Source organism: Pseudomonas rustica, from assembly GCF_018336155.1.
Classification (GTDB): Bacteria; Pseudomonadota; Gammaproteobacteria; order Pseudomonadales; family Pseudomonadaceae; genus Aquipseudomonas; species Aquipseudomonas rustica.
Genome location: NZ_JAGYHF010000006.1, coordinates 1 through 57,671 on the forward strand (window position 1 = coordinate 1; position 57,671 = coordinate 57,671).

52 protein-coding genes (1 of these 52 running past the window's edge) are annotated in these 57,671 nt (G+C 59.1%); 27 read left to right on the forward strand and 25 right to left on the reverse strand.

Annotated elements, in window-relative coordinates; all coding sequences use genetic code 11:
- Positions 1–124: 124 nt before the first annotated feature.
- Positions 125–1,324, reverse strand: a complete 1,200-nt coding sequence (gene tyrS, locus KFS80_RS12510) for a tyrosine--tRNA ligase (RefSeq protein WP_212544976.1) — start codon at positions 1,322–1,324, stop codon at positions 125–127.
- A 212-nt stretch (positions 1,325–1,536) separates the two neighbouring features.
- Here tyrS and KFS80_RS12515 point away from each other — a divergent pair, with 212 nt between their 5' ends.
- Together KFS80_RS12515 and KFS80_RS12520 are read left to right on the forward strand one after the other, a co-directional pair.
- Entirely contained in the window at positions 1,537–2,961 is a 1,425-nt protein-coding gene (locus KFS80_RS12515; protein WP_159814831.1) for a peptidoglycan DD-metalloendopeptidase family protein, read from the forward strand.
- 3 nt (positions 2,962–2,964) lie between these two features.
- Entirely contained in the window at positions 2,965–4,056 is a 1,092-nt protein-coding gene (locus KFS80_RS12520; protein WP_159814832.1) for an anhydro-N-acetylmuramic acid kinase, read from the forward strand.
- 73 nt (positions 4,057–4,129) lie between these two features.
- Here KFS80_RS12520 and erpA read toward each other — a convergent pair whose 3' ends face one another.
- Together erpA and argC are read right to left on the reverse strand one after the other, a co-directional pair.
- Complete coding sequence (gene erpA, locus KFS80_RS12525; RefSeq protein WP_008077999.1) at positions 4,130–4,480, reverse strand: iron-sulfur cluster insertion protein ErpA; 351 nt, start codon at positions 4,478–4,480, stop codon at positions 4,130–4,132.
- 154 nt (positions 4,481–4,634) lie between these two features.
- Positions 4,635–5,669 carry an N-acetyl-gamma-glutamyl-phosphate reductase gene (gene argC / locus KFS80_RS12530; RefSeq protein ID WP_053124345.1) on the reverse strand — a complete coding sequence of 345 codons (1,035 nt, stop codon included), beginning with the start codon at positions 5,667–5,669 and terminating at the stop codon, positions 4,635–4,637.
- A 132-nt stretch (positions 5,670–5,801) separates the two neighbouring features.
- Between argC and hemJ the strand changes: the two genes are divergently transcribed.
- The 6 genes from hemJ to coq7 all read left to right on the forward strand — a co-directional run bounded on the left by hemJ (position 5,802) and on the right by coq7 (position 10,388).
- Positions 5,802–6,230: a protoporphyrinogen oxidase HemJ gene (gene hemJ, locus KFS80_RS12535; protein ID WP_053124346.1), complete on the forward strand. Its 429-nt coding sequence runs from the start codon at positions 5,802–5,804 to the stop codon at positions 6,228–6,230.
- 33 nt (positions 6,231–6,263) lie between these two features.
- Positions 6,264–7,235: an NAD(P)H-dependent flavin oxidoreductase gene (locus tag KFS80_RS12540; protein ID WP_212544977.1), complete on the forward strand. Its 972-nt coding sequence runs from the start codon at positions 6,264–6,266 to the stop codon at positions 7,233–7,235.
- Between the two features lie 72 nt (positions 7,236–7,307).
- The gene (locus KFS80_RS12545; protein WP_212544978.1) at positions 7,308–8,258 is read left to right on the forward strand and encodes a DUF805 domain-containing protein; all 951 of its coding nucleotides are present in this window, start codon (positions 7,308–7,310) and stop codon (positions 8,256–8,258) included.
- A 61-nt stretch (positions 8,259–8,319) separates the two neighbouring features.
- Complete coding sequence (locus KFS80_RS12550) at positions 8,320–9,108, forward strand: SDR family NAD(P)-dependent oxidoreductase (protein WP_053124351.1); 789 nt, start codon at positions 8,320–8,322, stop codon at positions 9,106–9,108.
- Between the two features lie 57 nt (positions 9,109–9,165).
- Entirely contained in the window at positions 9,166–9,504 is a 339-nt protein-coding gene (locus KFS80_RS12555) for a histidine triad nucleotide-binding protein (RefSeq protein ID WP_053124353.1), read from the forward strand.
- A gap of 236 nt (positions 9,505–9,740) precedes the next feature.
- Entirely contained in the window at positions 9,741–10,388 is a 648-nt protein-coding gene (coq7, locus tag KFS80_RS12560; protein WP_053124355.1) for a 2-polyprenyl-3-methyl-6-methoxy-1,4-benzoquinone monooxygenase, read from the forward strand.
- A 119-nt stretch (positions 10,389–10,507) separates the two neighbouring features.
- Here the strand turns inward: coq7 and speD are convergent, their stop codons facing one another.
- Both speD and KFS80_RS12570 read right to left on the reverse strand, forming a co-directional pair.
- Positions 10,508–11,302 (reverse strand): adenosylmethionine decarboxylase, encoded by a 795-nt coding sequence (gene speD / locus KFS80_RS12565; protein WP_053124357.1) that lies wholly within the window; start codon positions 11,300–11,302, stop codon positions 10,508–10,510.
- 237 nt (positions 11,303–11,539) lie between these two features.
- Positions 11,540–11,962: an OsmC family protein gene (locus tag KFS80_RS12570; protein WP_003228794.1), complete on the reverse strand. Its 423-nt coding sequence runs from the start codon at positions 11,960–11,962 to the stop codon at positions 11,540–11,542.
- A gap of 236 nt (positions 11,963–12,198) precedes the next feature.
- On the opposite strand from KFS80_RS12570, the gene crp reads away from it, so the two are divergent.
- Positions 12,199–12,843 carry a cAMP-activated global transcriptional regulator CRP gene (crp, locus tag KFS80_RS12575; protein ID WP_212544979.1) on the forward strand — a complete coding sequence of 215 codons (645 nt, stop codon included), beginning with the start codon at positions 12,199–12,201 and terminating at the stop codon, positions 12,841–12,843.
- On the opposite strand, the gene KFS80_RS12580 is transcribed toward crp, so the two are convergent.
- The 4 genes from KFS80_RS12580 to KFS80_RS12595 all read right to left on the reverse strand — a co-directional run bounded on the left by KFS80_RS12580 (position 12,840) and on the right by KFS80_RS12595 (position 16,160).
- A complete protein-coding gene (locus KFS80_RS12580; RefSeq protein ID WP_212544980.1) occupies positions 12,840–13,538 on the reverse strand; it encodes a lipoate--protein ligase family protein in 699 nt (232 codons plus the stop codon). The two genes, crp and KFS80_RS12580, sit on opposite strands and share 4 nt — an antisense overlap.
- 136 nt (positions 13,539–13,674) lie before the next feature.
- On the reverse strand, positions 13,675–14,511 hold the full coding sequence (trpC, locus tag KFS80_RS12585; RefSeq protein ID WP_053124365.1) for an indole-3-glycerol phosphate synthase TrpC: 837 nt from the start codon (positions 14,509–14,511) through the stop codon (positions 13,675–13,677).
- On the reverse strand, positions 14,508–15,557 hold the full coding sequence (gene trpD / locus KFS80_RS12590) for an anthranilate phosphoribosyltransferase (RefSeq protein ID WP_150793331.1): 1,050 nt from the start codon (positions 15,555–15,557) through the stop codon (positions 14,508–14,510). The genes trpC and trpD overlap by 4 nt, the downstream gene beginning before the upstream one ends.
- A 9-nt stretch (positions 15,558–15,566) precedes the next feature.
- Positions 15,567–16,160, reverse strand: a complete 594-nt coding sequence (locus KFS80_RS12595; RefSeq protein ID WP_034155101.1) for an aminodeoxychorismate/anthranilate synthase component II — start codon at positions 16,158–16,160, stop codon at positions 15,567–15,569.
- A 408-nt stretch (positions 16,161–16,568) separates the two neighbouring features.
- Between KFS80_RS12595 and estP the strand changes: the two genes are divergently transcribed.
- Positions 16,569–18,476, forward strand: a complete 1,908-nt coding sequence (estP, locus tag KFS80_RS12600; protein WP_212544981.1) for an esterase EstP — start codon at positions 16,569–16,571, stop codon at positions 18,474–18,476.
- 312 nt (positions 18,477–18,788) lie between these two features.
- Here the strand turns inward: estP and trpE are convergent, their stop codons facing one another.
- From trpE to KFS80_RS12650, 10 genes are all read right to left on the reverse strand, one after another.
- Entirely contained in the window at positions 18,789–20,267 is a 1,479-nt protein-coding gene (gene trpE, locus KFS80_RS12605) for an anthranilate synthase component I (protein WP_159814841.1), read from the reverse strand.
- A 70-nt stretch (positions 20,268–20,337) separates the two neighbouring features.
- Positions 20,338–21,156 (reverse strand): phosphoglycolate phosphatase, encoded by an 819-nt coding sequence (locus tag KFS80_RS12610; protein ID WP_053124372.1) that lies wholly within the window; start codon positions 21,154–21,156, stop codon positions 20,338–20,340.
- Positions 21,153–21,827 carry a ribulose-phosphate 3-epimerase gene (gene rpe / locus KFS80_RS12615; RefSeq protein WP_007918813.1) on the reverse strand — a complete coding sequence of 225 codons (675 nt, stop codon included), beginning with the start codon at positions 21,825–21,827 and terminating at the stop codon, positions 21,153–21,155. The genes KFS80_RS12610 and rpe overlap by 4 nt, the downstream gene beginning before the upstream one ends.
- A gap of 79 nt (positions 21,828–21,906) precedes the next feature.
- Positions 21,907–23,055 carry an iron-containing alcohol dehydrogenase gene (locus KFS80_RS12620; protein ID WP_212544982.1) on the reverse strand — a complete coding sequence of 383 codons (1,149 nt, stop codon included), beginning with the start codon at positions 23,053–23,055 and terminating at the stop codon, positions 21,907–21,909.
- 226 nt (positions 23,056–23,281) lie between these two features.
- Positions 23,282–24,106, reverse strand: a complete 825-nt coding sequence (locus tag KFS80_RS12625; protein ID WP_008084123.1) for an ABC transporter permease — start codon at positions 24,104–24,106, stop codon at positions 23,282–23,284.
- Between the two features lie 12 nt (positions 24,107–24,118).
- A complete protein-coding gene (locus tag KFS80_RS12630) occupies positions 24,119–25,366 on the reverse strand; it encodes an ABC transporter permease (RefSeq protein ID WP_008084125.1) in 1,248 nt (415 codons plus the stop codon).
- Positions 25,367–25,564: 198 nt separating this feature from the next.
- Positions 25,565–26,608, reverse strand: a complete 1,044-nt coding sequence (locus KFS80_RS12635; RefSeq protein WP_159814844.1) for an ABC transporter substrate-binding protein — start codon at positions 26,606–26,608, stop codon at positions 25,565–25,567.
- A 48-nt stretch (positions 26,609–26,656) separates the two neighbouring features.
- A complete protein-coding gene (locus KFS80_RS12640) occupies positions 26,657–27,781 on the reverse strand; it encodes an ABC transporter ATP-binding protein (protein WP_212544983.1) in 1,125 nt (374 codons plus the stop codon).
- 355 nt (positions 27,782–28,136) lie between these two features.
- A complete protein-coding gene (locus KFS80_RS12645; RefSeq protein ID WP_212544984.1) occupies positions 28,137–28,766 on the reverse strand; it encodes a response regulator in 630 nt (209 codons plus the stop codon).
- 106 nt (positions 28,767–28,872) lie between these two features.
- Positions 28,873–31,266, reverse strand: coding sequence for a PAS domain-containing sensor histidine kinase (locus KFS80_RS12650; protein WP_212544985.1), 2,394 nt, complete (start codon positions 31,264–31,266; stop codon positions 28,873–28,875).
- A gap of 74 nt (positions 31,267–31,340) precedes the next feature.
- Between KFS80_RS12650 and KFS80_RS12655 the strand changes: the two genes are divergently transcribed.
- A complete protein-coding gene (locus tag KFS80_RS12655) occupies positions 31,341–32,330 on the forward strand; it encodes an alpha/beta hydrolase family protein (protein WP_212544986.1) in 990 nt (329 codons plus the stop codon).
- A 94-nt stretch (positions 32,331–32,424) separates the two neighbouring features.
- On the opposite strand, the gene KFS80_RS12660 is transcribed toward KFS80_RS12655, so the two are convergent.
- The 3 genes from KFS80_RS12660 to KFS80_RS12670 are packed head-to-tail and all read right to left on the reverse strand — an operon-like array spanning position 32,425 to position 34,881.
- Positions 32,425–33,192: a TerB family tellurite resistance protein gene (locus KFS80_RS12660; RefSeq protein ID WP_212544987.1), complete on the reverse strand. Its 768-nt coding sequence runs from the start codon at positions 33,190–33,192 to the stop codon at positions 32,425–32,427.
- Between the two features lies 1 nt (position 33,193).
- Entirely contained in the window at positions 33,194–33,865 is a 672-nt protein-coding gene (gene murU, locus KFS80_RS12665) for an N-acetylmuramate alpha-1-phosphate uridylyltransferase MurU (protein ID WP_053124390.1), read from the reverse strand.
- Entirely contained in the window at positions 33,862–34,881 is a 1,020-nt protein-coding gene (locus tag KFS80_RS12670) for an aminoglycoside phosphotransferase family protein (RefSeq protein WP_212544988.1), read from the reverse strand. Before KFS80_RS12670 ends, murU begins: the two co-directional genes overlap by 4 nt.
- A 130-nt stretch (positions 34,882–35,011) precedes the next feature.
- Here KFS80_RS12670 and KFS80_RS12675 point away from each other — a divergent pair, with 130 nt between their 5' ends.
- From KFS80_RS12675 to KFS80_RS12725, 11 genes are all read left to right on the forward strand, one after another.
- A complete protein-coding gene (locus KFS80_RS12675; RefSeq protein ID WP_212544989.1) occupies positions 35,012–37,813 on the forward strand; it encodes an LPS-assembly protein LptD in 2,802 nt (933 codons plus the stop codon).
- Positions 37,794–39,110, forward strand: a complete 1,317-nt coding sequence (gene surA / locus KFS80_RS12680; RefSeq protein ID WP_156316189.1) for a peptidylprolyl isomerase SurA — start codon at positions 37,794–37,796, stop codon at positions 39,108–39,110. Before KFS80_RS12675 ends, surA begins: the two co-directional genes overlap by 20 nt.
- Positions 39,107–40,096 carry a 4-hydroxythreonine-4-phosphate dehydrogenase PdxA gene (gene pdxA, locus KFS80_RS12685; RefSeq protein WP_212544990.1) on the forward strand — a complete coding sequence of 330 codons (990 nt, stop codon included), beginning with the start codon at positions 39,107–39,109 and terminating at the stop codon, positions 40,094–40,096. Before surA ends, pdxA begins: the two co-directional genes overlap by 4 nt.
- Complete coding sequence (gene rsmA / locus KFS80_RS12690; RefSeq protein ID WP_053124397.1) at positions 40,093–40,911, forward strand: 16S rRNA (adenine(1518)-N(6)/adenine(1519)-N(6))-dimethyltransferase RsmA; 819 nt, start codon at positions 40,093–40,095, stop codon at positions 40,909–40,911. Before pdxA ends, rsmA begins: the two co-directional genes overlap by 4 nt.
- A gap of 112 nt (positions 40,912–41,023) precedes the next feature.
- A complete protein-coding gene (gene apaG / locus KFS80_RS12695; RefSeq protein ID WP_016983136.1) occupies positions 41,024–41,404 on the forward strand; it encodes a Co2+/Mg2+ efflux protein ApaG in 381 nt (126 codons plus the stop codon).
- On the forward strand, positions 41,404–42,285 hold the full coding sequence (locus KFS80_RS12700) for a symmetrical bis(5'-nucleosyl)-tetraphosphatase (protein WP_212544991.1): 882 nt from the start codon (positions 41,404–41,406) through the stop codon (positions 42,283–42,285). Before apaG ends, KFS80_RS12700 begins: the two co-directional genes overlap by 1 nt.
- A gap of 33 nt (positions 42,286–42,318) precedes the next feature.
- Positions 42,319–42,648: a thiosulfate sulfurtransferase GlpE gene (gene glpE / locus KFS80_RS12705; protein ID WP_008085194.1), complete on the forward strand. Its 330-nt coding sequence runs from the start codon at positions 42,319–42,321 to the stop codon at positions 42,646–42,648.
- A gap of 297 nt (positions 42,649–42,945) precedes the next feature.
- On the forward strand, positions 42,946–44,868 hold the full coding sequence (locus KFS80_RS12710; protein ID WP_007910115.1) for a PrkA family serine protein kinase: 1,923 nt from the start codon (positions 42,946–42,948) through the stop codon (positions 44,866–44,868).
- A 121-nt stretch (positions 44,869–44,989) separates the two neighbouring features.
- Positions 44,990–46,261: a YeaH/YhbH family protein gene (locus tag KFS80_RS12715; protein WP_053124403.1), complete on the forward strand. Its 1,272-nt coding sequence runs from the start codon at positions 44,990–44,992 to the stop codon at positions 46,259–46,261.
- Positions 46,258–47,820 carry a SpoVR family protein gene (locus KFS80_RS12720; RefSeq protein ID WP_053124404.1) on the forward strand — a complete coding sequence of 521 codons (1,563 nt, stop codon included), beginning with the start codon at positions 46,258–46,260 and terminating at the stop codon, positions 47,818–47,820. The genes KFS80_RS12715 and KFS80_RS12720 overlap by 4 nt, the downstream gene beginning before the upstream one ends.
- A 63-nt stretch (positions 47,821–47,883) precedes the next feature.
- Positions 47,884–49,113, forward strand: coding sequence for a multifunctional CCA addition/repair protein (locus tag KFS80_RS12725; protein WP_212544992.1), 1,230 nt, complete (start codon positions 47,884–47,886; stop codon positions 49,111–49,113).
- An 84-nt stretch (positions 49,114–49,197) separates the two neighbouring features.
- Here KFS80_RS12725 and folK read toward each other — a convergent pair whose 3' ends face one another.
- Both folK and folB read right to left on the reverse strand, forming a co-directional pair.
- The gene (gene folK, locus KFS80_RS12730; RefSeq protein WP_212544993.1) at positions 49,198–49,716 is read right to left on the reverse strand and encodes a 2-amino-4-hydroxy-6-hydroxymethyldihydropteridine diphosphokinase; all 519 of its coding nucleotides are present in this window, start codon (positions 49,714–49,716) and stop codon (positions 49,198–49,200) included.
- On the reverse strand, positions 49,707–50,063 hold the full coding sequence (gene folB / locus KFS80_RS12735; RefSeq protein WP_158953239.1) for a dihydroneopterin aldolase: 357 nt from the start codon (positions 50,061–50,063) through the stop codon (positions 49,707–49,709). Before folB ends, folK begins: the two co-directional genes overlap by 10 nt.
- 74 nt (positions 50,064–50,137) lie before the next feature.
- On the opposite strand from folB, the gene plsY reads away from it, so the two are divergent.
- A complete protein-coding gene (plsY, locus tag KFS80_RS12740) occupies positions 50,138–50,707 on the forward strand; it encodes a glycerol-3-phosphate 1-O-acyltransferase PlsY (RefSeq protein ID WP_212544994.1) in 570 nt (189 codons plus the stop codon).
- A 23-nt stretch (positions 50,708–50,730) separates the two neighbouring features.
- On the opposite strand, the gene tsaD is transcribed toward plsY, so the two are convergent.
- Positions 50,731–51,756 carry a tRNA (adenosine(37)-N6)-threonylcarbamoyltransferase complex transferase subunit TsaD gene (gene tsaD / locus KFS80_RS12745; protein ID WP_053124416.1) on the reverse strand — a complete coding sequence of 342 codons (1,026 nt, stop codon included), beginning with the start codon at positions 51,754–51,756 and terminating at the stop codon, positions 50,731–50,733.
- Between the two features lie 199 nt (positions 51,757–51,955).
- Between tsaD and rpsU the strand changes: the two genes are divergently transcribed.
- The 4 genes from rpsU to KFS80_RS12765 all read left to right on the forward strand — a co-directional run.
- Complete coding sequence (gene rpsU / locus KFS80_RS12750) at positions 51,956–52,171, forward strand: 30S ribosomal protein S21 (protein WP_002551877.1); 216 nt, start codon at positions 51,956–51,958, stop codon at positions 52,169–52,171.
- 485 nt (positions 52,172–52,656) lie between these two features.
- Positions 52,657–54,621: a DNA primase gene (dnaG, locus tag KFS80_RS12755; RefSeq protein ID WP_053124418.1), complete on the forward strand. Its 1,965-nt coding sequence runs from the start codon at positions 52,657–52,659 to the stop codon at positions 54,619–54,621.
- A gap of 67 nt (positions 54,622–54,688) precedes the next feature.
- Positions 54,689–56,533 carry an RNA polymerase sigma factor RpoD gene (rpoD, locus tag KFS80_RS12760; RefSeq protein WP_159814858.1) on the forward strand — a complete coding sequence of 615 codons (1,845 nt, stop codon included), beginning with the start codon at positions 54,689–54,691 and terminating at the stop codon, positions 56,531–56,533.
- 126 nt (positions 56,534–56,659) lie between these two features.
- Positions 56,660–57,671: the 5' end (the start) of a bifunctional diguanylate cyclase/phosphodiesterase gene (locus KFS80_RS12765; protein ID WP_053124422.1), read on the forward strand. The gene runs 2,735 nt beyond the window's last position; only the first 1,012 of its 3,747 coding nucleotides appear in the window; the start codon lies at positions 56,660–56,662; the stop codon falls past the right edge of the window.

Here is a 57,671-nt window from a genome sequence, read left to right on the forward strand (position 1 = left end):
GAAGCAACCTGCCGTCGAAAACTTCGCAACTCATTGAATCTCAAGGAGTTTTCCGTTTCGACTGCGCCGGAAGTGGGGCGAATTATAGACATCTAGAATTCGCCGTCAACCCCTATTTGCAGCTTTACTTGGATTTCAGCGTAATCCGTGCAAATGCCTTCTTGCCCGCCTGGCAAACGTGAGTCGCGCCCAGTACATATATAAAGGAGCGATCAACCACCTCACCATCAACACGCACACCACCGGACGCCAACAGGTCGCGCGCCGCAGCCGAGTTCTTCACCAGGCCTGCCTTATTAAGGACAGCGGCGATCGGCATGTCTTCAGCAGAAGTCAGCTCGATCTCTGGCAGGTCATCCGGCAGCTCGCCATCCTTCATGCGATTGCCCGCCGCGCGATGAGCATTGGCCGCAGCCTCTTCACCGTGGAAGCGCGCAACGATTTCTTCAGCCAGCTTGATTTTGACGTCACGCGGATTGGCGCCTGCTTCTACCTCAGCACGCAGCGCATTGATCTCGTCCATCGAGCGGAAGCTAAGCAGCTCGAAGTAACGCCACATCAATGCATCCGGGATCGAAACCAGTTTGCTGTACATGACGCCCGGCGCTTCCTGAATGCCGACGTAGTTGCCCAACGACTTGGACATCTTCTTCACGCCATCCAGACCTTCAAGCAGCGGCATGGTCAGAATGCATTGAGCTTCCTGACCGTAACCACGCTGAAGCTCGCGCCCCATCAGCAAATTGAACTTCTGATCGGTGCCGCCCAACTCAACGTCCGCACGCAAGGCCACCGAGTCGTAACCCTGAACCAGCGGATAGAGGAACTCGTGAATAGCGATCGGTTGATTGGTGGTGTAGCGCTTGTCGAAGTCATCGCGCTCAAGCATGCGAGCAACGGTGTACTGCGAAGTCAGACGAATGAAGTCCGCCGGCCCCATCTGATCCATCCAGGTGGAGTTGAAAGCAACTTCGGTTTTCGCCGGATCGAGAATCTTGAACACCTGAGTCTTATAAGTCTCGGCGTTTTCCAGGACTTGCTCACGGGTCAACGGTGGGCGCGTGGCGCTCTTGCCGCTCGGATCACCGATCATCCCGGTGAAGTCACCGATAAGGAAGATCACTTGATGCCCCAGTTCCTGGAACTGGCGCAGCTTATTAATAAGCACCGTGTGACCCAAGTGCAGATCCGGAGCGGTCGGATCGAAACCAGCCTTGATACGCAGCGGTTGGCCGCGCTTGAGCTTCTCGATCAGCTCGGACTCGACCAATAGTTCTTCCGCACCACGTTTAATCAGCGCTAGCTGCTCTTCAACCGACTTCATAACAGACCCGCAAGGCTCAGATTCAAAGGGAACCAACCATACAAGATCGTGCACCAATTACAAGTTTTGCCCGGCGCACGGACACCAATCCACAAACGCGCTGTCTGTAGACTTGCTTAAGAGATGATTTGGTTATATTTTATACAGTTATTTCATCTTCATCATGTCATTCATCTTTTCCAATTCATCATATTTCAAAGTCAAAACTACTTATGACCACAGAACCGTCTAAAGCGCCTCCGCTTTACCCGAAGACCCACCTGCTCGCTGCAAGTGGAATCGCTGCCCTTCTCAGTCTGGCGCTCCTGGTATTCCCTTCCAGTGATGTTGAAGCCAAAAAGACGACCCTGAGTCTTGAACTGGAAAGTCCTGCTGAACAACTGACACAAGATCAAGACGCTGCTGACGCCGCTCAAGCCACAAATGAGCCTGTCAGTTCGCCATTTGCACAAATCGAAAACACTGACGAAAACGCACCGCAAACCGCTGAAACCGAGCCAGCACCTGCCCCGGCTGCAGAGAAAGCCAAGGCTGCCAGCCATCGCGAAGTCGTCGTCGCCAAGGGTGATACGCTGTCCACTTTGTTTGAAAAGGTCGGTCTGCCCGCCGCTTCCGTTCACGAAGTATTGGCCAGCGATAAACAAGCCAAACAGTTCAGCCAACTTAAGCACGGCCAGAAGCTCGAATTCGAATTGAACCCGGAAGGCCAACTGACCAGCCTGCACAGCAAGGTCAGCGACGTCGAAACCATTACCCTGACCAGGAATGACAAGGGTTATGCCTTCAATCGGGTTACCACTAAACCAACCGTACGCACCGCTTACGTACACGGCGTGATCAACAGCTCGCTGTCCCAGTCCGCCGCCCGCGCTGGCCTCTCGCACAGCATGACCATGGACATGGCCAGCGTGTTTGGTTACGACGTCGACTTCGCTCAGGACATCCGTCAGGGCGACGAATTCGACGTGATCTATGAGCAAAAAGTGGTCAACGGCAAAGCCGTCGGCACTGGCCCGATCCTCTCAGCACGCTTTACCAACCGCGGCAAGACCTACACCGCCGTGCGTTACACCAACAAACAAGGCAACAGCAGCTACTACACCGCTGACGGCAACAGCATGCGCAAGGCGTTCATCCGTACGCCGGTGGACTTCGCCCGTATCAGCTCGAAGTTCTCCATGGGCCGCAAACACCCGATCCTCAACAAGATCCGCGCCCACAAAGGCGTCGACTACGCAGCACCACGCGGCACGCCTATCAAGGCTGCCGGCGACGGTAAAGTACTGCTGGCCGGCCGCCGCGGCGGTTACGGCAACACCGTAATCATCCAGCACGGCAACACTTACCGTACCCTTTACGGCCACATGCAAGGCTTTGCTAAGGGCGTGAAAACCGGCGGTACCGTCAAGCAGGGCCAGGTCATCGGTTATATCGGCACCACCGGCCTGTCCACCGGCCCGCACTTGCACTATGAGTTCCAGGTCAACGGCGTCCACGTCGATCCGCTGGGCCAGAAGCTGCCAATGGCTGACCCGATCGCCAAAGCCGAGCGTGCTCGCTTCCTCGCGCAGAGCCAACCGCTGATGGCGCGCATGGATCAAGAGAAGGCCACCATGCTGGCTTCGAGCAAGCGTTAAGCCATGGCCCTTTATATCGGTGTGATGTCCGGAACCAGCCTCGACGGTCTGGACATTGCTCTGATTGAGCAGACCTCGGCGATCAAACTGATCGCCACGCACTACATTCCCATGCCTGAATCCCTGCGCGCCGAGCTGCTTGGCTTGTGCGCCAGCGGCCCCGACGAAATCGCCCGTTCGGCGATTGCCCAGCAACACTGGGTGAAGCTCGCCGCGCAGGGTATTCATACCCTCCTCGACCTGCAGCAACTCAAACCCGAAGCCATTCGTGCGATCGGCAGCCACGGCCAGACCATTCGCCACGAACCGGCGCGCGGCTTCACGGTGCAGATCGGCAACCCTGCCCTGCTCACCGAGTTGACCGGCATTACCGTGGTCAGCGACTTCCGCAGCCGCGATGTCGCTGCCGGCGGCCAGGGTGCGCCGCTGGTTCCGGCCTTCCATGAAGCTTTGTTCGAAGAGCGTACCGGTAACCAGGCAGTCTTGAATGTCGGCGGTTTCAGCAATCTGAGTCTGATAGAGCCGACCAAGCCTGTAGCCGGTTTCGACTGCGGCCCTGGGAATGTTCTGATGGACGCCTGGATTCAGCAGCAGCGCGGTGAAAACTACGACCGTAATGGCGACTGGGCGAGATCAGGTGCTGTTGAGCCAACCCTGTTGCAGGCGCTGCTCAGCGATCCATTCTTCGTCACCAAAGGCCCGAAAAGCACCGGTCGCGAAGTGTTCAACCTGCCTTGGCTGGAGCAACACTTGTCACGGTTGCCGGCCTTCGCTGCGGAAAACGTGCAGGCCACGCTGCTTGAACTGACTGCGCTGACCATCATCGAGTCGCTGCAAAGCGCTCAGTCCGACACCCAAGAGTTGTTGGTCTGTGGCGGTGGCGCGCATAACGCCACATTGATGAAGCGCTTGGCCGCCCTGCTGCCTAACGCAACCGTAGCCAGCACTGCCACTCACGGCGTCGATCCGGACTGGGTCGAAGCCATGGCCTTCGCCTGGCTCGCTCATTGCTGCCTCGAAGGCATCGCCGCCAACCGCCCAAGCGTCACCGGCGCGCGCGGTCTTCGCGTCTTGGGCGCCATCTACCCGGCCTGATCAAACCGCAGACAGCAAAACGCCGCAGAACCGAAAGGCTCTGCGGCGTTTTGTTATCTGAAACGAAGAGGCGTCAGATCGAGAACGAAGAGCCGCAACCACAGGTCGTGGTGGCGTTCGGGTTCTTGATCACGAAGCGCGAACCTTCCAGACCTTCCTGGTAATCCACTTCAGCACCGGCCAGGTACTGGAAGCTCATCGGATCAACCACCAGACTCACACCTTCGCGCTCGACGATGGTGTCGTCCTCGGCCACGTCTTCATCGAAGGTGAAACCGTATTGAAACCCTGAACAACCGCCGCCCGTAACGAATACGCGCAGCTTCAAGCGATCATTCCCCTCTTCATCGACCAGGCTCTTCACCTTGTGCGCGGCACCGTGGGTGAATTGCAAAGCCGTGGGGGTGAAGGATTCGACGCTCATGCTGACTATCTCCCGGCGTTACGCCGCCATAATGCGTGATGACGCGCATTATCCGCTTCTCCTAGAAAATCGGTCAACTATTAGAGGAGCAGCGGCAAGATTCAAGCTGCGAGCTTCACGCTTGCGGCTCACAACTTGAAGCTTGTAGCTGCCCTTATGGCAGCATTCCGGCATGAGACAGGCCGAAGCGCTCGTCCAGCCCGAACAGGATGTTCATATTCTGCACCGCTTGGCCCGACGCGCCTTTGACCAGGTTGTCGATCACCGACAACACCACCACCAGATCGCCATCCTGTGGACGGTGCACCGCGATGCGGCAGACATTGGCGCCACGCACGCTGCGGGTTTCCGGATGACTACCGGCTGGCATCACGTCGACGAACGGTTCGTTGGCATAACGCTTTTCGAACAGCGCCTGCAGATCCACCGAACGATCAACCACGGTCGCGTAGAGCGTGGAATGAATGCCACGAATCATCGGCGTCAGGTGCGGAACGAAGGTCAGGCCGACATCCTTGCCCGCTGCGCGACGCAGACCCTGGCGAATTTCCGGCAGGTGACGGTGACCTTTTACCGCGTACGCCTTCATGCTTTCCGACGTCTCGGAGTACAACGAGCCTACAGCCGCACCGCGACCGGCGCCGCTGACACCGGATTTGCAGTCGGCGATTAGCATCGATGTGTTGGCCAAACCAGCTTCAAGCAAAGGCAGGAAACCCAGCTGCGTCGCGGTCGGATAGCAACCCGGCACCGCGATCAGACGAGCTTTCTTGATCTGCTCGCGATTGACTTCCGGCAGACCGTAAACCGCTTCGTCCAGCAGTTCAGGCGCGCCGTGCGGCTGGCCGTACCACTTGGCCCACTCTTCCGCGTCTTGCAGACGGAAGTCCGCCGACAGGTCAATCACCTTGGTGCCCGCTGCCAGCAGTTCGCCCGCCAGTGCGTGAGCCACACCGTGCGGCGTGGCGAAGAACACCACGTCGCAAGCGCCGAGGGTTTTGATGTCCGGCACGCTGAAAGCCAGGCCGTCGTAGTGGCCGCGCAGGTTCGGGTACATATCAGCCACGGCCAGACCGGCCTCGGATCGGGAAGTGATCACAACCACTTCTGCCTGCGGATGCTGTGCCAACAGACGCAGCAATTCGACACCGGTGTAACCCGTGCCGCCGACGATACCGACCTTGACCATAACCTGCCCTCAAAGAACCCACTGGAAAGCCGTCGATAATAGGGGCCGCGCGGCCCTGCGACAACCGTCAAGGTGACGTGCGGACGCTCAAGCCTCTACTATCCGGGTACCGTGAACCTGGAATAACTAAAAATGCTCTATTTATGGATAAAAGCTTTTCACATTGTCAGCGTCGTTTGCTGGTTTGCCGGACTGTTCTACTTGCCGCGACTGTTCGTGTATCACGCGCAAAGCGAAGACACGATCAGCAAAGAACGCTTCAGCGTCATGGAGCGCAAGTTGTACCGCGGCATCATGGGCCCGGCGATGATTGCCACGCTGATCTTCGGCGGCTGGCTGATCTACCTCAATCCGAGCATCTTCAGCATGGGCGGCTGGATTCACGCCAAACTGACTCTGGTCGTTTTGCTGATCGGCTACCACCACATGTGCGGCGCGCAGGTAAAACGTTTTGCCCGTGGCGAAAACACCCGCAGCCATGTCTTTTATCGCTGGTTCAATGAAGTGCCGGTTCTGATATTGCTGGCTATTGTAATTCTGGTCGTGGTCAAGCCGTTCTAACTTCAACAAGAACAGATCTTTGGGGTACTCATCATGTCGCTGCCCGCTTTGCTCGAACAACGTCTGCGTCTGCCCGTGGTGGCGGCGCCGATGTTTCTGATTTCCAACCCTGAGTTGGTGCTCGCCTGCTGCCGCAATGGCGTGGTCGGCAGTTTTCCGGCCTTGAACCAGCGCGAAAGCAGCGGCTTCAAAGCCTGGCTGGAACAGATCGAAGCGGGCCTTGCGACACTGGAGAACCCCGCGCCCTACGCAGTGAACCTGATCGTACACAACAGCAATCCGCGCTTGCAGGCGGATCTGAACATCTGCGTCGAACACAAAGTGCCGATCGTCATCACCAGCCTCGGCGCGGTGAAAGAGTTGGTCGACGCGGTACACAGTTATGGTGGCCTGGTCTTCCATGACGTGACCACGCGCCGGCATGCCGAGAAAGCGGCCGAGGCCGGGGTCGATGGTTTGATCGCGGTCGCCGCTGGCGCCGGCGGCCATGCCGGTACCTGGAGTCCGTTTGCGCTGATCGCCGAGATCCGTGAGTTCTTCGACAAGACGCTATTGCTTGCAGGATGTTTGAACCACGGCCATGAGATTCTCGCCGCACAGCTGCTCGGCGCGGATTTGGCCTACTTCGGTACGCGATTTATCGGTACCACTGAAAGTCATGCGCCTGACGCTTACAAGGAGATGCTCCTGACAGCCAAGGCAGCGGACATCATTCATACTCCAGCGGTGTCAGGGGTTCCCGCCAGTTTCATGCGCCAGAGCCTGCAAGCCGCCGGTTTCGATATGGCCGCGCTGCAAGGCAAGGGCGAAGTGAATTTTGGCGACAAGCTCAAGCCGATCAATGACGAAGCCAAGGCCTGGAAGACCGTATGGTCTGCCGGTCAAGGTGTCGGGCAGATCGATGACCTGCCGAGTGTCGATCAGTTGATCGCACGACTCGACGCCGAGTATCGTCAGGCGCAGGAGCGCGCTGCACAGCTACCGCTACGCTGGCCTCGCCAATAAAAACAGGCCAGTCGCCCATTGACTGGCCTTACACTGCTGACCTCAATCATTCGCGACAAGGATGCCTCGGCCATGAGCGACCCCCGTTACAAGATCGTTTTCGACGGTGCTCTACAGCCCGGTGTCGATATCACGACCGCCAAGCTCAATCTGGCGAATCTATTCAAAAGCGATGTGGCCGCGATTGAGCGCCTCTTCAATGGCAGCGTCGTCGCCCTCAAACGTGATCTTTCCCACGGCGATGCGCAGACATATCTGCAAGCGCTGAACAAAACCGGGATTGATGCGCGCATTGAAAATGAAACCGCCATCGAGCTGAACCTCAATGACGTCCACGAGCATGCCCCCGCCGTGGCCGAGCCTGATTCCCCTTATGCACCGCCACGTGCCAGCGTCGGCGAAAGTCTGCCGGCCTTCGCAACGCTCAAGCCGTTTGGGGTCGAAGGCCGGATCGGTCGTCTGCGTTTTCTCGCCTGGACAATGGTGCTCGGCTTGGTGACGCTGCCGATCGTGGGTGTGTTCGCACTGATCGCCTTGGGGCTGGTCAGCGGCGAATCGACCACTGGCTTGATCATCGGCGGGATTCTCGCCTTCTTTTTGTTCCTCGGCTTTTTCATCGTCAGCATTCTGTTCAGCGTTCAACGCCTGCACGATATCGGCTGGTCGGGCTGGCTCTGGTTGCTCAACCTGGTGCCGGTGGTGGGCAGTTTCTTCCCGCTGGTGATCATGGTCGTGCCGGGCAATACCGGCGCCAATCGCTACGGCCCGCCGCCGCCACCGAACAGTACCGCGGTCAAAGTGCTGTGCTCGTTGTGGATCGTGTTCTTCGCGCTGATCTTTATCGGTGGGATATTTGGCGGGTTCTCGGCCGTCCAGGACGAATATGAAAGCAACCTGGAAAGCAGCTACCAAAGCGGTTCAGTGACCACCGATGAAATCGACGTCGAGGTCGAACCCGCAGCGAATTCCGCCGACGAGGCAGCCGAACCGGCGCAGGCCCCTGTAGACTCTGCGAAAGAATGAACAGCGCTCCCCGCCGTGACACCCGCGTCGCCGGCGCGGAGCTGTTGCGATGGAGAATTGCATGACCCGTTACGCTCTGATCACCGGCGCCTCCAGCGGCATCGGCCTGGCCATGGCCGAAGCTCTGGCCCGGCGCGGCCGCAGCCTGATTCTGGTGGCTCGACAGCGTGATCAGCTGGAAAGCATTGCGATCGAACTGACCCAGCGCTTCGGCGTCGAAGTGTTGTTCCGTGCCTGCGATCTCGGCGAGCCATTGCGCTTGTCAGGTTTTCTGCTGGAGCTGGAAGAAGGTGACCGGCAGATTGATCTGCTGGTGAACTGTGCGGGTATCGGCACTTGCGGCCCGTTCCTCGCGCAGGACTGGATGACCGAGCAGGATCTGATCGAGGTGAACATCCTCGCCCTCACCCGCCTTTGCCATGCGATCGGTAACAGCATGGCACTGCAAGGTGGCGGGCAGATTCTCAACGTTGCTTCGGTGGCGGCGTTCAATCCCGGTCCATGGATGAGCACTTACTTCGCCAGCAAGGCTTATGTGCTGCATTTTTCTGAAGCGCTGCGGGTCGAGCTGAAAAAGTGCGCGGTCAAGGTCTCGGTGCTCTGCCCCGGCCCGACGCGTACTGCCTTCTTCCGTACCGCACAGCTGAACACGGAAAAGCTCAACGCCAGCAACGTGCTGATGAGTCCCGAGGAAGTCGCGCTGTACACCGTGCGCGCCCTCGACAAGAACCGCGCGATCATCATTCCGGGGCGCCGCAACCGCTGGTTCGCGTTCCTGCCGCGACTGGGTTCGCGCTGGCTTAACCGCACGATTGTCGGCATGGTTAACAAAGCTTACTGCCCGCGCTGAAGCAGCATAATTCAACGCGGTACACTCGATTCAGCCCAAACAACGGAGAAAACAGCAGTGGATACTCTGTTCACCAAGATCATCAACCGGGAGATCCCGGCCAAGATCATTTACGAGGACGACCAGGTTCTGGCCTTCCACGACATCGCCCCTCAGGCACCGGTGCATTTTCTGGTGATCCCGAAGAAACCGGTGCGCACCCTCAATGACCTGACCGAAGACGACAAGGCTTTGGCCGGGCATATCCTGTTCACTGCGCAGCGTCTGGCACTGGAACTGGGTTGCGAGGACGGCTTCCGCGTGGTGATGAATTGCAATGAAAAAGGTGGCCAGACGGTTTACCACATTCATATGCATGTACTTGGTCAGCGCCAGATGAACTGGCCGCCGGGCTAAGATTCACCGACCAGGCCTGCGGCTTGTCACCTGTAGGAGCTGCCGAAGGCTGCGATCTTTTGATCTTCGAGGTAGCAAAAACAAGATCAAAAGATCGCAGCCTTCGGCAGCTCCTACATAAAGCCCCCCAGTACATCCAGCACATAAAGCGCATCCAGCGTGCCGAATGACCCAGCGCAAACCTTCCCCGGCCGATTCGGTTAAACTGGCCGCCGAGATTCTTCCCGGAGGTCAGCATGACTACCCAACGTCACTACTCGCCGATTGACCGTCTTCTGCTGCAAGCCGATGCCGCGATGCGTACCCTGCTGCCCTCCAGTGGCCAGCCGTACCGTCCGTCGCCAGCGATCTTGCAGCCGGACACGCAGATGAGCGACGAAGACACCCGCCACGTCGCCGGTCTGATGCGCATCAACCACACCGGTGAAGTCTGCGCCCAGGCGTTGTATCAAGGACAGGCGCTGACCGCCAAGCTGCCGCAAGTGCGCGCAGCCATGGAGCACGCGGCTGAAGAAGAGATTGATCATCTGGTCTGGTGCGAACAGCGCATTCACCAGTTGGGCAGCCATACCAGTGTGCTCAATCCGCTGTTTTATGGGATGTCGTTCGGGATTGGTGCGGTGGCCGGGTTGATCAGCGACAAAGTGAGTCTGGGCTTTGTGGCGGCTACCGAGCACCAGGTGTGTAAACACTTGAATGAACATCTGGAGCAATTGCCGGCGGAGGACGAGAAGTCACGGGCGATTCTGGAGCAGATGCGTATTGATGAAGAGCATCATGCGGAGAGTGCGCTGGAGGCTGGAGGGTTTCGTTTTCCGGCGCCGGTGAAGTTCGGGATGAGTATTTTGGCTAAGGTGATGACCAAGAGTACTTATCGGATTTGAAGTGTGATTGTGTGTTGCTGCGTTGGGCCTCTTCGCGAGCAAGCTTTGCTCCTACAAGGGGGTTATGGCAGACATGAAAAAGGCGACCGAGAGGTCGCCTTTTTTTGTGTGCGGGAATCTTAGGTCGGCATGTTGCGCGCGTAGAAGATTTCCAGCATTTCGTGTTTCACCCGGTCGGTCACCTGAGCACGCTGCTCGGAGGACAGGCTGCTGGTCGCGTCGCCGAACAGATAGTTATCCAGTTCGAAGTTCTTCAGCAGCATTTTGGTGTGGAACAGGTTTTCCTGGTACACGTTCACGTCGGTCATCTGGTACGCGTCGCGAGTGTCTTCGGAGAGGTAGTTCTGGATCGAGTTGATCTCGTGGTCGATGAAGTGCTTGTTGCCTTCAACGTCACGGGTGAAGCCGCGCACACGATAATCCACAGTCACGATGTCCGAATCGAACTGGTGAATGAGGAAATTGAGCGCTTTCAGCGGTGAGATGACACCACACGTCGACACGTCGATGTCCACACGAAACGTGGCAATACCGTCGTCCGGATGGATTTCCGGATAGGTGTGCACCGTGATGTGGCTCTTGTCGAGGTGGGCCAGGATAATTTCGGGCAACGGGCCCGGCGATTCTTCGATCTGGCTGTCGGTCGGGGTGACCGGCTCTTCAGAAATCAGAATCGTGACGCTGGCGCCCTGGGGTTCATAGTCCTGACTCGCGATGTTCAGGATGTTGGCACCAATGATATCGACAACTTCCGTGAGGATCTGCGTCAGACGTTTCGCGTTGTACTCTTTATTGATGTACTCGACGTACGCCTGCTGGTCTTGCGGGGTTTCCGCGTAGCAGATGTCATAGATGTTGAAGCTCAAGGTCTTTGTCAGGTTATTGAACCCGTGGAGCTTGAGTTTGCTTTTCACCGTTAAAAACTCTCTATGTATGCGGCGCAGCCGCGTGATCAAGCATGCCCGTCAAGTGCGAACGACGCACCTGCGTAGGACGGTTAACACCTCTTCGCGATGGCGATTTTGGTTATCTGTTCAGGCGGATGACCCGTCGGTTGACCGATCACTGCCCTGAAAAAAGTGGCGCATTATGCAGACGTCAGCGGGGGATCGCCAGAGTCTGCACTGCTTTTATGATAGTTGAATGTCGCTTCAACCGAGTTCGACGATTTCGTAATCGTGGGTGATGGCCACGCCAGCGGCGCCGAGCATGATCGAGGCCGAGCAATATTTCTCGGCGGACAGTTCGATCGCGCGTTTGACCTGGGCTTCTTTCAAGCCACGGCCCTTGACCACGAAATGCATGTGAATCTTGGTGAAGACCTTCGGATCTTCAGTCGCGCGCTCGGCTTCGAGGAAGGCTTCGCAGCTTTCCACGGCCTGACGCGACTTCTTCAGAATGCTGACCACGTCGAAATTGCTGCAACCGCCCACACCGAGCAGGAGCATCTCCATCGGGCGAACACCCAGGTTACGACCACCGGCGTCCGGCGGACCGTCCATCACCACGACATGACCGCTGCCGGATTCGCCGAGGAACATGGCTTCGCCAGCCCATTGGATGCGTGCCTTCATCGCCAAGACTCCACTGTAGAAAAAAGGGTCGCCAGCTTAGCACGGGCATTGTGCCGCCAGCGCGCGTCGTTCCTAGGACGGATGCGTCTACGACGTAGGTAATTTCTCGAATTTGCGACGAAGTGTCTGTTAAGCTGGCGCCAATTCGCTGGCGCCCATGCCAGCTGTGCAGCGACCGCCTTCAGCGCCTCATAAAAAAACCAAACATCACCGTGCAGTCTTTTCGGGATACAACCATGGTTGCTATTACCCCCACACCCAAAATCAAGAACCTCGACAAGCTGCTGATGCATTGTCAGCGCCGTCGTCACGCGGCCAAGAGCAACATCATCTGCGCCGGCGACCGTTCCGATACGTTGTATTTCATCATCAAGGGTTCGGTGACGATCCTGATCGAGGATGACGACGGCCGCGAAATGATCATTGCCTACCTTAATGCCGGGGATTTCTTCGGTGAGTTGGGCCTGTTCGAGCAAGCCGGTCAGGAACAGGAACGCAGCGCCTGGGTGCGCGCCAAGGTTGAATGCGAGATCGCGGAAATCAGCTACACCAAGTTCCGCGAATTGTCGCAGCAGGATCCAGACATTCTTTACGTCCTCGGCGGACAAATCGCACAGCGCTTGCGCAACACCACACGCAAAGTCGGCGATCTGGCGTTCTTTGATGTGACCGGTCGCGTAGCGCGTTGCCTGCTGGAGTTGTGCAAACAGCCAGACGCAATGACCCACCCGGACGGCATGCAGATCAAAGTGACGCGTCAGGAAATCGGCCGGATTGTCGGCTGTTCACGGGAGATGGTCGGTCGCGTGCTCAAGGATCTTGAGGAACGCAACCTGGTCGATGTGAAAGGCAAGACCATGGTGGTCTTCGGTACGCGCTAAGCGTACATCTGCGCCAGCATCAGACGAAACAGCTCATCGAGACGCGCCAAGGCCTGTGGCGCGTTGAATTTTTCATGCAAAGCGATGTGGCTTTGCGCCCTCACCCGCTGCTCCAGGCCGCACGCTTCATTGAAGCGATTGACCGCTGCAACCATCGATTCGCGCTCGTCATCCATCAGCATCGCCCCGTGCACCAGACCGACCGGCCGTTGTCCGCCCTGACTCTGGCGCCAGCGCTGGGCGGTGCCGACCATTTTGCGACCGTCGAGATTGACGTTGAAACGACCGTCGCAGAATGCGCCGTCGATTTCGCCCAAGGAAGACGTGCCGCCCAACTCATCGAGCAACTGGCAGATCGGATCGCAGAGACGGCGGTAACCGGTTTCGATGCGGTTCAGATCGCCTTCGCTGCGCGGTGGTGCGTAAACCAACGCGATGTTGATGGTGGCGGCGGATTGCGGGACGGGTTCGCCGCCGGTTTCACGCAGCAGGACTGGCCAGCCTGCAGCGGCGGAGACTTCGCAGGCGTGCTCGAATGCGGGCAGACGATTGAGGCGGCGTGGCATGACCAACGCGCGATCGCTGGGTTGCCAGAAGAGAAGGCCGAATTCGGAGTCGCCGGCGCAGACCGAGGCCAGCAAGTCTTGTTCGGCCTGGAGGCCGGCTTCGATGGTCAGGGGGGTTGGCAGCGACATGGAGAACTCCGGCAGATCGAAAATCTTCGGGAAATTTGAAGGCCCTTTCGCGAGCAAGCCCGCTCCCAAAGGGGAAATGCATTCCAAATGTGGGAGCGGGCTTGCTCGCGAAGGGGTCGACTCGGTCTAACGGCAATCAGTCGAGGGTCGAACCGCTGATCGAGGTGCCACGCTCCGGGAAGAACAGGCGCTGCAATTCTGTGCCCGGGTTTTCCGCGCGCATGAACGCTTCGCCGACCAGGAACGAATACACGTCGCTGATTTCCATCAACTCGACATCGGCACGGTTGAGAATTCCGCTCTCGGTGATCACCAACCGATCGCGCGGAATACGCGGCAACAGGTCGAGCGTCACTTCGAGGCTGACGTCGAAGGTGTGCAGGTTACGGTTGTTGACCCCGACCAACGGCGTGTCGAGGGTTTTCAACGCGCGCTCCAGCTCATCGCCGTCGTGCACTTCAACCAACACATCGAGACCGACGCTTTTGGCGACAGCGGCCAGCTCGGCCATTTTCACGTCATCCAGGGCGGAGACGATCAACAGCACGCAGTCGGCGCCCAACGCGCGGGCTTCGACGATCTGGTACGGATCGATCATGAAGTCCTTGCGGATCACCGGCAGACTGCACGCGGCTCGCGCCTGTTGCAGATAAGCATCGGCGCCCTGGAAGTAATCGATGTCGGTCAGCACGGACAGGCAGGTCGCCCCGCCCTTCTCGTAGCTTTTGGCGATGTCGGCGGGAACGAAGTTCTCGCGGATCACGCCTTTGCTCGGCGAAGCCTTTTTGATTTCGGCAATCACCGCTGGTTGTTTCTTTTTCGCTTGCGCCAGCAGCGCGTTAGCGAAACCGCGGGGTGCATCGGCCGCCTTGGCCAGACTTTCCAGCTCACTCAGGCTGACGCGGGCACTACGCTCGGCAACTTCCTGAACTTTGCGGGCCAGAATGTTTTCCAGAACCGTCGGTACACTCATCCCTCATTCTCCACTCTGAATACCGCGGTAAAGGCACCCAGCTCCTCGAGTTTTTCCCGAGCGAGGCCGGTGTGCAAAGCGTCGTGCGCGAGCTCCACGCCCTGTTTCAAACTGCTCGCCACGTCGGCGGCGTACAGCGCGGCACCGGCGTTGAGCACAATCATTTCGGCGGCTTTCTGGCCGTTCTCGGTTTTGCGCTTGCCGAGGGCATCGCGGATCAGCGCCAGCGATGCTTCCGGGCCGTCGACCGACAGACCGTGCAGGCTCTGGCTCTTCATGCCGAGATCTTCCGGCTCGACCCAATACTCAGTGATTTCGTTGTTCTTCAGCTCGGCGACAAAGGTCGGCGCGGCGAGGCTGAACTCGTCCAGACCGTCCTTCGAATGCACCACCAGCACGTGCTTGCTGCCCAGACGCTGCAACACTTCGGCCAATGGCCGGCACAGTGCCTTGTTGAACACGCCCACTACCTGATGCTTAACACCGGCCGGATTCGTAAGCGGGCCGAGCATGTTGAACAACGTACGCAGACCGAGATCGCGGCGCGGGCCGGCGGCGTACTTCATGGCTTTATGGTGAGTCTGGGCGAACATGAAGCCGATGCCGACGTTGTCGATGCAACGCGCAACCTGCACCGGCGTCAGGTTCAGATAAATGCCGGCAGCTTCGAGCAAGTCGGCACTGCCGCTTTTACCCGAGACCGCACGGTTACCGTGTTTGGCCACGGTGCAACCGGCTGCCGCGACAACAAAGGAAGAAGCCGTCGACACGTTGAAGATGTTCGCACCGTCACCGCCGGTGCCGACCACATCGACCACGCCGTCGAGGGTTTTCAGTTCGACCTGATCGGCCAACTCGCGCATCACCGACACGGCGCCGACGATCTCGTCGATGCTTTCGCTTTTCATGCGCATGGCCATCATGAACGCGCCAATCTGCGCGTCGCTGCATTGGCCGGTCATGATTTCACGCATCACATCGCGCATTTCATCGGTGCTGAGATCGAGGTGTTCGACGATACGGCTCAGGGCTGTCTTGATATTCATGGGAAGTCCTTAGCGCGTGCCGCCGGTTTGTTTGAGGAAGTTGGCAAACAGTTCATGACCCTGCTCGGTCAGGATCGACTCGGGGTGGAACTGTACGCCCTCAATGTTCAGGGTCTTGTGACGCAGGCCCATGATTTCGTCGACCGAACCGTCGTCGTGTTGCGTCCACGCGGTCAGTTCCAGGCAATCGGGCAAAGTATCGTGCTTGACGATCAGCGAGTGGTAGCGGGTAACCGTCAGCGGATGATTCAGGCCTTGGAAAACGCCCTTGTCCTCGTGGAATACCGGGCTAGTCTTACCGTGCATCACTTGGCGGGCGCGGACTACATCGCCGCCAAAAGCCTGGCCGATCGATTGGTGGCCAAGGCAGACACCGAGGATCGGCAGTTTGCCGGCGAAGTGCTTGATGGCTTCGATGGAGATGCCGGCTTCGGTCGGGGTGCAAGGGCCTGGGGAGACGACGATGCGCTCGGGTTTCAGCGCTTCGATTTCGGCGACGGTCAATTCGTCGTTGCGCACGACTTTGACCTCGGCACCCAGTTCGCCGAGGTATTGCACAACGTTGTAAGTAAAGGAGTCGTAGTTGTCGATCATCAGCAACATGGCGATTCGAACCTCTTGAATTCTGACTTGGAGACAGCCTTCAGATGACTTGCCCGCAGGGCGCTGCACGATGTCGGACGCGGGTAGACGCGTCGGCACAGCGGCATTTCAAACAGGCAAGGAAGGCAAAGCGATACAGATCCGGCGGGGCCGGCAGAAAAGATTCAGGCGCGCCAACGCCAGCGGGCGTGTGCCTTGATGACTTGATCCAGAAGTTTGCTGGTGATCAACACGGGGAAGGTCTCGTTCATACGTTCCGGCACAGTAACTTAGCTGGGCGGAGCGTGCAATATGGCCGGGGCTTTGGGGGTTAAATCTATAAGAGGGTTCGCGACCGATGGCAAAAGGCCGGAAGTTTTTGGTACTGTCGTTTCGTTCACCTACAACAATAAATAAACGGACTTGCTCATGATCAAACAGACGTTGTTTGTACCGCTGGCTGGATGCTTGCTCGCATTGGCCTGCGCCCAGGCGAATGCCGCCCCCAATCCTTACTCGAATTTCGTGGTGTTTGGCGACAGTCTCAACGATGCCGGCACCTTCAGAGACACCGGCGGCCCGGCCGGTTCTACCCAGCGCTACACCAACCGTACCGGCCCGGTGTATCTGGACGGCAGCGGCGAAGTGCGTTCGCTGAACTCCACGCAATTGCTCGGCGGCCGACTCGGCTTCACCCCGGATCAGACCGCCTCTTCCAGCTCGCAAGTGCGCGTCGAAAACGGTCAGGTCGACGGCAACAACTGGGCGGTCGGCGGTTATCGCACCGACCAGATTCTCGATTCGATCACCTCGCAATCCGCCACCGGTGAACGCACTCGCACTGGTTATCTGCCCTCGAACGGCTTCCGCGCTGACCCGAATGCGCTGTATTACATTTCCGGCGGCGGTAACGACTTCCTGCAGGGCCGCATCCTCAGCCTGCCGCAAGCCAACGCCGGCGCCGATCGACTGGCTGACAGCGTGCAAGCGTTGCAATCGGCCGGTGCCAAATACGTGATGGTCTGGCTGTTGCCTGACGTCGGCCTGACCCCGGCCATCAACGGCACGCCGCTGCAAGCGTTCAGCAGCCAGCTCGCCGCGCAATTCAACAGCCAGTTGGTCAGTCGTCTGCAAGGCATCAATGCGGAAATCATTCCGCTGAACATTCCGGTATTGCTGTCGGAAGTGTTCGCCGATCCGGGCCGTTTTGGTCTGGCCACTGATCAGAACCTCACCGCGACGTGCTTCAGCGGCAGCGGTTGCCCGGAAAACGCCCGTTACGGCATCAACAGTGCGACGCCAGATCCGACCAAGCTGATTTACAACGACGGCGTGCACCCGACCGAAGCCGGGCAGAAACTGATCTCCGACTACGCCTATTCCCTACTGGCCGCGCCGTGGGAACTGACGCTGCTGCCGGAAATGGCCCACGCCACCGTGCGTGCGCATCAGGATGAACTGCGCAGCCAATGGCAGGCGGACTGGGAAAACTGGCAAGCGGTCGGCCAATGGCGCGCGATCGTTTCCGCCGGTGGCCAGCATCTGGATGTCGACAGCCAAAGCAGCGGCGCCAGTGCAGACGGCAGCGGTTACAACCTCAATGTCGGGGGCAGCTATCGTCTGAATGACGCGTGGCGTGTCGGTGTGGCGGGTGGTTTCTACCGGCAGAATCTCGAGGCCGGGCATAACGATTCGGACTACAAACTCAACAGCTACATGGCCACCGCATTTGCCCAGTTCCAGCAGAATCGCTGGTGGGCTGACGCGGCGTTGACCGGAGGCAAACTCGACTACGACAACCTCAAGCGCAAGTTTGATCTGGGCGCCAGCGAAGGTGCGGAGAAAGGTGATACCGACGGCAGCCTCTGGGCGTTCAGCACGCGCATCGGCTACGACATTGCCCAGCCGGGCAGCGAATGGCATCTGTCGCCGTTCGTCAGCGCCGATTATGCCAGCGTCGATGTCGATGGTTATTCAGAGAAGAGCAACCGCGCTACAGCGCTGACCTTCGATGATCAGACCCGCGATTCGAAACGTCTGGGCGTTGGTATTCAGGGCAAGTACAACTTCACTCCGCAAACGCAGGTGTTTGGTGAGTATGCGCACGAGCGTGAGTACGAAGACGACGTGCAGAAGGTCAATATCGCGCTGAATACCTTGCCGGCGAATGACTTCAAACTTGAGGGGTATACGCCGCAGAGCCATTTGAACCGCTTGAGTTTGGGTGTTAGCCATAAGCTGACGGCGGATCTGGCGTTGCGTGGCGGGTATTCGTTCCGCAAGGATGATGACTTTACCCAACAGGGCGTGAATGTTGGGGTGGTGTTGGATTTTTAAGCGGTAGAGCAAAAGATCGCAGCCTGCGGCAGCTCCTACAGGGGGTTGTTGCAGGGCATGAAAAAAGTGGCGCCCTCACAGGCGCCGCTTTTTTTATGGTGGAAAACATTAACCTGTGGCGAGGGGATTTATCCCCGTTGGGGTGCGAAGCAGCCCCTAAACCAAACACCGCGGTGTATCAGGCAAACCACATGTAATGGTTTTACGACTGCTGCGCAGCCGAACGGGGATAAATCCCCTCGCCACAATGAATCCCCATACCACAGATAAATCCCCTTACCACACAAGGCCTCACCCATGAGGGATCTGCGATCAGTCAGGGGTTTGTTCGGCCAGGGCGACGGCGCGGAACATCGCGCGGCGTTTGTTCAGGGTTTCTTCCCATTCCAGGGCCGGCACCGAGTCGGCGACGATGCCGCCACCGGCCTGCACATGCAGTTCGCCGTTTTTGATCACTGCGGTGCGGATGGCAATCGCGGTGTCCATGTTGCCGTTCCAGGCGAAGTAACCGACCGCACCGCCATACACACCACGCTTGACCGGCTCCAGTTCGTCGATGATTTCCATCGCACGGATCTTCGGCGCACCGGACAAGGTGCCCGCCGGCAGAATCGCCCGCAGTGCGTCCATCGCCGTCAGGCCTTCTTTCAACTGACCGGTGACGTTGGACACAATGTGCATCACGTTGGAATAACGCTCGATAACCATCTTCTCGGTGAGCTTCACCGAACCGATTTCCGAAACGCGCCCCGTATCGTTACGACCCAAATCGATGAGCATCAAGTGCTCGGCGATCTCTTTGTCGTCCGACAGCAGGTCTTCTTCCAGCGCCAGATCGGCTTCTTCGGTCGCGCCACGTGGGCGCGTGCCGGCAATCGGGCGCACGGTGATCAGGTTGTCTTCAACGCGCACCAGCACTTCCGGCGAACTGCCGACGACGTGGAAGTCGCCGAAGTTGAAGAAGTACATGTACGGCGTCGGGTTGAAGCAACGCAGCGCGCGGTACAAATCGATCGGTGCAGCCTTGAAGTCGATCGACATACGCTGCGACGGCACGACCTGCATGCAATCACCGGCAAGGATGTATTCCTTGATGGTGTCGACGGCTTTTTCGTAATCGTCCTGAGTAAAACTGGAACGGAACACTGGATCAGCCGCTTGCTGCTTGCTGAAGTCCAGGCCACGGCGCGGGGTGATCGGCTGGCGCAGTTGCTCGAGCAATTCCTGCAAACGTGCCTGACCTTGTTCGAAGGCATCGGCCTGCGCAGGGTCGGCGAGGACGATCGCGTGCATCTTGCCAGCAAGGTTGTCGAACACCACGACGGCGTCGGACACCATCAGCAGAATGTCCGGCACGCCCAGTGGATCCGGGTTCGGGCACTTGCCCAAGCGCTTCTCGACATAACGCACGCAGTCGTAACCGAAGTAACCCACCAGACCACCGTTGAAGCGCGGCAGACCGGCAATGGTCGGCACGTTGTAACGCGCCTTGAAGGTTTCAACGAAGGCCAGTGGATCTTCAACGTCGTGGCTTTCGGTCTCGACGCCATCAACGGTGATGCTGACGTGATGATCGTGAACGCGCATGACCGTGCGGCACGGCAGGCCGATGATCGAGTAACGGCCCCACTTCTCACCGCCCTGCACCGACTCGAGCAGGTAGGAGTTGGGCTGGTCGGCCAGTTTCAGGTAGATCGACAGCGGCGTGTCGAAGTCGGCCAGGGTTTCGCAGGCCAACGGAATGCGGTTGTAGCCGTCAGCGGCCAAGCGCAGGAATTCTTCGCGGATCATAAGGTGCCTCGTGGTGTGAGGTGCTATCAGTCAGGTATGCAAACGCGCCGGCAGGCCGGCCAGAAAAAAGTCAGGCGCGCCAACGCCAGCGGGCCAGGGCCTTGATGACTTTCATCCAGAGTTTGCGAGTGACCACCACGATGGCGTTTCCAGAATGGGATTGAGAAGCGTCGGGCAACGTTATCTCAGCGGCCGAACCGAGGCAACCGGGAATTAGCTTGCGCAGATCGTCGATCACCAGCGCCGGCGACTCTTCGGCAATCGGTCGGCCATGGTTGTAGCCATAACTCAGCGCCACGCATTTGACCCCCGCCGCTTTCGCCGCCAGCACATCGCTGCGCGAGTCGCCGACGAACAACGATTGCGAGGCCGGGATATTGGCCATTTTCATCACGAAGAACAGCGCTGCCGGGTCAGGCTTTTTCTGCGGCAAGGTATCGCCACCGATGATCCACTTGAAGTAGCGGCCGATTTTCATCTGATCCAGCAACGGCGCGACAAAGCGCTCGGGCTTGTTGGTGATCAGCGCCATGGCCACGCCTTGTTTGTGCAGCCACTTGAGGGTGTCGCGCACGCCGGGATAGACCACGGTCAGCTCATGGCTGGCGCCGTAAGCCTCCATGAACACTTCCAGCGCATGTTCGGCCTCGACGTCATCCACCGCCGAATGATCGATGCCACCGGCCAAAGCACGGCGCACCAGAACCGGCGCGCCGTTGCCAACCCACTCGCGCACCGCTTCGATGCCGGCAGGCTGGCGGCCGAGGGAGAGCAGCATGGTGTCCACCGCCGCTGCCAGGTCTGGAACCGAGTCGATCAGCGTGCCATCCAGATCGAACATCACCAGCCGTGGCAGTTTTCCCGGGAACAGCTGCTCAAATCCGCTCATGGGCGCGCCAGCGCCAGTTCGGAACGCATCTTGTCGATGACTTCCTGGTAGTTCGGCGCATTGAAGATTGCCGAGCCGGCGACAAAGGTATCAGCGCCTGCCGCGGCGATTTCGCGGATGTTGTTGACGTTGACACCGCCGTCGATTTCCAGACGGATATCACGGCCCGAAGCATCAATGATCGCCCGCGCTTCACGCAGTTTGTCGAGGGTGCCGGGAATGAATTTCTGCCCGCCGAAGCCCGGGTTGACGCTCATCAGCAAGACCATGTCGACCTTGTCGATCACGTACTTGAGCACGTCCAGCGGGGTTGCCGGATTGAACACCAGACCGGATTTGCAGCCGCCTTCACGGATCAGCTGCAGCGAGCGATCAACGTGCAGCGTGGCTTCCGGGTGGAAAGTGATGTAGGTCGCGCCGGCTTCGATGAAATCGCCAACGATGCGATCCACCGGGCTGACCATCAGGTGCGCGTCGATCGGCGCGGTGACGCCGTACTTGCGCAACGCCGCGCAGACCATCGGGCCGATGGTCAGGTTGGGTACGTAGTGGTTGTCCATGACGTCGAAGTGAACGAAGTCGGCGCCAGCGGCGAGAACATTGTCCACTTCCTCGCCGAGGCGGGCGAAGTCGGCGGAGAGAATCGACGGAGCAATTACGAAGGGCTGCATGACGCACCTTTTCTGAGCTAAATCACGATGGCGCGCATTGTAGCCTCATGCTTGAGCGCGCGCACCGTGACCGCGATGATCAGTACGCCGCTCGGTAAATCTTCTCGATATCGACGGCGCTGAGTTTGCGCGGGTTGTTGCGCATCAAGCGCTCGATGCCCGCGGCTTCTGCGGCCATGGCCGGGATCGCGTCTTCCGGGACGCCGAAACTGCGCAGGCCGGCAGGAATTTCCACGGCCGCGCACAGATCGGTCATCGCCTGCACGGCTTTGTCCGCCGCCTCGGCTGCACTCAGATGAGCGGTCTTCACGCCCATGGCTTCGGCAATATCCTGCATGCGTTCGACGCAGGCCATCTTGTTCCAGGTCATGACATACGGCAGCAGCAAGGCATTGCTCACACCATGGGCAATGTTGAAGCGCCCGCCCAGCGGATACGCCAGCGCATGCACCGCACCGACCCCGGCATTGCCGAACGCCATGCCGGCCATCAGGCTGGCGGTGGCCATGTCTTCGCGGGCTTGCAGATTGGCGCCGTTGGCGTAGGCCTTGGGCAGGGCTTTGGCGATCAGCTTGATCGCGCCGATGGCCAGCGAGTCGGTGATCGGCGAGGCGTTGACCGACAGATAGGATTCGATGGCGTGCACCAGCGCGTCGACGCCACTGGCAGCGGTGACGCTGCGTGGGCAGGTCAGGGTCATTTGCGGGCTGACCAGCGCGACGTCCGGCAAAAGATAGTCGCTGACGATGCCTTTCTTCAGTTGCGCGACTTTGTCCGAAAGGATGGCGACGTTGGTGACTTCGGAACCGGTGCCGGCGGTAGTCGGGATGGCGATCAGCGGCGGGCCTTTGCGCGGCACCTGATCGACGCCGAACAGATCTTCCAGCGCACCGTGATATCCGGCGTAGGCCGCAACACTTTTGGCGATGTCGATAGCACTGCCGCCACCGAGGCCGATCAAGCCGTCATGCCCGCCCTCGCGGTACACGCGCATGCAGTCTTCGACGATGGCGATTTCCGGGTCTGGCAATACGCGGTCGAAAATCTCGTACTCGCGCCCGCCCAATTGGCACAACGCCAGCTCGACCGTGCCGGATTTGACCAGCGCCGCGTCGGTGACGATCAGCGGGTTGTCGATGTCGAGGCGCGTGAGTTCGGCGGCCAGTTGCTCGATGGCGGCGGCACCGGTGATCAGTTTGTGAGCGATTTTGAACTGGGACAGACTCATCGTGCGCAGCCTCTTATAGATGTGGGAGCTGGGCACAAGATTAGCTGGGGATTTGGGGTTGTCTGCTATTCACTCCATGAATGACCCAGTCGCGAGGACGGTACTCCCTGATTGTTCCCACGCTCTGCGTGGGAATACAGCCGGGGACGCTCTGCGTCCCATCCTCGAGCGGGAACGCGGAGCGTCCCGAGAGACATTCCCACGCAGAGCGTGGGAACGATCAGCGTCAGACCTGAGCAGTACGCAGTTTTTCGCTGCGGCCACGTAGCCATTCCAGGGTCAGCAGCAGGATGACCGAGAACGCAATCAGCAACGTCGCAGCAGCGGCAATCGTCGGGCTGAGGTTCTCGCGAATCCCGCTAAACATCTGCCGAGGCAACGTCGCCTGCTCAGGCCCCGCAAGAAACAACGTCACCACCACCTCGTCAAACGAAGTTGCAAAGGCAAACAGCGCCCCGGAAATCACCCCCGGCGCAATCAGCGGCAACGTCACCCGACGAAACGCGGTCAGCGGTGATGCACCGAGACTCGCCGCCGCCCGCACCAGATTGTGGTTAAACCCCTGCAACGTCGCCGACACCGTGATGATCACAAACGGCACGCCCAGCACCGCATGCACGACGATCAGCGAGAAAAAGCTGTTACCCAACCCCAACGGCGCAAAGAACAGATAACTCGCCACACCAATGATCACCACCGGCACCACCATCGGCGAAATCACCAGCGCCATTACCAGCGCTTTACCGGGGAAGTCACCGCGAGTCAGGCCAATCGCCGCCAGCGTACCGAAGATCATCGCCAGCACAGTCGCCGCCGGAGCAACGATGATGCTGTTCTTCAGCGCGCGCATCCATTCCGCCGAGGCGAAGAAGTCGTGGTACCACTGCAGCGAGAAACCCTGCAGCGGATAGACCAGAAAACTCCCCGAGTTGAACGACAGCGGAATAATCACCAGCACCGGCAGAATCAGGAACAACAGAATCAGGCCGCAGAGGATCCGCAGGCTGTAGAACCACACCCGTTCAATGGGCGACATGTAAGGACTCAGCATCTCGAATTCCCCTTAGCTCAGGCGCAGGCGACTGGCGCCGACCAGCCAGCTGTAAATCAGATAAAGCACCACGGTCGCCAGCAGCAACAATCCGCCGAGTGCGGTGGCCATGCCCCAGTTGATGCTGGTGTTGGTGTAGAAGGCGACGAAGTAGCTGACCATTTGATCGTTCGGGCTGCCGAGCAACGCCGGGGTGATGTAGTAGCCGATGGCGAGGATGAACACCAACAGGCAACCGGCGCCGACACCGGCGTAGGTCTGCGGGAAGTACACCCGCCAGAAACTGGCGAATGGGTGGCAGCCGAGGGAAATCGCCGCGCGCATGTAGGTCGGCGAGATGCCTTTCATCACGCTGTAGATCGGCAGGATCATGAACGGCAGCAGGATGTGCACCATCGAGATGTACACGCCGGTGCGGTTGAACACCAGTTCCAGCGGTTTATCGATGATGCCCATGGCCATCAGCCCGCTGTTGATCAGCCCGCCGGATTGCAGCAGCACGATCCACGCAGCAACGCGCACCAGAATCGACGTCCAGAACGGCAGCAGCACCAGAATCATCAGCAGGTTGCTCTGCCGCGATGGCAGATTCGCCAGCAGGTAGGCCAGTGGATAGGCGAGCAACAGGCAGATCACTGTGATCACCAGGCCCATCCAGAACGTGCGGGCAAAGATGTCGAGGTAGATCGCCTGATCCGGGGTGGCCGGGGCGATTTCGCCGAGGTCGTCGATGCGGTGATCGACGGACGCCAGCAAGTAATAAGGCGTGATGCTGCTGGTGTTGCGTTTGACCGCTTGCCAGTAGGCCGGATCGCCCCAACGTTCGTCGAGTGCTTCCAGCGCTTCTTTATAAGAGGCCGGTTCGCTGGCGAAGGGTAGCGCCCGGGCGGTTTTGGTCAACAGGCTGCGATAGCCGGCCAACTCCATGTTCAAGCGCTTGGACAGATCGCCCAGCGTCTGGTTTTTGCGTGCTTCGGCGAGGTCTTCGCCGGCGGCTTTGTAGACCGGTTCAGCGGGCAGGCCGCGACCGTCCCAACTGGCGATGGCCGCCACGGTGCGCGGCATGCCGCCGACCACTTCGGGGTTGCCGACGCTTTTGTAGAGCAGCGCCACGATCGGCACCAGAAACACCAGCAACAGAAACAGCACCAACGGCGCGATCAGCGCTTGAGCCTTCCAGCGGTTGACCCGCTCGGCGCGCTTGAGCTTCTGCTTCAAGGTGGGGCTGTTGCCCTCGTTCAGGGGAACGGCGATGGCCATGACGTACTCCGCAAATCTTTGATCGTTACAGAGGCGGCGAACCACCTCGAACTTTAGCTACTGATCGTTCCCACGCTCTGCGTGGGCACGCATCCAGTGACGCTCTGCGTCACACGAGGACGCGGAGCGTCCCGGGCGGCATTCCCACGCAGAGCGTGGGAACGATCATCTGGTACACCGTCGGCCCGTGTGACGTGCTTATTTCGCAGCCCAGGAGTTGAAGCGCTGCTCCAGTTGCTCGCCGTTGTCAGCCCAGAAGCTGACGTCGATCTGCACCTGGTTGGCGATGTTTTCCGGGGTGGTCGGCATGTCTTTCAGGACGTCCTTGGCCAGCAGCGGTACGGCCTGGGTGTTGGCCGGGCCGTAGGCGATGTTTTCCGAGTAGGTCTTCTGCTGCTGCGGCTGCACCGAGTAGGCGATGAATTTCTTCGCCGCTTCCGCACGCTTGGCGTCGAGACCTTTCGGGATCGCCCAGGCGTCGAAGTCGTAGATGCCGCCGTTCCACACCACTTTCAGGTTGGATTCTTTCTGCACGGCAGCGATGCGGCCGTTGTAAGCCGAGCTCATAACCACGTCACCGGAAGCGAGGTATTGCGGCGGTTGCGCGCCGGCTTCCCACCACTGGATGCTCGGTTTCAGCTCATCGAGTTTCTTGAACGCACGATCCTGACCGTCCTTGCTCGCCAGCACTTTGTAGACGTCTTTCGGCGCCACGCCATCGGCCATCAAGGCGAATTCGAGGGTGTACTTGGCACCTTTACGCAGGCCACGTTTGCCCGGGAACTGCTTGGTGTCCCAGAAATCCGCCCAACTGGTCGGTGCGGTTTTCAGCTTGTCGGCGTTGTAAGCCAGCACGGTCGACCACACAAAGAAACCTACGCCGCACGGCTGAATCGCGCCTTTAACGTAGTCTTCGGATTTGCCGAACAGCGCCGGGTCGAGTTGTTCGAACATGTCTTCGTCACAACCACGGGACAGTTCTGGCGATTCAACTTCGACCAAGTCCCACGACACGCTCTTGGTGTCGACCATGGCTTTGACCTTGGCCATTTCGCCGTTGTATTCGCCGGCGACGATCTTGCCGTTGCCCGCCGCTTCCCACGGTGCATAGAAGGCTTTGACTTGCGCCGCCTTGTTCGCCCCGCCAAACGAGACCACGGTCAAATCCGGGCCAGCGGCCATTGCGCTTGCCGCACCCATCAGGCCCAGGGTCAGGGCGGTGAACTTCAGGGATCTCAACATTTATTGTTCTCTCCACGTGCAGGGTTGGTGTTGGTATTGCCGGGGCGATCAGTTCGCCTCTAAAAGCGGATCAAGCGCGCGAACGTGCTCGACCTGCCAGCCAAGCGGTACCACGTCACCGAGGGCGAGCGCGGGATCGAGCTCGGCAATCGGTTGTTTCACGAAGAAGTCGGTCTTGCCGCAGACTTCCAGGCGCACCCGGACGTGGTCGCCCAGATAGATGAATTCCGCCACCCTCCCTGAGAAGCGGTTAACGCATTGATCGCTCGAACCGTTGAGGCTGACGCGCTCCGGACGGATCGACAGGGTCACCGGTTCGCCGGTCTTGCCGACATTGACCGCCAGCGCCTCGACCTTTTCGCCACGGCCCAACTCGACCACGCAACGTTCGCCGGTCTGGCTGAGCAGACGGCCGTTGAGGCGGTTGTTCTCGCCGATGAAATTGGCGACGAAGGTGTTTTTCGGTTCTTCGTAGAGGCTGCGCGGCGGAGCAATCTGCTGGATTTCGCCCTGATGAAAGACCGCGACGCGGTCAGACATGGTCAGCGCTTCACCCTGATCGTGGGTCACGTAGACCACGGTCACGCCGAGGCGCTGGTGCAGGTGTTTGATTTCCATCTGCATGTGTTCACGCAATTGTTTGTCGAGGGCGCCGAGGGGTTCGTCCATCAGCACCAGTTGCGGTTCGAACACCAATGCGCGAGCCAGCGCCACACGTTGCTGCTGACCACCGGACAACTGCGCCGGGTAGCGCGAGGCGAATGCGTCAAGCTGCACCATGCTCAGGACTTTCTTGACCTTGTCGTTGACGTCGCTCTTGTTCAGGCCGCGCACGCTCAGCGGGAAGGCGAGGTTTTCAGCGACGGTCATGTGCGGGAACAGCGCGTAATTCTGAAACACCATGCCGATGTCGCGCTTATGCGGCGGCACGTTATTGATCGAACGCCCGGCCAGCAGAATTTCGCCGGCAGTCGGCGTTTCGAAACCGGCGAGCATCATCAGGCTGGTGGTTTTCCCGGAACCGGACGGCCCGAGCAGGGTAAGAAATTCGCCTTTGCGAATGTCCAGGTTGAGGTCTTTGACGATCAGGTTCTCGCCGTCGTAGCTCTTCTGCACTCCACGAAAGCTGACCAGCACATCACTGGCCCCTGCGTTTGTATCGACCTGGCTCATACCCACACCTTTGTTGTTGATGACTGCTTGTGGATTAAGCCTAGTGGTTGCTGACAGGCACGCAAATCGGGGCGCAGGAGAGAATCGCCTCAGCCGGATGGAAGGTTGGGGGTAGGGATTGCCCTACAAGGATGGCGCTAACGGATAAGGCAGTGGCGAGGGGTGAGCGGCGAGCTGCAAGAACAAGCAAAAAACGCGTGTCGCTAACAGATATGCCCACACAGCGTCAGCCATGAACGCGAACGGGATGCCACTCGGTTCTACTGTAGGAGCTGCCGAAGGCTGCGATCTTTTGATCTTGCTGTTTATAAAGTCAAAAGATCGCAGCCTTCGGCAGCTCCTACAGGGGGCGGGTTCAGAGGAGTTTGTGTTCCATCGCGTATTTGACCAGTTCGGCCAGCGAGGTGATGTTGAGCTTCTGCATCAGCCGCGCCTTGTGGGTGCTGATGGTTTTGCTGCTCAGCGCCAGTTGCTGGGCGATGTCGTTGACGTTGGCGCCTTGGGCCAGGCGCTCGAACACTGAAAATTCACGTTCGGAGAGAAGAGAGTGCAATGGCCTGGCATCGGTCAAACCGACTTCAAAAACCATCCGATCCGCCAGATCCGGGTCGATATAACGCCCACCCGCCGCGACCTTGCGGATCGCCGTGAGCAACAGCGCCGGATCGCTGTCCTTGGTCGCATAACCGGCCGCGCCGACCTTCAACGCGCGAGCAGCCATCTGCGCTTCGTCGTGCATCGACAGCACCAGAATCGCCGGCGGATTGGTCAGTGCACGAATCCGTGGGATCGCCTCCAGGCCATTGACCCCGGGCATGGAGATGTCGAGCAGCACCACTTCGCACGGCACATGGCGCAGGGTTTCGAGCAGTTGTTCGCCATTGCTCGCCTCGCCCGCCACTTGCAGATCCTTGGCCAGGCCGATCAATTGCTTGATGCCCTCACGGACGATGGTGTGGTCTTCGGCTACCAGTACACGGATCACTTGCACTCTCCTCGGTTGTTGTTTTTAAGGGCAAAAGATCGCAGCCTGCGGCAGCTCCTACATTGATCGCACACCCCCTGTAGGAGCTGCCGAAGGCTGCGATCTTTTAGCGATCCAGCGGCACCCACACTTTAAGACTAGTACCCTCCCCCGGCTCACTCTCCAGCACCAACCGCCCACCCATGATCAGCACCCGCTCGCGCATGCCGACCAAACCAAACGAAGTCGGCCTACCCGTAGCGGCGACAAATCCTACGCCATCATCGGCGACTGTCAGGCACAACTCATCGCCCTCCAGCGCCAGCGTCAGTTCCACAGTATGCGCCTGAGCATGACGCATCACGTTGGTCAGCGCTTCCTGCAAAATCCGGAACAACCCAATCGCCTTGGCATCACTCAGCGCCGACAGATTCTCCGGCACCTGCACCAGACAGGGAATCTGCGTCCGCGCTTCAAATCGTCGCGCCTGCCATTCGATCGCCGAGGCGATCCCGGCATCCAGAATCGGTGGCCGCAGCGCCGTCGCCACATCCCGCACTAACTGAAACAACTGGGCGATCAGGCGCTTCATGCTGTTGAGCCGTTCGTTCAAACCGGGGTCGAGTTGCGCGTAGGCCAATTCGCACATCGATGTCTCCAGTTTCAGCACCGTGAGCATCTGCCCCAATTCATCGTGCACCTCACGGGCGATGCGCGCCTTCTCTTCTTCGCGCACGCTTTCAAGGTGCGCCGACAGTTCGCGCAGCTGTTCACGAGAATCGGCCAGTTCCAGTTCGATGCGTTTGCTCTCGGTGATGTCCCAGACGATGCCGTCCCAGACGTACGCGCCATCCTCCAGTTGCCGGGTGATCGCCTTGATTTCGGCCCAGCGCTGCTGCCCCTGTCGCGTAACAATTCTGCCCTGCCACGACCAGTCGCTGTCGGTGTCCAGCGCTTGATCCTGGGTGCGGTGATAACTGGCCTTGTCGTCCGGGTGCACCAGACTGCGCAGGCCCATGTCGCGATGGGCGATGGCGGCCGGCGCGTAGCCCACCAGACTTTCGCTACCCTCGCTGATGTAGGCAAAGTCGATCTGCCCGGTCACCGGCGCGCGCTCCAGCCGGAACACCAATCCCGGCACGTTGGCGGCGATGCCTTGCAGCCGCGCCTCACTTTCCTGCAACGCGGCCAGTGCGCGACGGCGGTCGGTGACGTCGGTGAGGTAGACCACCAGGTATTCACTGTCGCGAAAACGCAGAAAACTCAGCGACACATCCGCTGGCAAAATACTGCCGTCAGCACGCACGCAACTGGTTTCAAAACTCAACGGCCCTTCTTCACTGGCCCGCGCACGCTTCCACAGGTTGAGCCAGCGATCCATGTGCAGGCCCGGTTCGAAGTCGATCAGCGGCCGCTCGATCAACCCGCCCGAGGGATAACCGAGCATATTTTCCGCCGCGCGATTGGCGTAGCGCACATGGCTGTCCCAGTTGACCCAGAGGATGCCGACGGTGCTTTGATCGATGGAAAACTGCGTCAGCCGCAGCGCTTCTTCGCTGGCGGCGCGCAAGGCTATGTCTTCTCTAGCGGCAAGCAAGCGTTGCTCGAGGCTGTGCTGCTGGCGCCGCTGCCAGAACACGATGGCCACGCAACTGAGCAACATCACCGCAAACAACAGCGCGAGGTTTTGCCAGAAGCCCGGCGACTCCGAGAGTCGCGGGTATTTCGGTTGCAGCCATTGATTGTGCAGGCGCTCCAGATCTTTCGCCGGGATCGCGCGCAAGGCGCTTTGGACGATACCGGCCAGTTCCGGCCAATCCCGTCGCGAAGCAACCCGCAACAATTGCGGTAGACCGATATCGCCAACCACTACCAGTTCGGCAAATTCCGGCTCCACCGACAGTCGCCCCAGTTGCGCTTCATCGACCACCGCATAGGACGCCTGCTGACTTAGCAGCAACTGCAACGCCTGACGTTCCAGCGGCACGCCTTGCAGGTTGAGATGGGGATAGTTGCCGCGCAGATAATCGGCAGTCGCGCTGGGCATGCGCACGGCGACGCGGGTCTGGCTGTCGAGTTTTTCCAGATCGATCGTGCCGCTGGCTTTTTGATCGCTGACCACCAGTTGCGGCACGCGCATGTACGGATCGGAAAACTGCCAGAGACGCAGCGCGCTCGGGGTTTGCATCAGACCGGGGGCGATGTCGATTTCACCTTCGCGCACCGCCGCTTCCAGTTGCGCGAGATCTTGAAAATTGCGCCAGCTCAGTTCGACATTGAGCACCTTGGCCAACGACTTCATCAACTCGACATTGGCTCCGGACAGCTTCTGCAAACGCCGGTCGTATTGTGCAAACGGCGCCTGCAACACCAGACCGACGCGCAGCTCATGGTGTTGCGCCAGCCATTGCTGCTGGCCCGCCGACAATTGCGCAGCGTGCGCCGGTGACTCAGGCGCCGCCCAGGCAATCAAGGGAAAGCACAACCAGCCGATAAACCAGAGGCAGCAAAATCGCTTCATTGAAGTCTCATACACTGACAAATTCTGACCAACCCATTAGGCTGCCGGGATACATTTCTGGCCTGGAATAACCGATGCCCTCTGTCTACCGCCTGGCAATGCCAGCATTGTGCCTGTCGCTGATCCTGCCTTGTGCGTTTTCCGTCGAAGCCGCCGATCCGGCGCCCGCCGCCTCGGCGGAAAAACCTGCCGAAGCGAAACCCGCCGAACGCCAGCCACTGCTTGAGCGTAGTCAGGAAGAAGCCGCCGCACTCGGCCGTACGGTTCCGGCGCAAGAGCAGCAACAGTTGCAGGCCGGCAGCGACACCTTCCTCGCCCTGTGGAAAACCGCCAACACCGCCGAACCCAAGGGCGCGGTGATTATCATCCCCGGCGCCGGCGAAACCGCTGACTGGCCGCAAGCAATCGGCCCGTTGCGGCAGAAATTGCCCGACGCCAAGTGGAGCAGCCTGAGTATCACCCTGCCCGATCTGCAAAGCGATGCCATCGCACCGCGCGTCGTCGAGCCCGTCGCCGCGCCGAAAGCGCCGGAAACCGGCAGCAAGGATGCCACCACCGCGCAGCCGATTGAGCAGGCCGCCGGCGGTGAAGCCGAGGTCGCCGATCAAGTTGCGGCCGACACTGTGGAAGAACAGGAAAAGGCTGACGGCGAGCGCATCTTCGCCCGCATCGACGCGGCCATTGCCTACGCCGAACAGCAGAGCGCGCGCAGCATTGTCGTGCTCGGTCATGGCACCGGGGCTTATTGGGCGGCGCGTTATCTGAGCGAGAAACAGACTGCGCAGGTGGAGAAGTTTGTAATGGTCGATGCGCAGACACCGGCCAAAGCCAAACCGGCATTGGCGGAACTGACGCCAACGCTGAAATTGCCGACCGCAGATATTTTCTACATGGACAAGGCGCTGGATCGCAATGCGGCGCTGGAGCGTATGCAGGCGAGCAAGCGGTTGAAGACCTCGGCGTTTAGCCAGGTGGCGTTGCAGGCGTTGCCGGATAAAAAGGCTGAGCAGGAACAGTTGATCCGCCGGGTGCGCGGCTGGTTGAATCCGCAGAACACCGACTGATAAAGCAAAAAGATCGCAGCCTTCGGCAGCTCCTACAGGAAACGCATTCCAAGGTAGGAGCTGCCGAAGGCTGCGATCTTTTGATCTTCAACGGTCAGCGAAAATCCCGCCGCTCACGAATCAATGTGTAGGCATTGTGCAATTCCCGCGTACGTTCGGTCGCCTCACGCACCTGCGCCGTCGTCGCGCCCGTGCCGGCAATCTTGTCCGGGTGATGCCGACTCAACAGCCGCCGGTACGCCCGCTTGATCTGCGCCGGTTCGCTAATGGCCGACACCCCGAGCAAACGCATCGCCTCCTGATAACTCACAGCCGCACTGACAATTGGCCGCTTGCCGGGCTCGTAATCACTGGCCAGCGCCTGCACCTGCTGCACTGTCCAGCCCAGCCACTTGCCCCACTGCGCCAACAATTCACGTTCGCTGACACCGGCGCGACCATCCGCCCAAACCATCCGCCAACAGGCGCGCAACACACCCTCGGCAGCATGCGGCTGGCCGCTGAGTCGACGCAGATACCCGCGCAGACTGTCGTTACCCGACTTGCCGCGATTGAACGCGGCAATCGCCCGACGCATTGCCGGATCACTCATTTCCAGCGCACGCATTTCATTGCGCGCCTGCTGGATATGCCCGTCAGTGACGCGCCCATCACTTTTGGCCAGACGCCCAAGCAGCAAAAACAACAATTCGTCGTTGCGCAACATCGGTCGACCGCCGAGCTTTTCGCGCAAATGCCCCCAGCTCTGCAAGTGCAGACGCCGATCCAGCGCCTGCCCCAACAACGCCCCAAGCATGGCCCCCGGAATGCTGGCAATCGCAAATCCCGCTCCGGCTCCAATCAGAGTCCCTGGCCACAACATGTCAGCGACTCGCTTCTATCAAGGTTTCCGCTTCCGCGAGACGCTCGTGGGTGCCGACATCCACCCAGTGACCTTTGAGACGTTCGCCAGTGACTTCGCCTTCGGCCATGGCTTTACGCAGCAGCGGCGCGAGTTTGAAGGCGCCGTCCGTGCAGCCGTCGAACAGTTGCGGATGCAGTACCGCGATGCCGCTGTAGGTCAAAGTCGCAGCATTAGCCTGGCCGTCGATCACCTGCCCATCGACCAGAGAAAAGTCGCCGGTTGGGTGATGCGCCGGGTTGTCCGCCAGCACCAGATGCGCCAGACCGTTAATCGGCTGGTGCAGCACGCTGAAGTCGTAATCCGTCCAGATATCACCGTTGACCACCAGAAACGCATCGTCACCGAGCAACGGCAGCGCACGGAAAATCCCGCCGCCGGTTTCCAGCGGCTCACCTTCCGGCGAGTACTGGATGCTCAGACCGAATTGCGAACCGTCACCGAGGTAATCCTCGATCTGCTGACCGAGCCAGGCGTGGTTGATCACGATCTCGTTGAAACCGGCGGCGGCGAGGGCGCGCAGGTGATATTCGATCAAGGGCACGCCACCGGCGCGCACCAGCGGTTTTGGAGTGGTCAGGGTCAGCGGGCGCATGCGCTCGCCTTTGCCTGCCGCCAGAATCATTGCCTTCATGCTGTGGCTCTACCCCGCAGGCTGGTGAACAGCGCTTGCAACTCGGCCAGTTCCGGGCGACGGGCGATCACTGCTTCTATATAGGAGAAGAAACGCGGCACGTCGGCCAGGTAACGCGGCTTGCCATCGCGGTGGCAGATGCGCGCGAAGATGCCGATGACTTTCAAGTGACGCTGCACGCCCATCAGGTCGCTCGCGCGCAGGAAGTCTTCGAAGTTCGACTGCACCGGGATATTCAATGCCGAGGCTTGCTGCCAGTAATTTTCCAGCCAGCCGCGCACGCGTTCTTCAGGCCAGCTGAGGAAGGCGTCCTTGAACAGACAGGTGACGTCGTAAGTGACCGGGCCGTAGACCGCGTCCTGAAAATCCAGCACGCCGGGATTCGGCTCGCTGAGCATCAGGTTGCGCGGCATGTAGTCGCGGTGCACCAGCACTTTCGGCTGGGCCAGGGCGCTGTCGATCAACAGATCGCTGATCTGCTGCCACTGCTGTTGCTGGGCCGAATCGAATTCGACGCCGAGTTCACGCTTCACATACCACTCGGGGAACAGTTCCAGCTCACGGCGCAGCAAAGCCACGTCGTAACTCGGCAGCGGCGCCACCATCGGCAACTGCTGAAAAGCCAGCAATGCCTGCAGGGCATCGCTGAACAATGCGTCGGCATTTTCGCCATCAATCACGTCGAGATAAGTCTTGTTACCCAGGTCATTAAGCAAAAGAAAACCGCGCTCGAGGTCTTCTGCGTAAATTTTCGGCACATTTATTCCGGATTTCGCCAGCAAAAAAGCGATATCCACGAACGGTTTGCAGTTTTCCTGGGGTGGCGGAGCGTCCATGACGACAAAGCTTTTGCCCTCGCCTTCCCAACGGAAGTAACGGCGGAAACTCGCGTCGCTGCTGGCCGCAGTCAACGTGGCCGGGGGCACAGCGCCCCAACCCTGATCTGCAAAGAGGATTGCCAGCTGTTCATCGAGCCAAACTTTCAGGTGTTGCAAGCGTACATCTTGGTCAGGCATTGCAAGGGTCTCCGACGGCGCTAGCCGTCAAGCGGGTCATGCTTTATTATCCAGCATCTTTTTCAGACCATCGAGAGGCGTGCGGCCCACACCGCGGGCAGATGGCACGCAGGAAGCCCGGACTAATAAGATGGCATTGAAATCCCCCGCGTTTCGTAAAAAATTTCCGTTGTTGGTAACCGGCAGTCTGCTGGCTATGCAACCTCTGGCCAGTCAATTCGTTGTTGCCGCCGAGCAGTATGACTGCTCCGTCTCGGCAACGGGTGGTTGGGCCTGTGCGCCCAAGGCGACGGCGGCTGCATTGCCTCCGCGCCCAGTGCATGACGGCAGTGCCGTCAGCGCTGCCGGCGACGCTGCGACCGAAAACGGTTCGACCGCCGACACTGGCCCTAAAACAGCACTCGTCACCGAAGCCAAAGGCCGCGGCCTGAAAGCCCGTAGCGAAGACTACAGTCACCTCGACTGGGTTCCGCGCGAGAAGCTGACCGCCGCGCAACTGGCCGAAACCGGCCCGTACTGCTCCGGTGCCTACATCGAGCCGACTCGTCCTGGCATGAATGACAAGACGAACAAAAGCGATGCGCCTACCTTTATCGGCGCAAAAGCCTCGCGCTATAACACCGATGATCAAGTCGGTACGTTGGCCGGTGATGTCGTCTTGCGTCAGGGCAGCATGCAGGTTGAATCCGACGAGGCGAGCCTGTACCAGGCCGAGAGCCGCGCCGAACTCGCGGGCGATGTTCGTATCCGCGACAACGGCGCGCTGATCGTCGGCGACCACGCCGATGTACAGCTCGACACCGGTGAAGCCAAGGTCGATAACGCCGAATACGTGATGCACAAATCGCGTATCCGCGGCAGCGCGCTGTACGCCAAGCGTGCAGAGAACGCGATCATCCGCTTGAAGGACGGCACGTACACCACGTGCGAACCGAACAGCAACGCCTGGCAGCTCAAGGGCAACAACATCACCTTGAACCCGGCCACCGGTTTCGGTACCGCGACCAACGTGACACTGCGGGTCAAGGACATTCCGATCCTGTACACCCCGTACATCTACTTCCCGATCGACGACCGTCGTCAGTCCGGTTTCCTGCCGCCGACCATCGGCACAGGCACCGATACCGGCTTCATGCTGGTCACGCCGTACTACTTCAACCTGGCGCCGAATTACGACGCCACGTTGTATCCGCGTTACATGAGCAAGCGCGGCATGCTGGTCGAAGGCGAATTCCGCTACCTGACCAAGTCGAGCGAAGGTCAGTTCGGCGCGGCGTTCCTCAACGACGAGGATGACGATCGCGACAAGCAGACCGACTCCAAGTCGACCCGTTACATGTACAACTGGCAACACAAAGGTGGCCTGGATTCGCGCGTCCTGACGCAAGTCGACTACACCAAGATCAGCGATCCGTACTATTTCCAGGATCTGGAAACCGATCAGATCGGCGTGAAGAGCTCCGACTACGTGAACCAGCAGGGTTCTATCACTTATCGTGGCGACAGTTACACGGCGCGTTTGAACGCCCAGGCTTATCAGTTGGCCACCGTTGCGGACGTCACTCCTTACGACCGCCTCCCGCAGCTCACCTTAAATGGTCAACTGCCGGTTCATCCGCAAGGCCTTCAATTCGATTACGAGACCGAGTTGGTTCGCTTCGATCGCGATCTGCTGACCGGTACTTACACCGATAAAGATGGCAGCGACCCACAGCCTCGCCTTGATAACAACGTTTTTGGTCTGGCCCGCGCCAACGGCGATCGTTTGAATCTGAAACCGGGTGTCAGCCTTCCGATGAACTGGACGTATGGTTTCCTGAAGCCGTCGCTCAAGTACCAGTACACCCAGTATCAACTGGATCTGGACAACACCGGTAAATCTCAGATTGCTGCTATGTCGGCCGATCAGCAGAAACTCAACGGTACGTTTGACAGCAATCAGAACCGCGGCGTGCCAATCGCCAGTATCGACAGCGGCTTGTACTTTGACCGTAAGACTTCTTATTTCGGCAAAAACTACAATCAAACCCTGGAACCGCGCCTGTACTACCTCTACGTTCCAGAGAAAGATCAAGCAGACATTCCGGTCTTCGACACTGGCGAATATACCTTCAACTATGCGTCGTTATTCCGGGATAACCGCTTCTCCGGCTCCGACCGTGTCGGCGATGAGAACAAACTGTCGCTAGGTGTGACCAGTCGCTGGATCGAGGAAGACGGCTTCGAGCGTCAACGCATCAGTGTCGGCCAAGCCCTGTACTTCAAGGATCGTGAAGTACAACTTCCAGGCATTGACGCTAAAACCCGTAACGACGCGCACTCCAACGTATCGCCATACGCACTGGAATACGAATATCGCTGGAACCGCGATTGGCGCACCACTGCCGATTACAACTGGGATCCGGACAGCCGCAGCCCACGCTCCGGCAGCGCGATGTTCCACTACCAGCCTGAAGACAATCCGAACAAGATCGTCAACCTCGGCTATCGCTATCGCAACGACCAGGTTCGCTACGACCAGAACACCGGTAAGTGGACCGTGGGCGGCGGCGACTACGGCACCCCGGGTCAGCCTGGCTACATCAAGGACTACTACAAGATCCAGCAGCATGACTTCTCGGTCATCTGGCCGATCGTTCCGCAGTGGAGCGCCATCAGCCGCTGGCAGTACGACTACAACCGCAACCGTACGCTGGAAGCCTTCGGTGGTTTCGAGTACGACAACTGCTGCTGGAAACTGCGCCTGATCAACCGTTACTGGGTTTCCTACGACGAATTCAGTCAGGAAGCTCCGCAAAACGAAAAAGGCGACCACGGCGTCTTCCTCCAAATTGTTCTGAAGGGACTGGGCGGCCTGACTGGCGCCAAGGCTGAGAGTTTCCTCGACAAAGGCATCCAAGGTTATCGTCAACGTGAAGACCAAGCTTTCTGATTGTCTGCGCCCGCTGATGCTGGGCGCGCTGTTCCTGAGTACGGCGGGTAACGCCGCCGTTCAGTCCATCGATAAAGTGGTCGCGATCGTCGACAACGACGTGGTCATGCAGAGCCAACTGGATCAGCGTGTCCACGAAGTTCAGCAGACCATCGCCAAGCGTGGAGGCGGCCAGCCGCCTCCGGGCGTACTGGATCAACAGGTGCTTGAGCGCCTGATCGTCGAAAACCTGCAACTGCAGATCGGCGAACGTTCCGGTATCCGCATCACCGATGAAGAGCTGAACCAGGCTGTCGGCACCATTGCACAACGCAACAACATGACTGTGGATCAATTCCGCGCTGCCTTGGCTCACGACGGTCTGTCTTACGACGACGCTCGTGATCAGATCCGCCGTGAAATGGTCATCAGCCGTGTGCGTCAGCGTCGTGTGGCAGAACGCATCCAGGTCTCCGAGCAGGAAGTGAAAAACTTCCTCGCTTCCGATCTGGGCAAAATGCAGCTGTCCGAAGAACTGCACCTGGCCAATATCCTGATTCCAACCCCGGAAAGCGCTAACTCTGAAGCAATTCAGAACGCTGCCCGTCAGGCCATGGATGTTTACCAGCAACTCAAGCAAGGCGCCGACTTCGGTCAATTGGCCGTGGCCAAATCCGCCAGCGACAACGCACTGGAAGGCGGCGACATGGGCTGGCGTAAAGCCGCTCAATTGCCACCTCCGTTCGACCGCGAGCTGAGCAGCATGGCCGTAGGCGACATCACTCAACCAGCGCGCACACCGGGTGGTTTCATCATCCTCAAGCTGCTGGCCAAGCGTGGTGGCGAGACCCAGATGCGAGACGAAGTGCATGTCCGCCATATTCTGGTGAAGCCAAGCCCGATTCGCGACGAAGCCAAAACCAAAGCCCTGGTGCAGTCGCTGTATGACCGCATCGTGGCCGGTGAAGACTTCGCTGAACTGGCGAAAAGCTACTCCGAAGACCCGGGTTCGGCGCTCAACGGCGGCGACCTGAATTGGATCGATCCGGGCGCACTGGTGCCGGAATTCCGCGAAGTGATGGCCAAGACCCCACAAGGTCAGCTGTCCAAGCCATTCCAGACCCAATACGGCTGGCACGTTCTGGAAGTCCTTGGCCGTCGTGCCACTGACAGCACCGAACAGGCCCGCGAGCAGCAAGCCATGACCGTATTGCGTAACCGCAAATACGACGAAGAGCTGCAAACCTGGTTGCGTCAGATCCGTGACGAAGCGTACGTAGAGATCAAACTCCCTGGTGCAGACCAGGCAGCGCAGTGAAACCCAAGCGTTTCGCGCTGACACCCGGCGAACCAGCCGGCATCGGTCCCGACCTGTGCCTGCTGCTCGCCTCGCAAGCCCAGCCACATCCCCTGATTGCCATCACCAGCCGCGACCTGCTCAATGAGCGGGCCGCGCAGCTGGGGCTGGCCGTCAACTTGCTGGATGTCGGCCCGAATCACTGGCCGGACGCCCCGGCGCCCGCCAACAGCCTGTACGTCTGGGATACACCACTCAGCGCCCCCGTGGTGGCCGGGCAACTGGACAAGGCCAACGCTGCTTTCGTCCTCGAAACCCTGACCCGTGCCGGCAACGGCTGCCTGAACGGCGATTTCGCCGGGATGATCACCGCGCCGGTACACAAAGGCGTGATCAACGAGTCGGGCATCGCTTTCTCCGGGCATACGGAATTTCTGGCTGACCTGACCCATACCGCTCAAGTAGTGATGATGCTGGCGACACGCGGTTTGCGCGTGGCACTGGTCACCACTCACCTGCCCCTGCGCGAGATTGCCGATGCGATCACGCCGGAACGGCTGGAACGGGTCACGCGAATTCTGCACAGCGATCTGCAAAACAAATTCGGCATCGCCCAGCCACGCATTCTGGTGTGCGGACTCAACCCGCACGCCGGTGAAGGCGGCCACCTGGGCCATGAAGAAATCGACATCATTGAACCGACATTAGAGCGCCTGCGCGGCGAGGGCATGGACCTTCGTGGCCCGCTGCCTGCCGACACTCTGTTTACCCCCAAATATCTGGAGCACTGCGACGCAGTGCTGGCGATGTACCACGACCAGGGCCTGCCTGTGCTTAAGTACAAAGGCTTCGGCGCTGCCGTCAACGTGACCCTGGGCCTGCCGATCATCCGCACATCGGTCGACCACGGCACTGCCCTGGATCTGGCCGGCAGCGGCAAGATCGACACCGGCAGCCTGCAAGTCGCCCTGGAAACCGCCTACCAGATGGCCGAGACCCGTTTATGACCGAGCAATACCAACACAAGGCGCGCAAACGCTTTGGCCAGAACTTCCTGCACGATGCCGGCGTTATCGACCGCATCCTGCGCTCCATCAGCGCCAAGCCTGACGATCGTCTGCTGGAAATCGGCCCGGGCCAAGGCGCACTGACCGCCGGCCTGCTGAATTCCGGCGGGCAGCTCGACGTGGTGGAACTGGACAAGGATCTGATCCCGATCCTCAATCAGCAGTTCGCCGGCAAGAGCAATTTCAACCTGCACCAGGGTGACGCGCTGAAGTTCGACTTCAACACGCTCAACGCCGCGCCAAACAGCCTGCGTGTGGTCGGCAACCTGCCGTACAACATCTCGACGCCGCTGATTTTTCACCTGCTGAATAACGCCGGCATCATTCGCGACATGCACTTCATGCTGCAGAAAGAAGTGGTCGAGCGGCTGGCCGCAGGCCCGGGCGGCGGTGACTGGGGTCGTCTGTCGATCATGGTTCAGTACCACTGCCGCGTAGAACATCTGTTCAATGTTGGCCCGGGCGCATTCAACCCGCCGCCAAAAGTCGATTCGGCGATCGTTCGTCTGGTGCCGCACGCCGTGCTGCCGCACCCGGCCAAGGATCACAAGTTGCTGGAGCGCGTTGTGCGCGAAGCCTTCAACCAGCGTCGCAAGACTCTGCGCAACACCCTCAAACAATTGCTCAGCAATGCTGAAATCGAAGCCGCCGGCGTCGATGGCAGCCTGCGTCCGGAGCAACTGGATCTGGCCGCATTCGTGCGCCTGGCCGATCAGCTCGCAGTACAAGTCCCGGCCTCCCCCGCCGCCGACTGACATACGATGAACGCTATCGGGCAGGACGCCACTCTGGTTTACTGCCCGATACTTGCCTAGACTGATTCCCCATCAGCTACGCCCCGCGTTCCGCTTCGTTAAGGCCCCTTGCATGTCCGATTCCCGTTACCAGGTCGATGTCAGCGTCGTTACCCGCTATCTGGCAGACCAATCGCAACCCGAGCACGACCGTTTCGCCTTCGCCTACACCATCACCGTGCAGAACAATGGCGCGATCCCGGCCAAACTGCTGTCGCGGCACTGGGTGATCACCGATGGTGACGGCCACGTCGAAGAAGTACGCGGCGCCGGCGTGGTGGGTCAGCAACCACTGATCAATGCCGGGCAAAGCCACACCTACAGCAGCGGCACGGTGATGACCACCAAGGTCGGCACCATGCAAGGCACTTATGAAATGGTCGCCGACGACGGCAAACATTTCGATGCGATCATCAAACCTTTCCGCCTGGCGGTGCCCGGGGCCTTGCACTGATGGCAACCTATGCCGTCGGCGACCTGCAAGGCTGCCTCGAACCGCTGAAGTGTCTGCTCAAGCAAGTCGCGTTCGACCCGACGCTCGATCGGCTGTGGCTGGTCGGCGATCTGGTCAACCGAGGCCCGCAGTCATTGGAAACCCTGCGCTTTCTGTACGGCATGCGCGAGTCGCTGGTCTGCGTGTTGGGCAATCACGATCTGCATCTACTGGCGGCCGCCAAAAATATCGAGCGTTTGAAGAAGTCCGACACCTTGCGCGAGATTCTCGACGCACCGGACTGTGCCGAACTGCTTGAGTGGGTGCGTCAGCAGAAGCTGATGCATTACGACGAAATGCGTGATGTCGCCATGGTTCACGCCGGCATTCCACCGCAATGGTCACTGCGCCGCGCCTTGAAGTGCGCGGATGAAGTCGAAACAGCGCTGCGCGACGACAACCTGTTCCCCGCCTACCTCGACGGCATGTACGGCAACGATCCGGCGAAATGGGACAACGACCTCAAAGGCGTGACTCGCCTGCGCGTGATCACCAACTACTTCACGCGCATGCGTTTCTGCACCGCCGAGGGCAAGCTCGACCTCAAGAGCAAGGAAGGCCTCGATACTGCACCGCCCGGCTACAAACCGTGGTTCCAGCACAAAGAGCGCAAGACCAAAGGCCTGCGCATCATCTTTGGTCACTGGGCGGCCCTTGAAGGCAATATCCATGAGCCAGGCATCTCGGCGCTGGACACCGGTTGTGTCTGGGGCGGCCGCCTGACCCTGATGAATGTCGACAGCGGCGAACGCCTGTCATGCAAATGCGACGAACACGGTGGCCTCGCGCCAACCGTCGCACCACTTATCCCCGAAACTTCGCCAGTCAACGCACCGCGTTAAACTGCGCTTTCAGCCGAGCAACAGGAACCCGCCATGAGCGAATTCAAACGAATCCCCCCGGAACAGGCCCAGGCCCTGCGTGAGCAAGGTGCCGTCGTCGTCGACGTCCGTGATCCGGCGACTTTCGCTGCCCTGCACATCAGCGGCTCGAAGCATCTGGACAATCATTCCCTGCACGCCTTCATTCAAGGCGCTGACCTCGATGCACCGACCGTGGTCGTCTGCTATCACGGCAATTCCAGCCAGGGCGCTGCGGCGTACTTGATCAGCCAAGGCTTTTCCGACGTCTACAGCATGGACGGCGGCTTCGAGTTGTGGCGTACGACTTATCCTGCGGAAACCGCGCAAGGCATCGCCGAATAATTTTTTTGTCACGCGCAGGCCCCGGCTGCCGTGGGCCTGCGCGGGCAGACGAACGGTCTTGCCACAACTAATTACGTATCTCGCCTTTACCTCCTGAATTCCCAACTATCCTTAAGCCCAGGCCATCCAAAACAGGGGAGAGCCGGTACACCGGCGCACGGGTCATCGGGAGTGACTTTCGCGATTGTCGATCGTGGAAGTGTTCTGGGGGGTAAACAAACAGCTGCCAAAACGGTTGTTTGCCAGCATCGACTGAGTGATCCGGCGTCGGCTCCACGTATCGAGCGAGGTGACGTCATGAGTATCTTTAGCCACTTCCAACAACGCTTCGAGTCCACACGCCAGGAAGAACTCTCGCTGCAAGAGTACCTGGAGCTGTGCAAGAAAGACCGAAGCGCCTACGTTTCCGCCGCCGAGCGTCTATTGCTGGCCATCGGCGAACCGGAACTGCTCGACACCTCGACCAATTCGAGGCTGTCACGCATCTTCTCCAACAAGGTGATCCGTCGCTATCCGGCCTTTGAAGACTTCCACGGGATGGAAGAATGCATCGACCAGATCGTTTCGTATTTCCGCCATGCCGCCCAAGGCCTGGAAGAGAAGAAACAAATCCTTTACCTGCTCGGCCCCGTCGGTGGCGGTAAATCCTCCCTGGCCGAGAAGCTGAAACAGCTGATCGAGAAAGTGCCCTTCTACGCGATCAAGGGCTCGCCGGTATTCGAATCTCCTTTGGGTCTGTTCAACGCCACCGAAGATGGCGCGATCCTCGAAGAAGACTTCGGTATTCCACGGCGCTACCTGAACACCATCATGTCGCCCTGGGCGACCAAACGTCTGGCCGAATTCGGCGGCGACATCAGCCAGTTCCGCGTGGTCAAACTGTACCCGTCGATCCTCAACCAGATCGCTGTCGCCAAGACCGAACCGGGTGACGAGAACAACCAGGACATCTCGGCGCTGGTCGGTAAAGTCGACATTCGCAAACTCGAGGAATACCCACAGAACGATGCCGACGCTTACAGCTACTCCGGTGCGCTGTGCCGGGCCAACCAGGGCCTGATGGAATTCGTCGAAATGTTCAAGGCGCCGATCAAGGTGCTGCACCCATTGCTGACCGCGACTCAGGAAGGCAACTACAACAGTACCGAAGGCCTCGGCGCGATTCCGTTCACCGGGATCCTGCTCGCCCACTCCAACGAGTCGGAATGGCACACCTTCCGCAACAACAAGAACAACGAAGCCTTCATCGACCGGATCTACATCGTCAAAGTGCCGTATTGCCTGCGCGTCAGCGACGAAGTGAAAATCTACGACAAACTGCTGTTCAACAGTTCTCTGGCCAAAGCGCATTGCGCGCCTGACACCCTGAAAATGCTCGCGCAGTTCACTGTGCTTTCGCGCCTCAAAGAGCCGGAAAACTCCAACATCTATTCGAAGATGCGCGTCTACGACGGTGAAAACCTCAAAGACACCGATCCGAAAGCCAAGTCGATTCAGGAATACCGCGACTCGGCAGGCGTTGATGAGGGCATGAACGGTCTGTCGACCCGCTTTGCGTTCAAGATCCTCTCCAAGGTCTTCAACTTCGATCCGCATGAAATCGCCGCCAACCCGGTGCACCTGCTCTATGTGCTGGAACAGCAGATCGAACAGGAACAATTCCAGGCCGAAACCCGCGAACGCTATCTGCGCTACCTGAAAGAATACCTGGCACCGCGTTATATCGAATTCATCGGCAAGGAAATCCAGACCGCTTACCTCGAGTCTTACAGCGAGTACGGCCAGAACATCTTCGACCGCTACGTGCTGTATGCAGACTTCTGGATTCAGGATCAGGAATACCGCGATCCGGAAACCGGCGAGATCCTCAACCGTGTTGCCCTGAACGAAGAACTGGAGAAAATCGAAAAACCGGCCGGCATCAGCAATCCGAAGGATTTCCGCAACGAAATTGTCAACTTCGTCCTGCGCGCCCGGGCCAACAACAACGGCAAGAACCCGACCTGGCTCAGCTACGAAAAACTGCGCGTGGTCATCGAGAAGAAAATGTTCTCGAACACCGAGGATCTGCTGCCGGTCATCAGCTTCAACGCCAAGGCCAGCAAGGAGGATCAGCAAAAGCACAACGACTTCGTCACTCGAATGGTCGAACGCGGCTACACCGACAAACAGGTACGGCTTCTTTCCGAATGGTACCTACGGGTACGGAAGTCGCAGTGAAGCAGCTGCAAGCTTCTAGCTACGAGCTGCAAGAACAAAGCGCGTAACCCACTGATGCCCGGGAACCTGCTTTTACTTGCAGCTTGAAGCTCACAACTTGAAGCTGCCCGGAGGGCTTCCTATGAGTTATGTGATCGACCGACGTTTGAATGGCAAGAACAAGAGCACGGTAAACCGCCAGCGTTTCCTGCGGCGTTACCGTGACCACATCAAAAAGGCTGTCGAAGAGGCGGTCAGCCGGCGCTCCATCACCGATATGGAGCATGGCGAACAGATCAGTATTCCCGGTCGCGACATCGACGAACCGGTGCTTCACCACGGGCGCGGCGGCAAGCAGACCGTGGTTCATCCCGGTAACAAGGAGTTCACCGCCGGCGAACACATCGCTAGGCCACCGGGTGGTGGCGGCGGGCGCGGCCCCGGCAAGGCCGGTAATTCCGGCGAAGGCATGGACGAGTTCGTCTTCCAGATCACTCAGGAAGAGTTTCTCGAATTCATGTTCGAAGATCTCGAACTGCCGAACCTGGTCAAACGCAACCTGAGCGGCACCGACACTTTCAAAACCGTGCGCGCCGGCATCAGTAACGAAGGCAACCCGTCCCGGATCAACATCATCCGCACCCTGCGTTCGGCCCACGCACGGCGCATTGCTTTGTCTGGCAGTAGCCGGGCGAAACTGCGCGAAGCCAAAGCAGAACTCGAGCGGCTGAAACGCGAAGAGCCAGATAACTTTGGCGATATTCAGGAGCTCGAAGCAGAAATCGAGAAACTCAGCGCGCGCATTCATCGCGTACCGTTCCTCGACACCTTCGACCTGAAATACAACCTGCTGATCAAGCAACCAAATCCCAGCTCGAAAGCCGTGATGTTCTGCCTGATGGACGTGTCCGGCTCCATGACCCAGGCGACCAAGGATATCGCCAAACGCTTTTTCATCCTGTTGTACCTGTTCCTCAAGCGGAACTACGACAAGATCGACGTGGTGTTCATCCGTCACCACACCAGTGCGCGCGAAGTCGACGAAGAAGAGTTTTTCTATTCACGGGAAACCGGCGGCACCATCGTTTCCAGTGCATTGAAACTGATGCAAGAGATCATGGCCGAGCGTTATCCGAGCAACGAATGGAACATCTACGCGGCGCAGGCTTCCGACGGCGACAACTGGAACGATGACTCGCCGATCTGCCGCGACATCCTGATCAATCAGATCATGCCGTTTGTGCAGTACTACACTTATGTAGAGATCACACCGCGCGAACATCAGGCCTTGTGGTACGAATACGAACGCATCGCCGACGCCTTTTCTGACACTTTTGCCCAGCAGCAACTGGTCTCGGCCGGGGATATCTATCCGGTCTTCCGTGAACTCTTCCAGCGCAGGTTAGTGACATGACCGCCAAAGAGCAGAAGCGCCAACCCATTTCCACCGGCTCTGAATGGACGTTCGAGCTGATCCAGACCTACGACCGCGAAATCGCCCGTATCGCGGCCGGCTATGCGCTGGACACCTACCCCAACCAGATCGAAGTGATCACCGCCGAGCAGATGATGGACGCCTATGCCTCGGTGGGCATGCCGCTGGGTTATCACCACTGGTCTTACGGCAAACACTTCCTCAGCACCGAAAAATCCTACAGCCGCGGGCAGATGGGCCTGGCGTACGAGATCGTGATCAACTCGGATCCGTGCATCGCCTATCTGATGGAAGAAAACACCATCTGCATGCAGGCACTGGTGGTGGCGCACGCGTGCTATGGCCACAACAGTTTCTTCAAGGGCAATTACCTGTTCCGCACCTGGACCGACGCCAGTTCGATCATCGATTATCTGGTGTTCGCCAAGCAGTACATCATGCAGTGCGAGGAGCGCCACGGCATCGACGCGGTGGAGGACTTGCTCGACTCCTGCCACGCGCTGATGAATTACGGCGTCGACCGCTACAAACGCCCCTACCCTATTTCCGCCGAAGAAGAACGCCGGCGGCAAAAGGATCGCGAAGAACACATGCAGAAGCAGATCAACGATCTGTGGCGCACCATTCCCAAAGGCGCGGACAAATACAGCGACAAGGACAACGCACGCTTCCCGGCCGAGCCGCAGGAAAACATCCTCTACTTCATCGAGAAACACGCGCCATTGCTCGAACCTTGGCAGCGCGAGATCGTGCGTATCGTGCGCAAGATCGCCCAGTACTTTTATCCACAGCGCCAAACTCAGGTGATGAACGAAGGCTGGGCAACGTTCTGGCACTACACTCTGATGAACGACCTGTACGACGAGGGCCTGGTCACCGACGGTTTCATGATGGAGTTCCTCACCTCGCATACCAGCGTGGTGTTCCAGCCAGGTTTCGATAGCCCTTACTACAGCGGCATCAACCCGTACGCATTGGGTTTCGCCATGTACCGCGACATCCGGCGCATGTGTGAAGAACCTACCGAGGAAGATCGTCACTGGTTCCCGGACATCGCCGGGAGCGACTGGCTGTCGACCATCAAATTCGCCATGAGCAGCTTCAAGGACGAGAGCTTCATCCTGCAATATTTGTCACCGAAGGTGATCCGCGATCTGAAACTGTTCAGCATCATGGATGACGATCAGAAGGACGATTTGCTGGTGCCAGCGATCCATGACGAGCCCGGTTACCGAATCATCCGCGAAACTCTGGCCGCGCAATACAACCTCGGCAACCGTGAACCGAACGTGCAGATTTACAGCATCGATCGACGTGGCGACCGCTCACTGACCCTGCGACACCAGCAGCACGACCGCAAACCGCTCGGCGATTCCACTGAAGAAGTACTCAAACACCTGCACCGTTTGTGGGGCTTCGATATTCATCTGGAAACGCTGCAGGGCGACCAGATCATGAAAACCCATCACGTGCCGCCGCGCAGTGAACACAGCGAAGGCGATTACGGTCGGCTCGACCTCGCCGTCATTCATCTTTGAAACGGTTCTGGCCTCCGAAAGTCCGGCGCAAGGGTTATCCTGTCGGGCTAACGGAGGTTTTTTATGCAGATTTTCAAGGTTGGCGGCGCGGTTCGTGATCGCTTGCTGGGCAAACCGGTTACCGATATCGATTGGGTCGTGGTCGGTGCTACCACGGAAGAAATGCTCGCCAAGGGCTATCGACCGGTCGGCGCAGATTTTCCGGTATTTCTTCATCCGAAAAGCGGCGAGGAGTACGCCCTCGCCCGCACTGAACGTAAAAGCGGTCGCGGCTATGGCGGCTTCACCTTTCACGCCAGTCCCGAAGTGACGCTTGAAGAAGACCTGATTCGTCGCGACCTGACCATCAACGCCATCGCTGAAGACGATCAGCATAATCTGACCGATCCATACCACGGTCAGCGCGATCTTGAAGCGCGAATCCTGCGTCACGTATCCCCGGCGTTCGCCGAAGATCCCCTGCGTGTCCTGCGTGTAGCTCGCTTCGCGGCGCGTTATGCCGGGCTCGGTTTTAGCGTTGCGCCGGAGACGCTTGAGTTGATGCGTCAACTCAGTGAGTCCGGTGAACTGGAGGCACTGACCGCTGAGCGCAGTTGGAAAGAAATCTCCCGCGCGCTGATGGAAGATCAGCCACAAGTATTCATTCAGGTGCTTCGCGATTGCGGCGCGCTGAAAGTCTTGATGCCGGAAGTGGATGCGCTGTTCGGCGTGCCGCAACCGGAGGCGCATCACCCGGAAATCGACACCGGCCTGCACACGCTCAGCGTGCTGGAGCAATCAGCGCTGCACAAACAACCGCTGACCGTACGCTGGGCCTGCCTGCTGCACGATCTTGGCAAAGGCTTGACGCCGGAAGAGGAATGGCCACGGCACATCGCCCATGAGCACACCGGGCTGAAGCTGATCAAAGCGGTCAACGAACGATTTAAAGCGCCGAAGGATTGCCAGGAATTGGCCTTGCTGGTTGGCAAATACCACACCCATGGGCACCGGGCGCTGGAGCTGAAGGCTTCGACGTTGCTGGAGTTGTTGCAGAGTTTTGACGTGTATCGCCGGCCGCAGCGGTTTGAAGAATTTATCGCTGCGTGCGAAATGGATGCCCGGGGCCGCAAGGGGCTGGAGCAGAGAAGTTATCCACAAGCGGATTATTTGCGCGGTGCGGCGAAGGTTGCACGGGAGGTTGCGGTGCAGCCGTTGCTGGAGAAGGGATTCAAGGGGCCGGAGTTGGGTGAGGCGCTGAAGCGTGAGCGACTGAAAGCGTTGAAGGCCTACAAAGAGGCGGCGTCAGCCTGAAAAGCTTCGCGAGCAAGCCCGCTCCCACAGGGAAATGCATTCCAAAATGTGGGAGCGGGCTTGCTCGCGAAGGCGCCAGTCAGATCAACGCAAATCCGAAGGCGTGAGCTGCTGCCCGCGCCACTCAAATCCGACCGGCGCCAACACCTGATCAATCTGCGCCTCTGCCCACAACATCGCGAAGCTTTTTCCCACACCCGGATGCACGCGATCCGGCGCAATCAGCGACAACGGCCACAACACAAAAGCATTTTTCAGAATTTCCGCACGCGGCAACACCAGACCGTCGAAATTGCCCGCCAGATCGCCGTACAGCAACACGTCGATATCCAGCGGCAAACCCTTGCGATCCGGGGCATATCGACCGTTATCCGCCTCAATAAACTTCAAGCGACGATCCAGTTCAATTAGCGGCAGATCGGTAAACGCCGACACCACAAAATTGAAGAACGGCCCGCTTTTGATCCCGACTGGCTGGCTCTCGAACACCGCCGAACAGCGGATATCCACCAGAAACGTCGCCAACGCGTCGAGACCTGCACGCAAATGGGTTTCGCGCTCGATATTGCTACCGAGCCCGAGGTAGACCTGAGTCAGCGACATCCGCGCTCGATCTCCACACCCACGCCGCCCTTGGCCGCTGGCACCGCGCCAGGCTTGGTCAGCTTCAGCCGAACCCAAGTGATGTTGAATTCACTCATCAGCACTTCGACCAGACGCTCGGCGAACGTCTCGACCAGTTGAAACTGCGCTTGCTCGGCGAAAGCCTGAATCCGTGTGGAAACGCTGGCGTAATCGAGCGCCAGGGTCAGGTCGTCACCGGCGGCGGCCGGGCGATTGTCCCAGGCGAAGCTCAGATCAAGACGCAGGCACTGGCGGATGCCGCGCTCCCAGTCGTAGGCACCGATCACGGTATCGACTTCCAGGCCCTCGATAAACACTCTGTCCAAGCACTTCTCTCCGCTGCACGACAAGGGCGCAATGCGCCGTTAGAATCAGGGCGTCCTCGCCCGGAATAGTTAGCATGTTTTGGTTACTGGCGACTCTCGCCTACCTGCTCGGCTCGCTGTCCTTCGCCATTTTGCTCAGCCGCCTGACCGGAAATCCGGATCCGCGAATGAGTGGCTCGGGTAATGCCGGCGCCACCAACATGCTCCGCCTGGTCGGTCGCAAACTGGCGATCCTGACCCTGCTGGGTGATCTGTGCAAAGGCCTGGTGCCGGTGCTGATTGCCTCGGCTGTCGGCCTTTCGCTGCAGGAGCAGGCGTGGATCGGCGTGTGTGCCGTGATCGGTCACCTGTTCCCGCTGTATTTCCGCTTCCGTGGTGGCAAAGGTGTCGCCACCGCCGCCGGCATGCTGCTGGGCCTGTATCCGCCCGCCGCGCTGCTGGCCGTGTGCGCCTGGCTGGTGACGTTCTACCTGACCCGCACCAGCTCGCTGGCGGCACTGATCGCCACGCCGCTGACCCTGCCACTGCTGGCCTGGCAAGAACCGGAGGCGCTGCTGCCGATGAGCGCGCTGACACTGCTGATCGTCTGGCGCCACCGCGGCAATCTACGCGACCTGTTTGCCGGGCGCGAACGGCATTTTTAAATACCGCCCATGAGCGCCGCTCATCACAGCGGCGACAACTGCTCCATCGGCCACCGCGCCTGCACGCTGATCGCCAGACTTTCCTGCTGACCTGCCTGCAAGCGCTGGCAACCGGCAAACGCGATCATCGCGCCGTTGTCGGTGCAGAACTCCGGACGCGCATAAAACACATCGCCCTTCATGTCGCCGAGCATTTTCTCCAGCGAAACGCGCAGAGCCTTGTTGGCGCTGACGCCGCCAGCGATCACCAGACGCTTCATGCCCGCCTGTTTCAGGGCGCGCTTGCACTTGATGGTCAAAGTCTCCACCACGGCCTGCTGGAACGCCAGCGCGATGTCGCAACGGGCTTGCTCGTTGTCGTCCCCGGCGCTGACGCACTGCTGCCAGGCGTTGAGCGCGGAGGTTTTCAGACCGCTGAAGCTGAATTGCAGGCCCGGGCGATCGCACATCGGACGCGGAAAGGTAAAACGTCCTGCAACGCCTTTCTCCGCCAATTTGGCGATTTCCGGCCCGCCCGGATAATTCAGGCCCATCATTTTCGCGGTTTTGTCGAATGCTTCGCCGGCAGCGTCGTCGAGTGTCTCGCCGAGCAAGGTGTATTGACCGATGCCATCGACCTGAACCAGCTGCGTATGACCGCCCGAGACCAACAAAGCGACGAACGGGAATTCCGGCGGTTTCGGCTCCAGCATCGGTGCGAGCAAATGCCCTTCCATGTGGTGCACGCCGAGCGCCGGAATGCCCCAGGCAAACGCCAGCGCCTGAGCGCAGGAAGCGCCGACCAGCAACGCGCCCACCAGGCCAGGGCCCGCGGTATAGGCGATCGCGTCGATCTCGGTGGGTACACAGTCCGCTTCGGCCAACACCTGACGAATCAAGGGCAGCATGCGTTTGACGTGGTCACGCGAGGCGAGCTCCGGCACCACACCGCCATAGGCGCGGTGCAGGTCGATCTGGCTGAACAGCGCGTCGGCCAGCAGACCGCGCTCACTGTCATATAATGCGACGCCGGTTTCGTCGCAGGAGGTTTCTAATCCCAGTACTAGCATGGGTTTGCGCCTTGTTTAGGCTGACTTCGAAGGCGCGCATAATAGTCGCCACGTGATGCCCCGACCAGCGGTTTTCGATCAGAGGCTTTGCATTCCGAGCGATGAGGGGTTAACATCCGCAACCCTTAAAAACCGACGTCTTCAAGTGCTCTTTTGCCGCGAGGATGTTGACCCCGGTAATGAATGAAGGTAGCTCTGGATGCCAGCCGTCAAAGTTAAAGAGAACGAACCCTTCGACGTAGCTCTGCGTCGTTTCAAGCGCTCCTGCGAAAAAGCCGGTGTACTGGCTGAAGTTCGTAGCCGCGAATTTTACGAGAAGCCAACTTCTGAGCGTAAGCGCAAAGCAGCAGCCGCTGTTAAGCGTCACGCCAAGAAAGTTCAGCGCGAACAGCGCCGCGCCGTTCGTCTGTACTAATACACAGACGTTCGTAGCAAGCTTCTTGCCTAAGCCCGGCTCTGAGCCGGGCTAATGGCATTTGCGTAAAACGCTTGATGCTTCAACGTCGAAGCCGCACACGCGACTAAGACGAATCTGCTTCACACGTCAGACCTGGCTCTTTTGCCAGCGGTGCACGTCTTTTCTGACGAGCCTTTCAAGGCTACTGACGAGCACACCCACTGATTCCTCTCACGACGATCAGCCCAAGGCACCTGCATGCGTGCCCGCTTTATTGAGCTATCCGAGGCCCTCAACCGGCCGTCAGCGGATTCAGCGCAACACTTTCAAATAGTCGAAGACTGATAGGTACTAACGTCAGTGGATTTTCGGCAGATACACTTCCCGACAGCGATTACGCAGACGACACCGGTCGAGCCGCACTTTTTGCGTGCTTCAAACAACGACCCGCGTCCGGCAGCCTTACGCAGCGGACTTATTGCAGCGCAGACGACGAGAATGCCATGGCCGGGCTAATTCCCCAGAGCTTCATTGACGACCTGCTGAACCGCACCGACATCGTCGATGTGGTCAGTTCGCGCGTGCAATTGAAGAAGGCCGGCAAGAACTACACCGCCTGTTGCCCGTTTCACAAAGAGAAAACTCCGTCGTTCAGCGTCAGCCCCGACAAGCAGTTCTATTACTGCTTCGGCTGCGGCGCCGGCGGTAATGCCCTCGGCTTTCTCATGGATCACGACAACCTGGATTTTCCCCAGGCCATCGAAGATCTGGCGAAAGCCGCCGGCATGGAAATCCCCCGCGAAGAAAGCGGCCGCGAGCGCAAGCCACGGCAACCGACTGATTCGCCGCTCTACCCGTTGCTCACCGCCGCTGCCGATTTTTACAAGCAGGCCCTCAAGAGCCACCCCGCGCGCAAAGCTGCCGTGGATTACCTCAAGGGTCGCGGCCTGACCGGCGAGATCGCCCGGGATTTCGGCCTCGGCTTCGCGCCGCCAGGCTGGGATAACCTGTTCAAACATTTGAGCAGCGACACCCTTCAGCAAAAAGCCATGATCGACGCCGGGCTGCTGATCGAGAACGCCGAAACCGGCAAACGCTATGACCGCTTCCGCGATCGCGTGATGTTCCCGATCCGCGACACGCGTGGCCGCATCATCGCCTTCGGTGGCCGCGTACTCGGCGACGACAAACCGAAGTACCTGAACTCCCCGGAAACCCCGGTTTTCCATAAAGGTCAGGAACTCTACGGCCTTTATGAAGCACGCAAGAACAACCGCAACCTCGACGAAATCATCGTCGTCGAAGGTTATATGGACGTCATCGCGCTCGCCCAACAAGGCTTGAAGAATGCCGTCGCGACGCTGGGCACCGCGACCAGCGAAGAACATTTGAAGCGCCTGTTTCGCGTCGTACCGAACGTGTTGTTCTGTTTCGACGGCGACCAGGCTGGCCGCAACGCCGCGTGGCGCGCACTCGAAGCAACGCTGTCGAGCCTGCAGGACGGGCGTCGCGCACGCTTTCTGTTCCTGCCCGAAGGCGAAGACCCGGATACGCTGGTTCGCGCTGAAGGCACCGATGCCTTCAAGGCGCGCATCAATCAGCACGCTCAGCCGCTGGCGGATTATTTCTTCCAGCAACTGACCGAAGAGTCCGACCCGCGCTCGCTCGAGGGCAAGGCGCACATGGCCACCCTCGCCGCACCGTTGATCGACAAAGTGCCGGGCGCCAACCTGCGCATCCTGATGCGTCAGCGCCTGACCGAAATCACCGGTCTGAGCAGCGAAACCGTCAGTCAGCTGGCGCAAAATGCGCCGCAGGAAGCGCCGCCCGCTTACGACCCGGGCATCAATTACGACGCAATGCCGGACTACAGCGACTACCATCAGCCGCAGGCACAGGACATGTATGTGCCGCAGCAGGAGTGGACGCCGAAGAAACCTGGCGCTGGCGGCAAGAAGTGGGACAAGAAGCCCTGGGATAAAAACGGCAAGCGTGGCGGCGATCGCGACCAGCAACGCCCGCGCACGCCGATTGGCGTCGAATCGCCAACCCTGACCGCCCTGCGCACACTGCTCCATCACCCGCAACTGGCCGAGCGCGTCGAAGATGCCGGGCACATTGCGGACGAGAATCAGACCAACGCCCAGCTGCTTGTGGCGCTGCTCGAAGCCGTACAGAAGAATCCCAAGCTAAACTCATTTCAGTTGATCGCGCGATGGCACGGCACTGAACAGGGTCGATTGCTCAAGGCATTGGCAGAAAAGGAGTGGTTGATTGACGGAGATAACCTTGAACAACAGTTTTTCGACACCATTACTAGCTTGTCAGCCCGCCAACGCGAGCGAAATCTTGAACAGTTACTCAGGAAAGCCCGTCAAAGCGAACTGAGTATTGAAGAGAAAAATCAACTGCGCGACCTTCTAAGTCGCAATGTTTCCGCATCAAACCCGACCTCAACTGGCGCGTGAGGTCATAGCTCAGGTATAATCCTCGGCTTGTTTTTTGCCCGCCAAGACCTTCAGTGGATAGGGTGTTATGTCCGGAAAAGCGCAACAGCAGTCTCGTATTATTGAGTTGATCAAACTGGGTCGTGAGCAGAAGTATCTGACTTACGCCGAGGTCAACGACCACCTGCCCGAGGATATTTCAGATCCAGAGCAGGTGGAAGACATCATCCGCATGATTAACGACATGGGGATCCCCGTACACGAGAGTGCTCCGGATGCGGACGCCCTTATGTTGGCCGACGCCGATACCGACGAGGCCGCTGCGGAAGAAGCAGCCGCCGCGTTGGCAGCGGTGGAGACCGATATCGGTCGCACCACTGACCCGGTGCGCATGTACATGCGTGAAATGGGTACGGTCGAGCTTCTGACTCGTGAAGGCGAAATTGAAATCGCCAAACGAATCGAAGAAGGCATCCGTGAAGTGATGAGCGCAATCGCGCACTTCCCTGGCACGGTTGACCATATTCTCTCCGAGTACACTCGTGTGACCACCGAAGGTGGCCGCCTGTCCGACGTCCTGAGCGGTTATATCGACCCGGACGACGGCATTGCGCCGCCTGCCGAGGTACCGCCGCCTGTCGAAGCGAAAGTCGCGAAAGCCGACGACGAAACCGACGACGAAGAAGCCGAATCTTCCGATGACGAAGAAGAAGCCGAAAGCGGTCCGGATCCGGTTATCGCCGCCCAGCGTTTTGGCGCGGTCGCCGACCAGATGGAAATCACCCGCAAGGCCCTGAAAAAGCACGGTCGCAGCAACAAGGCAACGATTGCCGAATTGCTGGCGCTGGCCGAGCTGTTCATGCCGATCAAACTGGTACCGAAGCAATTCGAAGGTTTGGTTGAACGTGTTCGCGGTGCCCTCGATCGTCTGCGTCAGCAAGAGCGCGCGATCATGCAACTGTGTGTACGTGATGCACGTATGCCACGCGCTGATTTCCTGCGTCAGTTCCCGGGTAACGAAGTCGACGAAAGCTGGTCCGAAGCCCTGGCCAAAGGCAAGAGCAAGTACGCCGAAGCCATTGGTCGCGTACAGCCGGACATCATTCGTTGCCAGCAGAAACTGATCGCGCTGGAAACCGAAACCGGTCTGACCATCGCTGAAATCAAGGACATCAACCGTCGCATGTCGATCGGTGAGGCTAAGGCCCGCCGCGCGAAGAAAGAGATGGTTGAAGCGAACTTGCGTCTGGTGATCTCGATCGCCAAGAAGTACACCAACCGTGGTCTGCAATTCCTCGATCTGATCCAGGAAGGCAACATCGGCTTGATGAAAGCGGTAGACAAGTTCGAATACCGTCGTGGTTACAAGTTCTCGACTTATGCCACCTGGTGGATCCGTCAGGCGATCACTCGCTCGATCGCCGACCAGGCCCGCACCATCCGTATTCCGGTGCACATGATCGAGACGATCAACAAGCTCAACCGTATTTCCCGGCAGATGTTGCAGGAAATGGGTCGCGAACCGACCCCGGAAGAGCTGGGCGAACGCATGGAAATGCCTGAGGATAAAATCCGTAAGGTATTGAAGATCGCTAAAGAGCCGATCTCCATGGAAACGCCGATCGGTGATGACGAAGACTCCCATCTGGGTGACTTCATCGAAGACTCGACCATGCAGTCGCCAATCGATGTCGCCACTGTTGAGAGCCTGAAAGAAGCGACTCGCGAAGTGCTGTCCGGCCTCACTGCCCGTGAAGCCAAAGTACTGCGCATGCGTTTCGGTATCGACATGAACACCGACCACACACTCGAAGAAGTGGGCAAACAGTTTGACGTAACGCGTGAGCGGATCCGTCAGATCGAAGCCAAGGCGCTGCGCAAGCTGCGCCACCCGACGCGAAGCGAGCATCTGCGCTCCTTCCTCGACGAGTGATACCAGAACCCCCGGCCCAGGCCGGGGGTTTTGTTTTTAGGCAGATTAAATTCCTCGCACCACCCTCCCCGCTGCAGTCCGCGTCTACACTCGAAACAATCACCCCCGAGCCATAACGAGAGCGTTATGCCCAGACTGGCGCCCGTGCTTTTCTTGCTGTCACTGATGATTTGGACCGCAACGGCTAACGCGCTGACTCTGACCGATGAAGAACGTAGCTGGCTGGCGGCTCACCCGGACTTGCGCCTGGGTGTTGATGCATCGTGGCCACCGTTTGAGTTTCGTGACGACCAGAGCCGCTATCAGGGCTTGGCGGCTGATTACATCGACGTGATTCGCCAGCGTCTGGCGATCAAACTCACGCCGATTGAGCCCATCAGCTGGACGGAAGTGCTGGAGCAGGTCAAAACCGGCAAGATCGATCTGCTGCCGGGGATCATGTCCACTCCGGAACGGCAGAACTATCTGTCATTCACCCGGCCCTACCTCGACTTCCCGATTGTCATCCTCGCCCACGTCGGCGGCGCGCAACCGCGCAAACTTGATGATCTGTATGGCCTGAAAATCGCCGTGGTGGAAAACTATGCGCCGCACGAACTTCTGCGCACCCACCACCCGGATCTGAATCTGGTGGCCATGCCCAACGTCAGCTCGGCGTTGCAGGCATTGGCGACCGACGAAGTCGACGCCGTGGTCGGCGATCTCGCCTCCAGCGTCTGGAGCCTGCGCCAACTTAAACTCGATGGCCTCTACGTCAGCGGCGAAACCCCGTATCGCTATCAACTGGCGATGGGCGTGCCGCGCGAAAACAAAGTGCTGGTGGGGATTCTCGACAAAGTCCTCGCCGACATGAGCCCCGCCGAAATCAGCGCCATTCAGGAACACTGGGTCGGCAACGTCCTCGATCACCGGACATTCTGGTCAGACCTGCTGGTTTACGGCTTGCCCGGCCTGTTATTGCTGATGATCGTGCTGGCCGTGGTGATCCGCATTAACCGCCGCCTCAGCTCGGAAATCGCCCGGCGCATCGACCTCGAACAGGAACTGCGCAGCAGCGAATATCACTACCGTGGGCTGGTCGAAAGTTTGTCGGCGATTGCTTGGGAAGCGCGGATGAGCGACTTCACCTACAGCTATG

What these genes read in the sequence shown, in the direction of transcription:
- KFS80_RS12670 (WP_212544988.1), bottom strand. Translation starts at nt 34,881, where the DNA reads ATGCCTGACCAAGATGTACGCTTGCAACACCTGAAAGTTTGGCTCGAT.
- folK (WP_212544993.1), bottom strand. Translation starts at nt 49,716, where the DNA reads ATGTCGCTGACTCAGGTCTACCTCGGGCTCGGTAGCAATATCGAGCGC.
- KFS80_RS12650 (WP_212544985.1), bottom strand. Translation starts at nt 31,266, where the DNA reads ATGAAGCGATTTTGCTGCCTCTGGTTTATCGGCTGGTTGTGCTTTCCC.
- KFS80_RS12675 (WP_212544989.1), top strand. Translation starts at nt 35,012, where the DNA reads ATGGCATTGAAATCCCCCGCGTTTCGTAAAAAATTTCCGTTGTTGGTA.
- tsaD (WP_053124416.1), bottom strand. Translation starts at nt 51,756, where the DNA reads ATGCTAGTACTGGGATTAGAAACCTCCTGCGACGAAACCGGCGTCGCA.
- KFS80_RS12720 (WP_053124404.1), top strand. Translation starts at nt 46,258, where the DNA reads ATGACCGCCAAAGAGCAGAAGCGCCAACCCATTTCCACCGGCTCTGAA.
- KFS80_RS12545 (WP_212544978.1), top strand. Translation starts at nt 7,308, where the DNA reads ATGAGCGACCCCCGTTACAAGATCGTTTTCGACGGTGCTCTACAGCCC.
- KFS80_RS12610 (WP_053124372.1), bottom strand. Translation starts at nt 21,156, where the DNA reads ATGAGCGGATTTGAGCAGCTGTTCCCGGGAAAACTGCCACGGCTGGTG.
- apaG (WP_016983136.1), top strand. Translation starts at nt 41,024, where the DNA reads ATGTCCGATTCCCGTTACCAGGTCGATGTCAGCGTCGTTACCCGCTAT.
- trpE (WP_159814841.1), bottom strand. Translation starts at nt 20,267, where the DNA reads ATGATCCGCGAAGAATTCCTGCGCTTGGCCGCTGACGGCTACAACCGC.
- KFS80_RS12540 (WP_212544977.1), top strand. Translation starts at nt 6,264, where the DNA reads ATGTCGCTGCCCGCTTTGCTCGAACAACGTCTGCGTCTGCCCGTGGTG.
- trpC (WP_053124365.1), bottom strand. Translation starts at nt 14,511, where the DNA reads ATGAGTGTACCGACGGTTCTGGAAAACATTCTGGCCCGCAAAGTTCAG.
- rpsU (WP_002551877.1), top strand. Translation starts at nt 51,956, where the DNA reads ATGCCAGCCGTCAAAGTTAAAGAGAACGAACCCTTCGACGTAGCTCTG.
- argC (WP_053124345.1), bottom strand. Translation starts at nt 5,669, where the DNA reads ATGGTCAAGGTCGGTATCGTCGGCGGCACGGGTTACACCGGTGTCGAA.
- plsY (WP_212544994.1), top strand. Translation starts at nt 50,138, where the DNA reads ATGTTTTGGTTACTGGCGACTCTCGCCTACCTGCTCGGCTCGCTGTCC.
- KFS80_RS12725 (WP_212544992.1), top strand. Translation starts at nt 47,884, where the DNA reads ATGCAGATTTTCAAGGTTGGCGGCGCGGTTCGTGATCGCTTGCTGGGC.
- KFS80_RS12620 (WP_212544982.1), bottom strand. Translation starts at nt 23,055, where the DNA reads ATGAGTCTGTCCCAGTTCAAAATCGCTCACAAACTGATCACCGGTGCC.
- glpE (WP_008085194.1), top strand. Translation starts at nt 42,319, where the DNA reads ATGAGCGAATTCAAACGAATCCCCCCGGAACAGGCCCAGGCCCTGCGT.
- KFS80_RS12700 (WP_212544991.1), top strand. Translation starts at nt 41,404, where the DNA reads ATGGCAACCTATGCCGTCGGCGACCTGCAAGGCTGCCTCGAACCGCTG.
- crp (WP_212544979.1), top strand. Translation starts at nt 12,199, where the DNA reads ATGGTTGCTATTACCCCCACACCCAAAATCAAGAACCTCGACAAGCTG.
- hemJ (WP_053124346.1), top strand. Translation starts at nt 5,802, where the DNA reads ATGCTCTATTTATGGATAAAAGCTTTTCACATTGTCAGCGTCGTTTGC.
- rpoD (WP_159814858.1), top strand. Translation starts at nt 54,689, where the DNA reads ATGTCCGGAAAAGCGCAACAGCAGTCTCGTATTATTGAGTTGATCAAA.
- murU (WP_053124390.1), bottom strand. Translation starts at nt 33,865, where the DNA reads ATGAAGGCAATGATTCTGGCGGCAGGCAAAGGCGAGCGCATGCGCCCG.
- KFS80_RS12595 (WP_034155101.1), bottom strand. Translation starts at nt 16,160, where the DNA reads ATGTTGCTGATGATCGACAACTACGACTCCTTTACTTACAACGTTGTG.
- estP (WP_212544981.1), top strand. Translation starts at nt 16,569, where the DNA reads ATGATCAAACAGACGTTGTTTGTACCGCTGGCTGGATGCTTGCTCGCA.
- dnaG (WP_053124418.1), top strand. Translation starts at nt 52,657, where the DNA reads ATGGCCGGGCTAATTCCCCAGAGCTTCATTGACGACCTGCTGAACCGC.
- rpe (WP_007918813.1), bottom strand. Translation starts at nt 21,827, where the DNA reads ATGCAGCCCTTCGTAATTGCTCCGTCGATTCTCTCCGCCGACTTCGCC.
- tyrS (WP_212544976.1), bottom strand. Translation starts at nt 1,324, where the DNA reads ATGAAGTCGGTTGAAGAGCAGCTAGCGCTGATTAAACGTGGTGCGGAA.
- KFS80_RS12630 (WP_008084125.1), bottom strand. Translation starts at nt 25,366, where the DNA reads ATGGCCATCGCCGTTCCCCTGAACGAGGGCAACAGCCCCACCTTGAAG.
- KFS80_RS12625 (WP_008084123.1), bottom strand. Translation starts at nt 24,106, where the DNA reads ATGCTGAGTCCTTACATGTCGCCCATTGAACGGGTGTGGTTCTACAGC.
- KFS80_RS12715 (WP_053124403.1), top strand. Translation starts at nt 44,990, where the DNA reads ATGAGTTATGTGATCGACCGACGTTTGAATGGCAAGAACAAGAGCACG.
- KFS80_RS12640 (WP_212544983.1), bottom strand. Translation starts at nt 27,781, where the DNA reads ATGAGCCAGGTCGATACAAACGCAGGGGCCAGTGATGTGCTGGTCAGC.
- coq7 (WP_053124355.1), top strand. Translation starts at nt 9,741, where the DNA reads ATGACTACCCAACGTCACTACTCGCCGATTGACCGTCTTCTGCTGCAA.
- KFS80_RS12570 (WP_003228794.1), bottom strand. Translation starts at nt 11,962, where the DNA reads ATGAAGGCACGCATCCAATGGGCTGGCGAAGCCATGTTCCTCGGCGAA.
- erpA (WP_008077999.1), bottom strand. Translation starts at nt 4,480, where the DNA reads ATGAGCGTCGAATCCTTCACCCCCACGGCTTTGCAATTCACCCACGGT.
- KFS80_RS12580 (WP_212544980.1), bottom strand. Translation starts at nt 13,538, where the DNA reads ATGTCGCTGCCAACCCCCCTGACCATCGAAGCCGGCCTCCAGGCCGAA.
- KFS80_RS12655 (WP_212544986.1), top strand. Translation starts at nt 31,341, where the DNA reads ATGCCCTCTGTCTACCGCCTGGCAATGCCAGCATTGTGCCTGTCGCTG.
- KFS80_RS12660 (WP_212544987.1), bottom strand. Translation starts at nt 33,192, where the DNA reads ATGTTGTGGCCAGGGACTCTGATTGGAGCCGGAGCGGGATTTGCGATT.
- trpD (WP_150793331.1), bottom strand. Translation starts at nt 15,557, where the DNA reads ATGAATATCAAGACAGCCCTGAGCCGTATCGTCGAACACCTCGATCTC.
- rsmA (WP_053124397.1), top strand. Translation starts at nt 40,093, where the DNA reads ATGACCGAGCAATACCAACACAAGGCGCGCAAACGCTTTGGCCAGAAC.
- KFS80_RS12635 (WP_159814844.1), bottom strand. Translation starts at nt 26,608, where the DNA reads ATGTTGAGATCCCTGAAGTTCACCGCCCTGACCCTGGGCCTGATGGGT.
- KFS80_RS12515 (WP_159814831.1), top strand. Translation starts at nt 1,537, where the DNA reads ATGACCACAGAACCGTCTAAAGCGCCTCCGCTTTACCCGAAGACCCAC.
- KFS80_RS12520 (WP_159814832.1), top strand. Translation starts at nt 2,965, where the DNA reads ATGGCCCTTTATATCGGTGTGATGTCCGGAACCAGCCTCGACGGTCTG.
- KFS80_RS12550 (WP_053124351.1), top strand. Translation starts at nt 8,320, where the DNA reads ATGACCCGTTACGCTCTGATCACCGGCGCCTCCAGCGGCATCGGCCTG.
- KFS80_RS12710 (WP_007910115.1), top strand. Translation starts at nt 42,946, where the DNA reads ATGAGTATCTTTAGCCACTTCCAACAACGCTTCGAGTCCACACGCCAG.